Origin of the sequence: Longivirga aurantiaca, from assembly GCF_042660085.1 — a bacterium.
Classification (GTDB): domain Bacteria; phylum Actinomycetota; class Actinomycetes; order S36-B12; family CAIYMF01; genus Longivirga; species Longivirga aurantiaca.
Window position 1 is genome coordinate 1,149,876 of the sequence record NZ_JBHSTI010000008.1, and the last position, 56,849, is coordinate 1,206,724.

The 56,849-nt window shown below is 72.8% G+C and carries 51 protein-coding genes (1 of these 51 only partly in view); 27 read left to right on the plus strand and 24 right to left on the minus strand.

Annotation, left to right across the window (positions count from 1 at the left end; translation table 11 throughout):
* The first annotated feature begins 71 nt into the window (after nt 1-71).
* Nucleotides 72-1,907, plus strand: a complete 1,836-nt coding sequence (gene recQ / locus ACFQGU_RS09315; RefSeq protein WP_386765961.1) for a DNA helicase RecQ — start codon at nt 72-74, stop codon at nt 1,905-1,907.
* An 11-nt stretch (nt 1,908-1,918) separates the two neighbouring features.
* On the opposite strand, the gene ACFQGU_RS09320 is transcribed toward recQ, so the two are convergent.
* The 5 genes from ACFQGU_RS09320 to ACFQGU_RS09340 all read right to left on the minus strand — a co-directional run bounded on the left by ACFQGU_RS09320 (nt 1,919) and on the right by ACFQGU_RS09340 (nt 5,668).
* The gene (locus tag ACFQGU_RS09320; protein WP_386765963.1) at nt 1,919-2,314 is read right to left on the minus strand and encodes a VOC family protein; all 396 of its coding nucleotides are present in this window, start codon (nt 2,312-2,314) and stop codon (nt 1,919-1,921) included.
* 138 nt (nt 2,315-2,452) lie between these two features.
* The gene (locus ACFQGU_RS09325; RefSeq protein WP_386765965.1) at nt 2,453-2,701 is read right to left on the minus strand and encodes an SCO4226 family nickel-binding protein; all 249 of its coding nucleotides are present in this window, start codon (nt 2,699-2,701) and stop codon (nt 2,453-2,455) included.
* Between the two features lie 61 nt (nt 2,702-2,762).
* Complete coding sequence (locus ACFQGU_RS09330; RefSeq protein WP_386765966.1) at nt 2,763-3,044, minus strand: hypothetical protein; 282 nt, start codon at nt 3,042-3,044, stop codon at nt 2,763-2,765.
* Nucleotides 3,045-3,069: 25 nt separating this feature from the next.
* Nucleotides 3,070-4,695: an ABC transporter permease gene (locus tag ACFQGU_RS09335; protein WP_386765968.1), complete on the minus strand. Its 1,626-nt coding sequence runs from the start codon at nt 4,693-4,695 to the stop codon at nt 3,070-3,072.
* Nucleotides 4,696-4,759: 64 nt separating this feature from the next.
* Nucleotides 4,760-5,668 carry an ABC transporter ATP-binding protein gene (locus ACFQGU_RS09340; protein ID WP_386765970.1) on the minus strand — a complete coding sequence of 303 codons (909 nt, stop codon included), beginning with the start codon at nt 5,666-5,668 and terminating at the stop codon, nt 4,760-4,762.
* 221 nt (nt 5,669-5,889) lie between these two features.
* Between ACFQGU_RS09340 and ACFQGU_RS09345 the strand changes: the two genes are divergently transcribed.
* The 4 genes from ACFQGU_RS09345 to ACFQGU_RS09360 all read left to right on the plus strand — a co-directional run bounded on the left by ACFQGU_RS09345 (nt 5,890) and on the right by ACFQGU_RS09360 (nt 10,672).
* Complete coding sequence (locus ACFQGU_RS09345; RefSeq protein WP_386765972.1) at nt 5,890-6,894, plus strand: SPFH domain-containing protein; 1,005 nt, start codon at nt 5,890-5,892, stop codon at nt 6,892-6,894.
* Nucleotides 6,895-7,047: 153 nt separating this feature from the next.
* Nucleotides 7,048-7,377 (plus strand): 2TM domain-containing protein, encoded by a 330-nt coding sequence (locus tag ACFQGU_RS09350; RefSeq protein ID WP_386765974.1) that lies wholly within the window; start codon nt 7,048-7,050, stop codon nt 7,375-7,377.
* Nucleotides 7,378-7,480: 103 nt separating this feature from the next.
* Nucleotides 7,481-7,921: an Hsp20/alpha crystallin family protein gene (locus ACFQGU_RS09355; protein WP_386765976.1), complete on the plus strand. Its 441-nt coding sequence runs from the start codon at nt 7,481-7,483 to the stop codon at nt 7,919-7,921.
* Nucleotides 7,922-8,029: 108 nt separating this feature from the next.
* Nucleotides 8,030-10,672: a cation-translocating P-type ATPase gene (locus tag ACFQGU_RS09360; protein ID WP_386765978.1), complete on the plus strand. Its 2,643-nt coding sequence runs from the start codon at nt 8,030-8,032 to the stop codon at nt 10,670-10,672.
* 29 nt (nt 10,673-10,701) lie between these two features.
* On the opposite strand, the gene ACFQGU_RS09365 is transcribed toward ACFQGU_RS09360, so the two are convergent.
* A complete protein-coding gene (locus ACFQGU_RS09365) occupies nt 10,702-11,049 on the minus strand; it encodes a rhodanese-like domain-containing protein (protein ID WP_386765980.1) in 348 nt (115 codons plus the stop codon).
* A gap of 331 nt (nt 11,050-11,380) precedes the next feature.
* Between ACFQGU_RS09365 and ACFQGU_RS09370 the strand changes: the two genes are divergently transcribed.
* Both ACFQGU_RS09370 and ACFQGU_RS09375 read left to right on the plus strand, forming a co-directional pair.
* Entirely contained in the window at nt 11,381-11,914 is a 534-nt protein-coding gene (locus tag ACFQGU_RS09370) for a hypothetical protein (RefSeq protein ID WP_386765982.1), read from the plus strand.
* Between the two features lie 142 nt (nt 11,915-12,056).
* A complete protein-coding gene (locus tag ACFQGU_RS09375) occupies nt 12,057-13,427 on the plus strand; it encodes an FAD-binding oxidoreductase (protein WP_386765984.1) in 1,371 nt (456 codons plus the stop codon).
* A gap of 139 nt (nt 13,428-13,566) precedes the next feature.
* On the opposite strand, the gene ACFQGU_RS09380 is transcribed toward ACFQGU_RS09375, so the two are convergent.
* The gene (locus ACFQGU_RS09380; protein ID WP_386765986.1) at nt 13,567-14,430 is read right to left on the minus strand and encodes an alpha/beta hydrolase family protein; all 864 of its coding nucleotides are present in this window, start codon (nt 14,428-14,430) and stop codon (nt 13,567-13,569) included.
* 206 nt (nt 14,431-14,636) lie between these two features.
* Between ACFQGU_RS09380 and ACFQGU_RS09385 the strand changes: the two genes are divergently transcribed.
* On the plus strand, nt 14,637-15,092 hold the full coding sequence (locus ACFQGU_RS09385) for a GyrI-like domain-containing protein (protein ID WP_386765988.1): 456 nt from the start codon (nt 14,637-14,639) through the stop codon (nt 15,090-15,092).
* Nucleotides 15,093-15,114: 22 nt separating this feature from the next.
* Complete coding sequence (locus tag ACFQGU_RS09390; RefSeq protein ID WP_386765990.1) at nt 15,115-16,002, plus strand: fructose bisphosphate aldolase; 888 nt, start codon at nt 15,115-15,117, stop codon at nt 16,000-16,002.
* On the opposite strand, the gene ACFQGU_RS09395 is transcribed toward ACFQGU_RS09390, so the two are convergent.
* Genes ACFQGU_RS09395 through ACFQGU_RS09405 form a run of 3 tightly spaced genes read right to left on the minus strand, consistent with a single transcriptional unit; the run spans nt 15,981 to nt 17,681 of the window.
* Nucleotides 15,981-16,799: a DUF6544 family protein gene (locus ACFQGU_RS09395; protein WP_386765992.1), complete on the minus strand. Its 819-nt coding sequence runs from the start codon at nt 16,797-16,799 to the stop codon at nt 15,981-15,983. The two genes, ACFQGU_RS09390 and ACFQGU_RS09395, sit on opposite strands and share 22 nt — an antisense overlap.
* Nucleotides 16,796-17,188 (minus strand): ABC transporter permease, encoded by a 393-nt coding sequence (locus ACFQGU_RS09400; RefSeq protein ID WP_386765994.1) that lies wholly within the window; start codon nt 17,186-17,188, stop codon nt 16,796-16,798. Before ACFQGU_RS09400 ends, ACFQGU_RS09395 begins: the two co-directional genes overlap by 4 nt.
* Nucleotides 17,189-17,201: 13 nt before the next feature.
* Complete coding sequence (locus tag ACFQGU_RS09405) at nt 17,202-17,681, minus strand: MarR family winged helix-turn-helix transcriptional regulator (RefSeq protein WP_386765996.1); 480 nt, start codon at nt 17,679-17,681, stop codon at nt 17,202-17,204.
* Between the two features lie 175 nt (nt 17,682-17,856).
* Between ACFQGU_RS09405 and ACFQGU_RS09410 the strand changes: the two genes are divergently transcribed.
* Entirely contained in the window at nt 17,857-18,432 is a 576-nt protein-coding gene (locus ACFQGU_RS09410) for a DUF305 domain-containing protein (RefSeq protein WP_386765998.1), read from the plus strand.
* Between the two features lie 280 nt (nt 18,433-18,712).
* On the plus strand, nt 18,713-19,648 hold the full coding sequence (locus ACFQGU_RS09415) for a DUF559 domain-containing protein (protein ID WP_386766000.1): 936 nt from the start codon (nt 18,713-18,715) through the stop codon (nt 19,646-19,648).
* A gap of 110 nt (nt 19,649-19,758) precedes the next feature.
* On the opposite strand, the gene ACFQGU_RS09420 is transcribed toward ACFQGU_RS09415, so the two are convergent.
* Genes ACFQGU_RS09420 through ACFQGU_RS09430 form a run of 3 tightly spaced genes read right to left on the minus strand, consistent with a single transcriptional unit; the run spans nt 19,759 to nt 22,689 of the window.
* Nucleotides 19,759-20,559, minus strand: a complete 801-nt coding sequence (locus ACFQGU_RS09420; protein WP_386766002.1) for an FAD:protein FMN transferase — start codon at nt 20,557-20,559, stop codon at nt 19,759-19,761.
* Entirely contained in the window at nt 20,556-21,236 is a 681-nt protein-coding gene (locus tag ACFQGU_RS09425) for an FMN-binding protein (RefSeq protein WP_386766004.1), read from the minus strand. The genes ACFQGU_RS09420 and ACFQGU_RS09425 overlap by 4 nt, the downstream gene beginning before the upstream one ends.
* A 13-nt stretch (nt 21,237-21,249) precedes the next feature.
* Nucleotides 21,250-22,689, minus strand: a complete 1,440-nt coding sequence (locus tag ACFQGU_RS09430; protein WP_386766006.1) for a ferredoxin reductase family protein — start codon at nt 22,687-22,689, stop codon at nt 21,250-21,252.
* A gap of 287 nt (nt 22,690-22,976) precedes the next feature.
* Here ACFQGU_RS09430 and ACFQGU_RS09435 point away from each other — a divergent pair, with 287 nt between their 5' ends.
* From ACFQGU_RS09435 to ACFQGU_RS09480, 10 genes are all read left to right on the plus strand, one after another.
* Nucleotides 22,977-23,564 (plus strand): hypothetical protein, encoded by a 588-nt coding sequence (locus ACFQGU_RS09435; RefSeq protein ID WP_386766008.1) that lies wholly within the window; start codon nt 22,977-22,979, stop codon nt 23,562-23,564.
* A gap of 214 nt (nt 23,565-23,778) precedes the next feature.
* Entirely contained in the window at nt 23,779-26,928 is a 3,150-nt protein-coding gene (locus ACFQGU_RS09440) for an Ig-like domain-containing protein (RefSeq protein WP_386766010.1), read from the plus strand.
* Nucleotides 26,928-27,524, plus strand: a complete 597-nt coding sequence (locus ACFQGU_RS09445) for a hypothetical protein (RefSeq protein WP_386766012.1) — start codon at nt 26,928-26,930, stop codon at nt 27,522-27,524. The genes ACFQGU_RS09440 and ACFQGU_RS09445 overlap by 1 nt, the downstream gene beginning before the upstream one ends.
* Nucleotides 27,525-27,573: 49 nt before the next feature.
* Entirely contained in the window at nt 27,574-27,867 is a 294-nt protein-coding gene (locus ACFQGU_RS09450; protein WP_386766014.1) for a hypothetical protein, read from the plus strand.
* A 63-nt stretch (nt 27,868-27,930) separates the two neighbouring features.
* Nucleotides 27,931-28,641: a GntR family transcriptional regulator gene (locus ACFQGU_RS09455; protein ID WP_386766016.1), complete on the plus strand. Its 711-nt coding sequence runs from the start codon at nt 27,931-27,933 to the stop codon at nt 28,639-28,641.
* 8 nt (nt 28,642-28,649) lie between these two features.
* A complete protein-coding gene (locus ACFQGU_RS09460; protein ID WP_386766018.1) occupies nt 28,650-29,672 on the plus strand; it encodes a 1-aminocyclopropane-1-carboxylate deaminase in 1,023 nt (340 codons plus the stop codon).
* A gap of 17 nt (nt 29,673-29,689) precedes the next feature.
* The gene (locus ACFQGU_RS09465; protein WP_386766020.1) at nt 29,690-30,325 is read left to right on the plus strand and encodes a class I SAM-dependent methyltransferase; all 636 of its coding nucleotides are present in this window, start codon (nt 29,690-29,692) and stop codon (nt 30,323-30,325) included.
* A 198-nt stretch (nt 30,326-30,523) separates the two neighbouring features.
* Entirely contained in the window at nt 30,524-31,252 is a 729-nt protein-coding gene (locus tag ACFQGU_RS09470) for a poly(ethylene terephthalate) hydrolase family protein (protein WP_386766022.1), read from the plus strand.
* A gap of 93 nt (nt 31,253-31,345) precedes the next feature.
* Entirely contained in the window at nt 31,346-33,751 is a 2,406-nt protein-coding gene (locus tag ACFQGU_RS09475; RefSeq protein WP_386766024.1) for a bifunctional diguanylate cyclase/phosphodiesterase, read from the plus strand.
* 109 nt (nt 33,752-33,860) lie between these two features.
* Complete coding sequence (locus ACFQGU_RS09480) at nt 33,861-34,415, plus strand: GNAT family N-acetyltransferase (protein WP_386766026.1); 555 nt, start codon at nt 33,861-33,863, stop codon at nt 34,413-34,415.
* A gap of 114 nt (nt 34,416-34,529) precedes the next feature.
* Here the strand turns inward: ACFQGU_RS09480 and ACFQGU_RS09485 are convergent, their stop codons facing one another.
* From ACFQGU_RS09485 to ACFQGU_RS09495, 3 genes are all read right to left on the minus strand, one after another.
* Complete coding sequence (locus tag ACFQGU_RS09485) at nt 34,530-34,847, minus strand: hypothetical protein (RefSeq protein ID WP_386766028.1); 318 nt, start codon at nt 34,845-34,847, stop codon at nt 34,530-34,532.
* A 97-nt stretch (nt 34,848-34,944) separates the two neighbouring features.
* Nucleotides 34,945-37,926, minus strand: coding sequence for an AAA family ATPase (locus ACFQGU_RS09490; protein ID WP_386766030.1), 2,982 nt, complete (start codon nt 37,924-37,926; stop codon nt 34,945-34,947).
* Entirely contained in the window at nt 37,926-39,092 is a 1,167-nt protein-coding gene (locus ACFQGU_RS09495; protein ID WP_386766032.1) for an exonuclease SbcCD subunit D, read from the minus strand. Before ACFQGU_RS09495 ends, ACFQGU_RS09490 begins: the two co-directional genes overlap by 1 nt.
* A gap of 174 nt (nt 39,093-39,266) precedes the next feature.
* Between ACFQGU_RS09495 and ACFQGU_RS09500 the strand changes: the two genes are divergently transcribed.
* From ACFQGU_RS09500 to ACFQGU_RS09510, 3 genes are all read left to right on the plus strand, one after another.
* Nucleotides 39,267-39,611, plus strand: a complete 345-nt coding sequence (locus ACFQGU_RS09500) for a hypothetical protein (RefSeq protein WP_386766034.1) — start codon at nt 39,267-39,269, stop codon at nt 39,609-39,611.
* 124 nt (nt 39,612-39,735) lie between these two features.
* Nucleotides 39,736-41,229 (plus strand): nuclease-related domain-containing protein, encoded by a 1,494-nt coding sequence (locus tag ACFQGU_RS09505; RefSeq protein WP_386766036.1) that lies wholly within the window; start codon nt 39,736-39,738, stop codon nt 41,227-41,229.
* 76 nt (nt 41,230-41,305) lie between these two features.
* Entirely contained in the window at nt 41,306-43,024 is a 1,719-nt protein-coding gene (locus ACFQGU_RS09510) for a formate--tetrahydrofolate ligase (protein ID WP_386766038.1), read from the plus strand.
* A gap of 78 nt (nt 43,025-43,102) precedes the next feature.
* Here ACFQGU_RS09510 and ACFQGU_RS09515 read toward each other — a convergent pair whose 3' ends face one another.
* From ACFQGU_RS09515 to ACFQGU_RS09525, 3 genes are all read right to left on the minus strand, one after another.
* A complete protein-coding gene (locus tag ACFQGU_RS09515; RefSeq protein WP_386766040.1) occupies nt 43,103-43,384 on the minus strand; it encodes a MoaD/ThiS family protein in 282 nt (93 codons plus the stop codon).
* Nucleotides 43,385-44,461 (minus strand): WD40/YVTN/BNR-like repeat-containing protein, encoded by a 1,077-nt coding sequence (locus ACFQGU_RS09520; protein WP_386766042.1) that lies wholly within the window; start codon nt 44,459-44,461, stop codon nt 43,385-43,387.
* Nucleotides 44,462-44,546: 85 nt separating this feature from the next.
* A complete protein-coding gene (locus ACFQGU_RS09525) occupies nt 44,547-46,181 on the minus strand; it encodes an amidohydrolase (RefSeq protein ID WP_386766044.1) in 1,635 nt (544 codons plus the stop codon).
* Nucleotides 46,182-46,761: 580 nt separating this feature from the next.
* Between ACFQGU_RS09525 and ACFQGU_RS09530 the strand changes: the two genes are divergently transcribed.
* Genes ACFQGU_RS09530 through yczE form a run of 3 tightly spaced genes read left to right on the plus strand, consistent with a single transcriptional unit; the run spans nt 46,762 to nt 52,094 of the window.
* Nucleotides 46,762-47,334: a YdeI/OmpD-associated family protein gene (locus tag ACFQGU_RS09530; protein ID WP_386766046.1), complete on the plus strand. Its 573-nt coding sequence runs from the start codon at nt 46,762-46,764 to the stop codon at nt 47,332-47,334.
* Nucleotides 47,335-47,380: 46 nt separating this feature from the next.
* The gene (gene hrpA / locus ACFQGU_RS09535) at nt 47,381-51,325 is read left to right on the plus strand and encodes an ATP-dependent RNA helicase HrpA (protein WP_386766048.1); all 3,945 of its coding nucleotides are present in this window, start codon (nt 47,381-47,383) and stop codon (nt 51,323-51,325) included.
* A gap of 55 nt (nt 51,326-51,380) precedes the next feature.
* Nucleotides 51,381-52,094 (plus strand): membrane protein YczE, encoded by a 714-nt coding sequence (yczE, locus tag ACFQGU_RS09540; protein WP_386766050.1) that lies wholly within the window; start codon nt 51,381-51,383, stop codon nt 52,092-52,094.
* Nucleotides 52,095-52,209: 115 nt separating this feature from the next.
* On the opposite strand, the gene ACFQGU_RS09545 is transcribed toward yczE, so the two are convergent.
* The 5 genes from ACFQGU_RS09545 to ACFQGU_RS09565 all read right to left on the minus strand — a co-directional run.
* A complete protein-coding gene (locus ACFQGU_RS09545) occupies nt 52,210-53,229 on the minus strand; it encodes a TIGR03842 family LLM class F420-dependent oxidoreductase (RefSeq protein ID WP_386766052.1) in 1,020 nt (339 codons plus the stop codon).
* 8 nt (nt 53,230-53,237) lie between these two features.
* Complete coding sequence (gene hydA, locus ACFQGU_RS09550) at nt 53,238-54,653, minus strand: dihydropyrimidinase (RefSeq protein ID WP_386766054.1); 1,416 nt, start codon at nt 54,651-54,653, stop codon at nt 53,238-53,240.
* Nucleotides 54,650-55,486, minus strand: a complete 837-nt coding sequence (locus ACFQGU_RS09555) for a nitrilase-related carbon-nitrogen hydrolase (RefSeq protein ID WP_386766056.1) — start codon at nt 55,484-55,486, stop codon at nt 54,650-54,652. Before ACFQGU_RS09555 ends, hydA begins: the two co-directional genes overlap by 4 nt.
* 145 nt (nt 55,487-55,631) lie before the next feature.
* The gene (locus tag ACFQGU_RS09560; RefSeq protein WP_386766058.1) at nt 55,632-56,273 is read right to left on the minus strand and encodes a VOC family protein; all 642 of its coding nucleotides are present in this window, start codon (nt 56,271-56,273) and stop codon (nt 55,632-55,634) included.
* A gap of 106 nt (nt 56,274-56,379) precedes the next feature.
* A protein-coding gene (locus ACFQGU_RS09565) for a lysophospholipid acyltransferase family protein (protein ID WP_386766060.1) crosses the window boundary here: on the minus strand, nt 56,380-56,849 show its 3' portion. The gene runs 295 nt beyond the window's last position; 470 of the gene's 765 nt are visible here — the last part of the coding sequence; the start codon falls outside the window, past its right edge; the stop codon is at nt 56,380-56,382.

Sequence of the window (56,849 nt, forward strand, 5' to 3'; positions counted from 1 at the left end):
ACCCGGGTAAGGGGTGTCCGGGGCTGGGAGCGGCGGCGGTCAGCGTCCGCGGCGGCGGTTAGGGTCGTCGCGTGACTCGTGACACCTCCGTCGTGCTGCATGAGGTGTTCGGGTTCACCTCGTTCCGGGGCGCGCAGGCGGCGATCGTCGAGCGCACCGTGGCGGGCGAGGACTCCGTCGTCCTCATGCCGACCGGCGGCGGCAAGTCGCTGTGCTACCAGCTGCCGGCGCTGCTGCGACCGGGCGTCGGCATCGTGGTGTCGCCGCTGATCGCGCTCATGCACGACCAGGTCGAGGCGTTGCGGCTGCTCGGCGTGCGGGCGGCGTACTGGAACTCCACGTCGTCCGCCGAGGAGACCGCGGCCACCCGCCGCGCCGTGCAGAGCGGCGAGCTCGACCTGCTCTACGTCGCCCCCGAGCGCCTGCTGCTGCCGTCGTTCCTGTCGGTGCTCCAACAGGTCGCCGATGATGCCGGCATCGCGCTGTTCGCGATCGACGAGGCGCACTGCGTATCGCAGTGGGGGCACGACTTCCGGCCGGAGTACCTCCGGCTCGCCGAGATCACCGCGCACTTCCCGGGCGTGCCGCGCATCGCGCTCACCGCGACGGCCGACCCGATCACGCGCACCGAGATCTTCGAGCGGCTCGGCCTCGTGGGCGCGACGGAGTTCGTGTCGAGCTTCGACCGCCCCAACATCCGGTACGTCGTCGAGGAGAAGAACGAGACCCGCGCGCAGCTGCTGCGCTTCCTGGAGTCCGGCGACGACGGCGACAGCCTGCGCGGCGAGGCGGGCATCGTCTACTGCCAGTCGCGCAAGCGCACCGAGGAGATCGCGGCGTGGCTTCGCGAGGCGGGGTACGACGCGATCCCGTACCACGCGGGCATGGCGAACGACGATCGCTCGGCCGCCCAGCAGCGATTCCGCCGCGAGGACGGCGTGGTGGTCGTCGCGACGATCGCCTTCGGCATGGGCATCGACAAGCCCGACGTCCGCTTCGTCGCGCACGTCGACCTGCCCAAGAGCCTCGAGGGCTACTACCAGGAGACGGGTCGGGCCGGCCGCGACGGCGAGCCCGCGATCGCGTGGATGGCGTACGGCCTCGCCGACGTCGTCCAGCAGCGCTCGTTCATCAACGGCAGCGGCGGATCGCCCGAGCACCGGCGCGTCGACCAGATGAAGCTCGACGCCATGCTCGGGTACGCCGAGGCCTCCACCTGCCGCCGTCGGATCCTGCTGGCGTACTTCGATGAGCAGTCGGGCGACTGCGGCAACTGCGACACGTGCCTCAACCCGCCCGAGCTCTGGGATGCGACCGTGCCCGCTCAGAAGGTGCTGTCGGCCGCGATCCGCACCGGTCAGCGCTTCGGCGCCGGGCACCTGATCGACGTCCTGCTCGGCAAGCGCACGCCCAAGGTCGAGCAGTGGGACCACGACCAGCTGCCGACGTTCGGCGTCGGCGCGGATGTGAGCGACCGCGAGTGGCGCAGCGTCGTACGCCAGCTCGTCGCCCGAGGCATGCTCTCGCCCGACCCCGCCCGGATGGGGGCGCTGGTCGTCACCGAGGCCGCGCGGCCCGTGCTCGAGGGCGGTGCCGCCGTGCAGCTGCGGCGCGTCCAGGCCCCGGTTGCGCGCGTGAAGAAGCCGCGTACCGCTTCTGGCGCAGCCGCTTCGGCCGCATCACCTGCCGACAGCGAGCTCTTCGAGCGGCTGCGGACGCTGCGGCGCGAGCTTGCCGACGCCGACGGAGTGCCGGCGTACGTCGTGCTCCCGGACCGCACCCTGTGGGAGCTCGTGGCGGCGCGGCCGGCGTCGACCGCCGATCTGCTCGAGGTCAACGGCATCGGCCCGGTGAAGGCCGAGAAGTACGGCGCCCAGTTCCTCGCGCTGCTCGCCGACACGGCCTGACCCGACGGTTATCAGCGGGCCTCGGGGTCGTCCTGGTGGATGCCGAACGTGTTGCCCTCGGTGTCGAGGTAGTACCCCTGCCAGGCCATGCCGGTGAGCGCCGTCTTCGGCATCGCGACCCGGCCGCCTGCCGCGAGGATGCGTGTCTCGGTGTCGTCGTAGTCCTCGACGCCCATCGTGCAGACGAACGCGTTGGCACCCTGCCCCTCCCCGGGGGCCGTGGCGGGCCGCTGGAGCAGGCCCCCGTCGATGCCGGGCTCGCCCTCCGGACCGGTGATGACGCCCCAGTACGGCGTGCCGGCGAACCGCCCGTAGTCCTGGAACTCCCACCCGAAGGCGGCGGCGTAGAACGCCTTTGCGCGCTCGACGTCGTCGGCGTGGATCTCGAAGTGAACGACTCTCGACATGGCCCCTCCTCGGTGCCGTCCGACGCCCCGATCCTCGCACTCGGACAGGCGCTGTCGCCCCTCGGTCGCGAGCGCGCGACAGCCCCGCACCGGTCACGCCTCCGGCGAGCCGGTGCGGGCCCTCGGTGGTGCCGCGGGTCAGGCCTCGACGGGGACGGGGAAGACCTGGTCGGCGCGGTGGCCGGCGCGCTCGTGGATGCGCTGCACCGCCGCGGCGTCCGGCGCCTCGGAGATGCACCAGACCATGCCCGACTCGGGGTCGGCCCAGGCGTGCTCGAAGCTCACACCCTCCTCGCTCTGGATCGCGAGGTCGGCGTTGTGCGCCTCGAGCAGGCCCTCCGGCGTGATCCCGTGCATCCCGGTGTGGACGTCCATGAACTTCGGCATCGCGGCCTCCTGGTGGACTGCCCCCTCCGCGCCCTGACGGTCCTCTGGCAGGCCCGACCCGTCAAGCCTTCTCCAGCAGGGGCCTCAGGGGGGCAGCGGCGTCGGCGAGCCGGTCGGTGCCGGTCGGCTTGCGGCTGCCCATGAGCGCCTCGATGTCGTCGGCCACGTCCCGCACGTTGACGTTCATGCCGGCGAGCACCACGCCCTGCGCGGTCCAGAAGGCGAGGAGCTCCGGCTTCTCGACGTCGCCCCCGGCATAGCTGTCGGGGTCGGACGTGCGCACGTCGACGCCGTTCTTCACGTGCAGGTCGGCGAGCACCTGCGCGACCTCGGGGCCGAGCACTCCGACGAGGGAGACGGGTCGGGGGTCAGGACCGCGGCTCCCACCGGAAGGTGCGCCACGCGACCGCCGCGGCCGCGAGGCCCCACAGCGCGATGACGCCCAGGTGCCCCCACCACGCCGTGCCGAGCCCCTGCCCGGAGCTGGCCGCCACGGTGAGAGCCGCCATGTGCCGCAGCGGGAACGTCCAGCCGATCGCCGACATGACCGTGGGCAGGCCCGGCGAGTTCACGAAGATGTCCGAGACCATCGACAGCGGGAGCAGCGTCACGAGGGCGACGGCCGTCACGCTCTCCGGCGACTCGATGAGGCTGGCCAGCAGGAGGCCCAGGGCGGTGAGGCAGGCGATGACCGCCGCGAACGCGAACGCGGTCACCACCACCGCAGCCGGACCCACCCGAACGCCGAAGAGGACCGCGCCGACGGCGAAGACCGCCACGACGGTCGCCGCACCGAGGAGCGCCGCCGCGCCGATGCGACCCGCGAGGTACGCGCTGGACGGGAGCGGGGTGCCGCGAAGTCGCTTGAGCACGAGTCGGGATCGGTCGTCGGCAAGCGTCGAGGGCAGGGAGACATAGGCCATCACGGCGACGCCGTACACGGCGAGCGCGGGGGCGAGGTACTGCGGCAGCGGCAGCCCGCCCCAGGTGGCCTCGCGCCCGTAGACCGCGGAGAAGAAGACCAGCAGCAGGACCGGGAAGACGATGGCGAAGAAGACCGCCAGCGGGTCGCGCAGCAGCTTCACCGCGGTGAACCGCGTCTGCCCCCAGGCGAGACGCCACCACGACGGCGCGCCGACGTCGGTAGCGGGCCCGAGCGTCACGGGGACGGGGACGGGGGCGGGCGCGGAGCGCGTGGGGACGGCGCCCGTGCTGATCGCGCCGCGGCGGGACCGGTGCTCCCGGGACGGGTGCGGCTCCCAGGTGAAGAACCGGAGCGCCACGAGCGCACCGGCCGTGCCCCACGCGAGCATGACCGCGAGGTGGCCCCACGCAGGGCCGTTGTCGGCCAGGAACGGGTTGAAGCCGTCCGCCACCGCGTTCACGAAGTGCTTGAGCGGGAAGAACCAGCCGACCTGGGCGAGCCACTGCGGCAGCTGCACCACGAACACGTCGGAGATGAACGCCAGCAGGATCAGGCAGCCGTTGGCCAGCGCCTGGGTCGCGGCAGGGGTCGGCGCGATCGACACGAGCGCGAGACCCAGCGCGGCGAAGCACGCCACACCGACCACGAAGGTCAGCACGACGGCCGGCAGCGTGCGCCAGACGATGTCCACGTCGTACGCCACGACTCCCACCACGGTGACGACGGCGAAGGCGAGCAGCGACACGTACACCGCCGAGGCCACGCGGCCGGCGAGGTGCACCCAGGGAGGGAGCGGGGTCGAGCGCAGCCGCTTGAGGACACCGGCCTCGCGTGCGTAGGCGACGCCGAGCGCCAGCGAGACGAAGGCAGCCATGCAGGCGCCGAACACGGCGAACACCGGGACGAGGAACTGCGCGAAGCGCACGCCGGACCTGTCGCTGATCGTGGCGTTTCCGGCGATGGCGCAGACCACCACGACGAACGACACCGGGAACACGAGCGTGAAGAACGCGGCGACCGGCGTGCGCCAGAAGCTCCTGGTGGCGTATCGGAACTGGCTGCGGAGCATGCTCCACGTCGTCGGTTCCCCGCCGGCGCCGGAGGTCGCCGGCCGAAGCGTCGTCCGCGCGGTGTCAGTCACCGCCCTCGCCGCCCGTGAGCCGCAGGTAGACGTCCTCGAGGGTCGGCTGGGACAGCGTGAGGTCGGCCAGCTCGAGGTCGAGCCCCGTGGCCCAGGCACCGAGGGCGGCCATGTCGCCGGTGGGCCGCGAGGTCGCGACGGTGACCTGCGAGGCCGTCACCTCGGGTCGACCGCTGAGGGTGGGCAGGTCGTCCGGGCCCATACCCTCCGGCAGCCGGAACGACAGGACGGCGCTGCGGTCCGCGCCGGCGAGATCGGCCGGCGACCCCTCCGCGACGACGGTGCCCGCCACCAGCACCACCACGCGATCGGCCAGCCTCTCGGCCTCCTCCATGTAGTGCGTGGTGAGCAGGATCGTCGTCCCGAGGTCGCGGAGCGAGGCGATGAGGTCCCAGGCGCGGTGCCGGGCGGCGGGGTCGAACCCCGTGGTCGGCTCGTCGAGGAACAGCAGGTCGGGGCTGCCGACCAGGCCCAGCGCGAGGTCGAGGCGGCGCTTCTCGCCGCCCGAGAGCGTCTTGGTCCGCGCATCCCTGCGTTCGGTCAGCCCCACGAGCCCGATCAGCTCCTCGACGTCCAGGCGGCGGGGGTAGAGACCGGCGTACATCTCGACGAGCTCGGCGACGCGGAACTCCTCGTCGAAGCCGGCCTCCTGCAGCACGACGCCGATCCGCTCCCGGAACGCACGTCCACCGGTCGCCGGGTCGTAGCCGAGCACCTCGACGGAGCCGGCCGTGCGCTCGCGGTGACCTTCGAGGATCTCGACCGTGGTCGACTTGCCGGCGCCGTTGGGCCCGAGGAGTGCGAACACCTCGCCCTCGGCGACGGAGAAGCTCACATCGGCCACCGCCCGCACGGGTCCGTAGTCCCGTCGGAGCGATCGCACGACGATGACGTCGCTCACCTGCCCAGGTTACGACCGTCGATGGACCGCACGCGTGCTGGAGGCAGCCCTCGGGGCTCGCGCTGCATCGGGCGCTGCGCCGGAGCACGATGGCAGATGAGCGGACCGCGCCTGCGTGCCCCCGTGCCGCACGCCGCCCTCTCCGCTCGTCGCCGCACGCGGCGGCTGCCCCGGGCCTCCGGGCGCGATGCCTGCCCGTGCCGAGGCCGGAGGTGCAGGTCATGACCGAGGAACGCCAGGTCACACCGATCAGCGGCTGGGTGGTGCTGCCGGTCGCCGTCGTGCTCTACGTCGCCACGCCCCTGCTGGTGTGGTGGTCGTTCGTGGCCGGGGACGTCACGGCCGAGGGCGGCGCACCGGTCTGGCCGATGTTCGTCGCCGGCCTTGCCTGCCTCCTGCTGGCGATCGTCACGACCGTGGGCTTCTACACGCTCCAGCCCAACGAGGCACGTGTCCTGATCCTGTTCGGCAGCTACCGGGGCACCGTGCGAGCTCCCGGGTTCGCGTGGGGCAACCCGTTCTACGCCAACGGTTCCAGCGGCAAGCAGGCTGCGTCGGCGGCACCGCTGCGCAAGGGCAAGGGTGACACCGAGGCGGCGCAGCTGCCGAGCCCGCCGCGGCGCTACAAGGTCTCGCTGCGCGCGCGCACCCTCAACGGCGACCGGCTCAAGGTGAACGACCGCCGCGGCAACCCCGTCGAGATCGCGGCGGTCGTCGTCTGGCGGGTGCAGGACACGGCCAAGGCCGTCTTCGACGTCGACGACGTCGACACCTACGTGGCGACGCAGAGCGAGACGTCGGTACGGCACCTCGCCACCCGCTACCCGTACGACACGGGGGAGTCGAGCGGTGACGGGGAGGACGAGGTGACCCTCCGGGGCAACGTCGACGAGGTCTCCGACGCCCTGCGGGTGGAGCTGCAGGAGCGGCTCGCGCCCGCCGGCGTGCAGGTCGACCAGGCGCGCCTCACGCACCTCGCCTACGCGCCCGAGATCGCCCAGGCCATGCTGCGCCGCCAGCAGGCCGAGGCCGTGATCGCGGCCCGGCGCAAGATCGTCACGGGGGCGGTGAGCATGGTGGAGATGGCCCTCGCCGACCTCGCCGACAGGGGCGTCGTGGACCTCGACGCGGAGCACCGGGCCTCGATGGTCGGCAACCTGATGGTCGTCCTCTGCGGTGAGAGCCAGGTGACCCCCGTCCTGAGCGCCGGGACGTCGATGGCCTGACGGACCCGGTCGGCGCCGAGATGCCTCGGGAGCCCCGACGGGAGCAGGATGGGAGCGGCGAGCGGGCTCCCGCTCCCGCGCTCCGGGCAGGTCCGGGGCGCCTCGGGCGGGCCGAAGCTCCTACCACCGCAGCCGTGGTACTCGGGAGGGGCCATGTCCAACGAGATGCAGCACGAACCCCAGATCCGTGGATACGAGGCACCGGCGCTCGACCGGCCGACGGCCGAGACCCGCGCACGCGTCGCCGCGCGACGCAGGCTCGAGGAGAAGCGCAAGTTCAGCGGCCACCTGGCGACGTACGTCGTGGTCAACGCCTTCCTCGTGGGCATCTGGTACTGGAACGGGGCCGGGTCCTTCTGGCCGGGATGGGTCATGGCCGGCTGGGGGATCGGCCTGGTGCTCAACTTCTGGGAGGTCTACCTGAGGCGTCCGATCACCGAGGCGGACATCGAGGCGGAGATGCGCCGCTCGAGCGGTGGCTGAGGGCAGGCCCCGTCCGCGCCGTCGAGCCGGGCCCTCGTCGGCACCGCCGGTCCTCGTTCCGCACCGGCGGCAGACACCTGGCCCTTCGTGAGGAGGTAGCACGATGACGACGATCGAGAAGTACGAGCGTCCGACGTTCCAGGACGTGCTGTGGTCGACCTGGCCGTTCAGCTCGCTGGCGCTGGAGTTCCCCGTCCGCGACATGGCGTCGATGCGGATCGAGGAGTTCATGGACGGCGACACGCTCGTCGTGCGCGCCGAGCTCCCTGGCATCGACCCGGCCAAGGACGTCGAGATCACGGTGGCCGACGGCTTCATGACCATCGCGGCCGAGCGCACCCAGGAGAAGACCGAGGGCGAGGAGGGGAAGCCCGGCTACCGGTCGGAGTTCTCCTACGGGTCCTACCGCAGGGTCGTCCGGATGCCGGCGGGCGTGCGCGAGGACGACGTGACGGCGACGTACCACGACGGGATCCTCGAGGTCCGCGTGCCGGTGGCCAGTGAGCCGCCGACACCCGGGAAGGTCCCGGTGACGCGCGTCTAGCGCCCACGAGGTCGGGGCCGGCACCACGTCCGGCCCCGACCCCTCGCGCCGGGGCAGGCGTTGACCCCGGTGAGCAGGCACGACGGGCACCGGGGAGGTGCGGACCACGTGGGCGGCTCCCACCCACCGAGCGACGGCCTGCCGGCCGTCGCGATCCTCCCCGTGGACGTCGACCCCGCCGGGCTGACGTCGCTCGAAGCGGCTCGCCGCCTCGAGGAGGCCGGCCGCAACGAGATCGAGCAGCGGGGCCGCGTCACCGTCTGGGCCGGGGTCGGGCAGCAGCTGCGCGACCCGCTGATCGTCGTGCTGCTGGCGGCCTGCCTCCTCACGATCGTCACCGGCGACCTGACCGACGCCGCCGTCATCGCGCTCGTCGTGGTGGCCAACACCGTCATCGGCGTGTGGCAGGAGATCAAGGCCGACAAAGCAGTCACGGCGCTGGCGGCGCTCACGTCGCCGTCGGTCCGCGTTCGCCGGGACGGATCAGAGACGTCGGTGCCGTCGCCCGAGCTCGTCTGCGGCGACGTGGTGCTCCTGGGCGAGGGCGACATCGTGCCGGCCGACGCCCTGCTGCTCGAGGCGTCGTCGCTCCTGGTCGACGAGTCGAGCCTCACGGGGGAGTCGGTCGCGGTCGGCAAGCGTGCGCCGCACGGCGAGCACCCGGGCGAGGAGCTGTCGTCGGGCACCGTCGTCGTGAAGGGTCGTGCGGTCGCCGCCGTCACCGCCACCGGTGCCTCCAGCGCGCTGGGGCGGATCGCCGCGCTCATGGACACGAGCGCCCACGCCACGCCGCTGCAGATCCGGCTGGCCTCGCTCGGTCGCGTGCTCGCGCTGGTGGTGGTGGCGCTGAGCCTGGTCGTGATGCTGCTCGGGCTCGCCCGCGGCGAGCCGCTGGAGGTCATGCTGCTGACCGCCGTCAGCCTCGCCGTCGCCGCGGTGCCGGAGTCGCTGCCCGCCGTGGTCACCGTGGCGCTGGCGCTCGGTGCCCGCCGCATGGCCGAGTCGAACGCGATCGTGCGCAGGCTCTCCGCCGTCGAGACGCTCGGGTCGGTGAGCGTCCTCGCCACCGACAAGACGGGGACGCTGACGCAGGCCCAGATGCTCGTCGAGGAGATCTGGACCCCGCACCGCCGAGTCGGGGTCTCCGGCAACGGCTATGAGCCCGAGGGCGAGCTCGTCGAGGCCGGCGCGCGGCTGGCGACGTCCGGTGCAGCGGACGTCGTCGAGCTGCTGCGGGCCGCCGTGCTCTGCAACGACGCCACGCTCGTCCCGCCCGACGGTCCGGACGGCACGTGGTCCGGGCTCGGCGATCCGACCGAGTGCGCGCTGCTCGCGGCCGCCGGCAAGGCCGGGCTCACCCGCGAGTCCCTCGAGCGCCTGCACCCCCGGGTTGCCGAGGTGCCGTTCGACAGCGCGCGCCAGCGGATGTCGACGGTGCACGCGCTCGATCCCGACCACCCCGAGCAGCTCCTCGTGGTCACCAAGGGGTCCGTGGAGGCCCTGCACGCCGTGCACGGCCCCGGGGCGCACCCGGTCGTGTGGCACGAGGCGCTCACCGCCGCGGCCGAGCTCTCGGCGTCGGGCTTCCGGGTGCTCGCGCTCGCCGCGGGGACCTGCCACGACGGCCGGTGGGAGCACGCCGAGCAACGGCTCCTCGGCCTCGTGGCCATGAACGACCCGGCGAAGCCGGCAGCCAGGGCGACGCTCGAGGCGTGCCGCGCCGCAGGCATCACGCCCGTCCTCATCACCGGGGACCACAGGGAGACCGCCAACGCCGTCGCCCTCGACGTCGGAGTGCTCGACGCAGGCGCCGATTCGGGCGGCCTCGTCGTCGTGACCGGTCCGCAGATCCTCGCCGGCGAGGTGCCCGACCTGACCGTGCCGCGCGTCTTCGCCCGGACGTCGCCGGAGCAGAAGCTCGACATCGTCCAGGCGTGGAAGGATCGCGGCGCCGTGGTCGCGATGACGGGGGACGGCGTCAACGACGGCCCTGCCCTGCGGCGCGCGGACATCGGCGTCGCGATGGGCCACCGCGGCACCGAGGTAGCGCGGCAGGCCTCGGACCTCGTGCTCGCCGACGACGAGCTCGGCACGGTGGTGACGGCGGTTCACGAGGGACGGCGGGTCTACGACAACATCCGCCTCTTCCTCGTCTTCGGCCTCGCGGGCGGCGCCGCCGAGATCCTCGTCATGCTCCTCGGCCCGTTCTGCGGCCTGACGGTGCCGCTGCTCGCGGCGCAGATCCTCTGGATCAACCTCCTGACTCACGGCTCGACCGGCGTCGCCCTCGGCAGCGAACCCGCAGCGCCGGGGACCATGCGGCGAGGTCCGCGGCCCCCGGAGCAGAGCGTGCTCGGCGACGGGCTGTGGCAGCGCGTCCTCGAGATCGCGGTGGTGATCGGCACGGTCACGCTCGGCCTCGGGCTCTGGGCGGAGGGCACCGGCCGCGAGTGGCAGAGCATGGTGTTCCTCGCCCTGGTGAGCCTGCAGCTCGGCGTCGCGGTCGGCCTGCGTCCGCGCCAGCTCACGACGAGCAACCTGATGCTGCCCGTGACGGTCGCGCTATCGGCGGTGCTCGCGCTCGCGGGCGTCTACCTGCCGGTGCTGGCCGACATCCTCGGCACCGTCCCCCTGCCGCCCGCCGATGCCGCGCTGGCGGTGTCGACCGCGGTGATCGGCTGGCTCGCCAGCCGGGTCACCGGCTGGGTCCAGGTACGTCGCCGTGGCCCGACTCATCAGCAGCAGCCCTGATCCGGCTGGACGGCCGCCCGGCGCTCCGGTCAGTCGACCCGGGGCGGGGCGCCGGTGTCGGAGGCGAGCTCGCCCCCGGCCGCCTGCCACGCACGCAGCCCACCGTGCAGCACGCGTGCGTCGACGCCCGCCGCCCGCAGGTGCACCACGGCCTGCTCCGCGCGACGCCCGGAGCGGCTGGCGACGATGACCGGCCGCTGCCGCGGCATCACGGCGATCGCCGGCCCGAGCTCGTCCATGGGCACGTGGACGGAGTGGGGCGAGTGGCCGTGCGACCACTCGCGGGCGTCGCGGACGTCGATCAGCATCCCGTCTCCGGCGATCAGCCGCATCGCATCGTCGGGCTCGATCGAGGGCATCCGATCGTCGTGTGCCATCGCGCACCTCCCGCGTGGGGACCAGGTGCGGCGCGGGTTCGGCGCGACGTCATTGCACGGCTCACACTCGACGCCCGGCCGCACTCACACCGTAGGCGCGTGGCGCCCGATGTCGCCAGGCGAAGGCGCCGGAATCGTCCTCGGCGCCTCCTCGACCGGCGGCAGGTCGCCCGCGATGGCACGGGGGGAGTGGCCCTCCCGGGTGGTTCGTGATCGCGGTGCGCGGCCGGGGTCCGCTCGGAGGGCATCGGTCCGAGCGCTGCGTAGACTGGAGATGGCCGCCGGGGCGGCGCACCCCGTGCCGTTCGAGTCGGCCGTGGAGGTGAGTGCCGTGACAGACATGCGGCACGAGGAGATCACCGTTCACGAGGCGCCTCCGCGTCAGCGGTCGGCGCTCGTCTGGTGGCTGGCCGGCGGCCTGGTCGTCGCGCTCGCCGCCCTGATCGGTCTGGGCGTGTGGGGGTACTCGACGTACGCGATGACGGCGCAGGAGCAGGCAGCCGTCGCCGTCGTCCAGGACCACATCGACGCCACCAACGCCGCGGATCTCGCCGCGCTCGACGCGACGATGACCAGCGACATGCTGTGGACGGCCTACGCGAACGGCGAGGTCGCGGCCGGGCCGCTCAAGGGGCAGGAGTACATCGACTTCGTGAAGAGCACGGTGCCGACCTTCGTGATGACCCAGCTCGGCCCGATGACGGTCTCGAGCGACGACTTCACGAAGATCACCGCCGTCTCGGTCCCCATGCACGTCACCATCTCGAACATCGGCGCGGATGAGACGGGAACATCCGTCTTCTACGTCCACGTCGTGGACGGCACCCCGCAGATCACCCAGATGGTCTGGCTGACCCTGTCGTAGTGCCTCGACCGTCCCTGGTGCCCGGTCGCGCTCGGCGACCGGGCACCAAGGACGCGGTGACACGTGAGTGGCGGGACGGGCGTGCGGCGATGGCGGCACGGCGGCCCGGTACCGTTCCGGCATCCGTCCGGAAGAGGTCTCCGTGTCCGTCGATCAACGCCTGGCCGAGTTGTCGGCCGCCCTGCCCGGCGACGTCGTCGTCACCGACGCCGAGCGCACCGACAAGTACCGCTGGGACCGCGCGAACGACCCGCGGGCCGGTGTGCCGCTGGCTGTCGTTCGAGCGGAGTCGACCGAGCACGTGCAGACCGCGGTGCGGTGGGCGGCGAAGCACGGCGTGGCCGTCGTACCGCGTGGTGCCGGCACCGGCCTCTCGGGTGGTGCGAGCGCCATCGACGGGTGCCTCGTGATCTCGACCGAGCGGATGCGGGCGGTGGAGATCGACCCGCTCACGCGCATCGCGTACGTCGAGCCCGGGCTGCTGAACGCCGAGCTCAAGGCCGAGGCCGCACGGCACGGGCTCTGGTATCCGCCGGACCCGTCGTCGTACGAGATCTGCTCCATCGGCGGCAACATCGCGACGAACGCCGGCGGCCTGTGCTGCGTGAAGTACGGCGTGACCACCGACTACGTGCTCGGCCTCACCGTGGTGCTCGCGGACGGTACGGCGGTGGAGCTCGGCGGGCCGCGGCTCAAGGACGTGGCCGGCCTGCCGCTGACGAAGCTGTTCGTCGGGAGCGAGGGCACGCTCGGGATCGTCACGCGCATCGTGCTGCGGCTGGTGCCGGCGCAGCGCACGCCGTCGACCCTGGTGGCGACGTTCGCCTCGCTCGACGACGCGACCGCCGCGGTGCTCGCGATCTCGAGCCGGATGCGGCCGTCGATGCTGGAGTTCATGGACCGCGCGTCGATCAACGCGGTCGAGGACATGACGCGGATGGGCCTCGACCGGTCGGCCGAGGCGCTGCTCGTGGTGCAGTCGGACGAGCCGGCGTCATACGCCGCTGCGGAGATCGCCGAGGTCGGTGCGCTGTGCGACGCCCACGGCGCGACCGAGTGGTTCTCGACCGACGACCCGGACGAGGGCGAGCAGTTCGTGGTCGCCCGCCGCTCGGCGATCCCGGCTCTCGAGCTGAAGGGCGCGCTGCTGCTCGAGGACGTCGGCGTGCCGCTGCCGCGGCTGGGCGAGCTCGTGCGCGGGATCGAGGCGATCAGTGCCGACCACGAGGTGCTGGTCGCGGTGGTGGCGCACGCCGGTGACGGCAACACGCACCCGCTCGTGGTGTTCGACCCCGCGGACGCCGCTGCCACTGCTCGGGCGCAGACGGCGTACGACGCGATCATGCGGCTCGCGATCTCGCTCGACGGCACGATCACGGGCGAGCACGGCGTGGGGCGGATGAAGCAGCCGTGGCTGCGCGACTACCTCGGCGCCGACGTGCACGCGCTCAACCGGCGCATCAAGGACGCGCTCGACCCCCAGGGCATCCTCAACCCCGGCGCGGGCATCTGACGGTCGGCGCCCTAGCCGGGTGGCGATTCCGTCGCAGAGCGCACGCTGGCTACCCGGGTAAGCCGAGGACGCGGTAGGTGAGTGGTGAATCCGTCGCAGAGCGCACGCTGGCTACCCGGGTAACGCGGCGGCGGGATCGCTAGGGCGTGGCCCAGGTGTCGAGCCAGGTCTCGATGGGCTCCTGGACGACGCCGACGGCGATCACGCTCATGTGGTCCTCGCCCGCGAGCACGTCGAGCTCGACCGGGATGCCGGCATCCTCCAGCGCGCTGGCGAACGACCGCGACTGCGACAGCGGCACGACGTCGTCGCCGTCGCCGTGGATCAGCAGCACCTGCACCGTCGACGGCGCGGCACCGGTCTGCACGTAGTGGATCGGGTCGCCCGACTCCCAGAGCGCCACGTCGTCGGCGCGCGGCGTGCCGAACCAGTCGGCCATCATCGGCTGGAACGTCTGGGTGTCGTAGATCCCCGCGAGCCCCACCACGCCGGCGATCTCCGGGATCGGGTCGGCGCACGGGCGGGCGAGCGTCGTACCCGACACGGCCGCGAGCGCCGCGAGATGCCCGCCGGCCGAGTGGCCGACGAGCACGACCGGCCCCGGCTTGGGCTCGGACCTCGAGGCGAGCGCTGCGGCGTACGCCGTGGAGCAGAGGACGTCCTGCAGCGACGCCGGGAAGCCGATGCCCTCGTTGCCCGCGCGGTACTCCGTGGTCGCGACGAGGTAGCCGGCGTCGGACAGGCCCGTCGCGAGCGGCATGAACCCGGTGCTGTCGTGGCTCTGCCAGCCGCCACCCGGCACCAGCACGATGAGCGGCACCGTCGGTCGCGCGGGGACGGCGACGGGGGAGTAGAGCGTGGTGGTGAGCGAAGGGTCGAACGTCGACGGCGACGGGCTCGGCGGCGGTGGCGTCGTCTCGAGCGGCCCGGTCGACGACTGGCTGCAACCGGTCAGCAGCAGCGCGAGCGCGGCCCCGGCGATCCAGCGCGTGCGCATCCCCATGCCCGCATCCTCGCGCAGGACCGCCGGAGGTCGCAGGCGCGCCGCCGCGGCGACCCAGCGAGGTCGTCCGGACGCACCGCGTCACCAGCGCCCGGGCGGCGGCGTCTGGGCGCGACTCAGCCGCGCGAGAGCGCTAGGAAGGGAGTAGTTACGCGGCGCTGTCGGGGTGTCGGCCTCCGCGCCGTGAGCGCGAGGAGGCGAGTCCGGTGTCGTACGTGGTCACGGTCGAACGGGTCGAGGAGCAGCCAGCTGCGGTGGTGCACGGCCGGGTGGACGTCGACGACCTCCCGGAGTTCCTCGGGCGCGCGTTCGGAGACGTCCTGCGCACCCTGGCGACCCAGCACCTGCATCCGGTCGGCCCGCCGTTCGGCCGCTACCAGGTCGATGGCGACGTGTTCGAGGTCGAGGCGGGGTTCCCGTGCGACGGGGTCCCGACCCCGGTCGGCGACGTCGAGCCCTGCACGCTGCCGGGAGGCGAGGTCGCCACGACGCTGCACACCGGCGACTACCAACGGATCGGGGCGGCCTACCAGGCCGTCGCCGAGTGGATGGGCGAGCACCACTGGCAGATCGCCGCAGCACCCTGGGAGTCGTACGTCGACGACCCGACGGTCCTCGAGCCGCGCACGATCGTGCGCTTCCCGGCTCGGCGGGCCAGCTAGCGGCCGTGGAACGGAGGGCGTGATGGACGCGAGGCAGCTCGAGAGGATGCGGGACGGCGCCGGCTTCATCGCCGCGCTGGACCAGAGCGGCGGGAGCACCCCGCGAGCACTGGCGCTCTACGGCCTCGACCAGACGACGTACAGGACCAGCATCGAGATGCTGGCGCTCGCGCACAGGATGCGCACGCGCATCGTCACCAGCCCGGCCTTCACCGGCGAGCGGATCATCGGGTCGATCCTCTTCGGCGACACGATGGAGAGGCACGTGGAAGGCATGGGCACCGCCGAGTACCTGTGGCACGTCAAGGAGATCGTGCCCTTCCTCAAGGTCGACCACGGCCTCGAGCCTGAGGAGCACGGGGTGCGTCTGATGCGCAGGATCCCCGATCTGGACCGCGCCCTCGACAAGGCCCTGGGACACGGGGTGTTCGGCACCAAGATGCGCTCGGTCGTCGTCAGCGCCGATCGCCCGGGCATCGAGGCAGTCGTCCGTCAGCAGTTCGAGTTCGCCCGCCGGATCCTCGACGCCGGGCTCGTCCCGATCATCGAGCCCGAGGTCGACATCCGCAGCCTGCAGAAGGAGGCGGCGGAGGACCTGCTGCGCGAGTACCTCCTGCACGCCCTCGACATGCTCGGGGACGACGACCGCGTGATGCTCAAGCTGACGCTGCCCGAGGTGGACGACTACCACGCGCCGCTCGTGGCGCACCCGAACGTCCTGCGCGTCGTGGCCCTGTCGGGCGGCTACAGCCGTGCGGAGGCGGTGGAGAGGCTCGACCTGCAGCACGGGGTGATCGCGAGCTTCTCGCGGGCGCTCACCGAAGGCCTGCGCGTCGAGCAGACCAAGGCCGAGTTCGACGCCGCGCTGCACGAGTCGGTCGAGAGCATCTACCGCGCGTCGTTGACCTGAGGCGTCCTGGTGTCGTGGACGTCGTACGCGAGGGACCGGAGCGTGAACTCGCCGTACGCGAACGGGCCGTCCGGGCGCTCGTAGAGCGCTGATCCCTGGGTGGCGACGCGTACGCCGTCGGCCATCGGGCGGTAGCCGGCGAGCGGCGTGCGCCACCGCATCGGCACGAACGTGCCCGTGCTGCTGTCGGGGCGGTCGTCGGACCAGAAGTCGGCGAGCAGGCCGTCGTCGCCGAAGACGAGGGTGGCGGCGACGGTGTGCGGGCCGTTGGTGAAGGTGACGCGCGCGCTGCGGTCGTCGACGGCGTCCCACGCGAGACGCGGGTCGACCAGCGCGCCCGGTGCCAGCACGCACATGTCGTTGAGCACCGTGACGGTCTCGGCGCGGCTGATCTCGGAGCCGGACAGGTCGACCATGTCGACGAGCGAGGCGACGCGCACGCGGAAGGTCGCGTGCTCCTCGCGGTAGAGGTGCAGCGCGCGCACCGGCAGCCCGAACATCCTGGCGTCCATGAGGAAGAGGCGCGTCGGACGGTCGAAGAGGTTGTACTGCACCGACGTCGACCGCATCGGCCTCGCGCCTGGCGCACGCCGCATCGCGGCGTCGAACTCGACGCGCATGCTCTGCGGCGCAGGGCGTCCGAGCGCACCTGTCTCGCGGAGGTAGCGGCGTACGGGGTCGGGGAGGGGCGCGATCGCCTCCTCGTCGAGCGGCGGTCCGATGGTGGGCTCGAGGGTGTCGAGCTCGTGCGCGACGGCGGCGTCGAACTGCTGCCGGAGGTCGATCCGGATGGTCATCGCGCACCTCCGACCAGCGTGTGCGAGCGGTGCGACAGCGCGAGCGCGCCGAGGCCCAGGAGGATGACGACGTCGATCACAGCGCCGGCGGCTGCGGCGGGCAGCGCGAGCAGGCACGCGACGAGCGAGAGAGCGGCGAGGGCGGCCGTGAGCGGCAGGGCCCATGCGGAACGGCGTACGACGCCGACACCCGCCACCACGAAGCCCACGGCGAGGGCGAGCCATACGGCTCCGACCACGCGCATCCCGGTGGCGCCGAGGTCTGCACCGAGGAGATCGGTGCGGTAGGGGAAGCCGTCGAGCGTGGCGAGCTGCCACGGGACGACGAACCCGATGAGGTGGATGAGGCCGTGCGCTGCAAGGGCTGCACCGGCCAGGACGCGCATCATGACGTGCTTCCTTTCATCGGTCGTGCGTCGCGCCGGGGTGCTCGGGGGCGAGAGCCGCGAGCCAGGCGCGGGTGAGGTCGCGCAGTGCGAGGACGTCGCCCCGCGGTACGCCGTCGAACGCCGTCCCGAGCAGGGCGCGCGACCGCGCGACGCCCTCGGGCGAGTCGAACCGGCGTACCTGCTCGGTGACGGTGATCCGGGTGGTCCGCGCGTCGGCGGGGTCGGTCTCGAGCCGCACCCAGCCGCGCTCCTGGAGGCCGAGGGCGATCTGCTTCACGTTCTGCCGCGAGCTGCCGTAGCGCTCGGCCGCCTCGCTGAGCGACGGGGAGCGGTCGGGGAACGCCGAGGTGAGGACGGCGAGCAGCAGCCACTGCCGGGTGGTGAGACCCCAGTCGTCGAGCGCGGCGTCGGCGCGGCGGGTGAGGTGCTGGGCCAGGACGAACAGGGTGCCGAACGCCTCGGCCTGCGCCTGCTCCAGCTCGATGTCGGCCATGTGCGTAATATATTACGCATATGGCCCGGCGGGAAGGGGGCGGCGGCGTGAGCCGCGTCTCGTCGGGCCTCGCCCAGGTCGCGGGAGCGCCGACCACGGGCGAGGATGCAGGCACGGCCGCGTCGCGGCCCGCCGGGTGCCCGGACCTGGACTCGACGACCTTCGCAGGAGAGTCATGCGCGCCCGACTTCCTCTCGCCGCCACGGCCCTCGCCCTCGCTGCCGTGCTCAGCGGCTGCAGCAGCCACTCGTCCGACATGGCCGGCGGCACGGCCGCGATCGTGGCGGGTCAGCAGGGCGACATCGCCTTCGCCCAGCTGATGATCCCGCACCACGAGCAGGCCGTGGAGATGGCCGACCTCGCCCTCGAGCGCGAGACCTCGCCGGAGGTGAAGGCCCTCGCCGAGCAGATCAAGGGTGCGCAGGACCCCGAGATCGAGCAGATGACCGCGTGGCTCGCCGCATGGGGCGCGCCCACGCAGATGCCCGGCGTCGAGCACAGCGGCGACCACGCGGGGATGCCCGGGATGATGAGCGACGACGACATGTCCGCGCTGGCCGATGCACAGGGTGCGGCGTTCGACGAGAAGTGGCTGACGCTCATGATCGCCCACCACGAGGGCGCCCTCACGATGGCGCAGCAGGTGCTCGGCACGACCACCGATGCCGAGGTGCGCACGCTCGCGGAGGCGGTCGTCGCCGGCCAGAAGGCCGAGATCACCGAGATGACGGCGCTGCTCGCCCGCGCGTAGCTGAGTGGCGAATCCGTCGTAGAGCGCACCCTCGTTACCCGGGTACATCGGCGACGGCGTAGCTGAGTGGCGACTCCGTCGTAGAGCGCACCCTCGTTACCCGGGTACATCGGCGACGGCGTAGCTGAGTGGCGACTCCGTCGTAGAGCGCACCCTCGTTACTCGGGTAGGCAGGCGCCGGTGTCCGAGGTGTCCACAGCTGGCGGTGAGCGGCGCGTCGTCCACGTGCGGAGGCTGAGCCCGGCCGCGTACGTCGTACCGCCCCGTCAGCGTGCGCGGCATGACCGGACGCACGCACGCCCTCGACCTCGTCCCCGGCCTGCGGGAGCTGGCCCGCGCCCAGCTCGGCGTCGTACGCCGCGATCAGCTGCGCGAGCTCGGCGTCGGACATCAGCATGTGCGCCGTCAGGTGCAGGCGGAGCGGTGGCGTGCGATCGGGCCGCACGCCGTGGTGCTGCAGACCGGTGCGCTGTCCCGTCGGCAACGGCTCAGCCTCGGCGCTGTGCACGCCGGTCCGGGCAGCGAGCTCGACCTGTGGTCGGCGCTGGAGCACGCCGGACTCCGCGGGTGGGAGAGGTCGGCGGTGCACGTTGCGGTGCCACGAGGCAGGCGGGTTGCGCGGCTGGACGGGGTGGTCGTGCGTCAGGTGTCAGCTCGACCGCCGGCTGCCGTGGACGGCCCCTGGCCGCCCGCCGCACCGCAAGCGAGGGCCGCGGTCGAGGCTGCGTGCCTCGAGCGCACCGACACGTCGGCCGCCGGGCTGCTCGTTGCGGTGGCGCAGCAGCGGGTCGCGACCCCCGAGGCGATGCGCCTCGAGCTCGACCGGCTCTGGCGGCCGCGACGCGCTCCGCTGTTGCGCGCTGCGCTCTACGAGGCGGGTGCCGGCTCGGAGTCCGTCGCCGAGATCGACGTCCTCCTGCTGGTGCGGCGGGCCGGGCTCCCCGAGCCTCGGCGGCAGGTGCTCGCGCTGACCCCGGATGGCGTGGAGAAGCTCGACCTCGTGGTCGACCTGCCGGACGGGCGCACCCTGGTCATCGAGGTGGACGGACCGCACCACGACGACTCGAGCCGGCGGGCAGGGGACGCGGCGCGGGACGCTGCCCTCATCGCTCTGGGCTACCTGGTCCTGCACATCCCGGTGATCGAGATCCGCACCGACCCGGCCGGCGTCGTACGGCGACTGCGCCGCATTGCGCAGGCTGCACGCGCTGGCTGAGTGGCGATTCCGTCGTGGAGCGCACGCTCGTTACCCGGGTAACGCAGGGCTTCGATAGGTGAGTCGGGATTCCGTCGTGGGGCGCACGCTCGTTACCCGGGTAACGGGCGTCAGGTGAACGCGGGGCCGAAGAACTCGGCGCGGCCGTCCTTGACGAGGTAGACCGACCACTCGGGCAGGCCCACGAACCAGCGGTTGCAGGTGGGGCCCTCGACGAGGCACGCGGTGGCGAGGGCGTCGGCGAGGCCGGCGTCGGGGCCGACGACGGTCGCGCTGTCGTAGTGGACGCCGAAGTCGCCTGTCACGGTGTTCGCGATGTGCGAGCCACGCTCGTAGAGGCCGCTCGTCGCGACCGCCCAGCCGTCGGGCACCGTCACCGCGCGGATCACCGACTGCGTGTCGTACGGGTTCGTGATGCCCACGGTCCACAGCTCGCCGGGCGACTGGAAGCCGCGGCAGGCGATGTCGCCGGAGGCGTTCACGCACACGTTCGGCACACCGCATACGACGAGGAGGTCGGCCACCACGCCGGCCGCCCAGCCCTTGACGTAGCCGCTCGGGTCGACGCCGCCGCGCACGGCCCACGGGTCGAACACGCCGTCAGTCAGCGCGCGGGCGCCGGCGCATGCGTCGAGCACCGTCCGCACGATCGACGGCAGCCTGAACTCCTCGAGCAATCCGTTGCGGTACATCGTGATCGGGGTGTCGGCGCGGTACGTCGAGAACCACGCGTCGACCTGGTGCAGGTACGCCACGGCGTCGTCGACGATCGAGTCGATCCCGGTCGTCAGCACGGGCGCACGCAGGTCGAGCACCACGTGGGTGCCCCACACCGGCTCGACGTGGATCCTCTGCTCCCACGCACCGGGACCGGCGTACGAGACGAGGCCGTCCGTGCCGAGCCCGGTCACAGGCCCGCCTTGGCCATCGCCGACTCCAGCGACCCCATCCAGGCGTACGACGTCAGGGTCGCACCGGACACCGCGGCGATCTCGGCGGTCGTCGTGCCGATCGTCTCCGCCACGAGGGTGGGGATCGACAGGTCGGAGTAGCGCTGCGACTCGCCCGTGGGGAAGCGCACCGCGCGGGCGGCGGTGATGACGCCGTCGGTCACCGTGATCGCGACCTGCACGGTGCCGTAGCGGTGCGACGCCGCGATACCGACGTACTCCCCGTCGCCGCCGGACGGGGTCGGGGTCGGGGTGGGCGACGACGTGCGTGTCGGGGTGGGCTTGGGCGTGGGCTTCGGCGTCGCGCTGCGAGTCGGTGCGGCAGTCGCACGCGGAGCCGGGCTGCTGGGCCTCGTGGTGGTGGGCGCGGGGCTCGCGGACCGCGATGCTGAGGCGGACGGCGAGGGCGAACTGCTCGTGGGATGGTCCGCGGGGGAGGCCGAAGGGCGCGACGCCGAGGGCGTGGCGACGGGCTCCGCCTCCGGGGTCGGCGGAGCGGATGCCGAGGAGCTGGTTTCGTGGGAGGCGACAGGCGCCGCGGCTGCGGCGTCGAGGATGTCTCCGGACCCGTCGGAGTACGACAGCACGGTGGCGAGGCCGGCGACGGTCCCGACCGAGACGAGGAGAGCGCGCTTCATCGCCAGCCGCCCGTCACAGCGCGAACGACTCGTGGTGGAGACGGGCAGCAGGCACCCCGGCGGTGGACGCGGCCTCGAGAACGAGCGCGGCGAAACCCGCTGGGCCGCATACGAACACGTCGCACGCCCCGAGGTCAGGGACGAGGGCGACGATGTCGGACGCCGTCAGCGTGACGTCGAACCGCGTGCCGATCACGTAGCGAAGCCGGTAGCCGCGCGACCCCGCAAGCGCCTCGAGCTCGGCGCGCAGCAGGATGTCGGACGCGGATCGCGCGCGCACCACGACGTCCACGTCGGCGTCGGTCGGCAGGTCCTCGAGCATCGCGCGGACGGCGGTGACTCCCGAGCCGGCAGCGAACGCCGCGACCCGTCGGCCGTGGCGCCGCCGCGCTGTGAACACGCCGTACGGCCCCTCGGCCCACACGCGCGTCCCGGGTCGCAGCCGCGAAGCAAGCGCCGCGGACTGGTCTCCCGATGCCGTCACGGTGATGCGCAGCGTCCGGCCGTCCGGCGAGGCCGACAGCGAGTACGGGTGCGCCTGCCACCACCAGCTGCGGGTGAGGAACCGCCACTGGAAGAACTGCCCGCCCTCAGCATCGAGCCGGTGCAGGTCTCGTCCGGTGAGATGCACCGAGACGGCGCCCGGGCTCTCGCGGACGACGTCGGCCACCCGCAGGTCGTGCCGCAGCGAGCGCACGAGCGGCAGCGCCACGCGTGAGCCGACCACGAGCAGCGCGACGGCGACGTACAGGGCGATCCACAGCGTCTGCTGCGCCGGCCGCCCCGCGAAGAAGGTGCCGAGCTCGAGCTGGTGCCCGAACGCCAGCGCCACGGCGAGATAGAAGTAGAGGTGCGAGACCCACCACGTCTCGTGCCTCATGCGGCTGCGGATGCGGCGGTACGACAGCGCGCCCAGCGCCACCATGAGCACGAACGCGGCGGCCGCCGGCACCATCCACGCCGAGTGGGCCACGATCGTCCACAGCTCGGCGAGAAGGCCGCTGCGCGCCTCCTGCGCGTAGCCGATCGTCGTCAGCAGGACGTGCGCACCGATGAGCATCAGGGCGTACGGCGCCACCACGCGGTGCAGCGCCACGAGCCGCTGGTGCCCCAGCTCGCGCTCGATCCACGGCACCCGAGCGACGAGCACGATGAGGGCGAGCGACAGGTAGGTGCCGGCCAGCGCGGCGAGGCCGCCGAGGGCGATGAACGGGCCGCCGTCGAACCTCCAGGTGGGCAACGAGTCCGCGAGCGCGAGGCCGATGACGACGACCAGGCCGACGATGGCTACGGCCAGTGCAGACCGACCGCGACGCGTGCTCGTCCCGTCGGCCGGCGAAGTCCGGCGGCTCGCCCGGGTGCCGGGCGCTGGAGGCAGCCCCGAGAGGGCCGGCACAGGTCGGACGGAGCCGACGGCACCGGCTGTGCTGAACCCCGACCGCTCGAGGGTCATCGGCCGAGCACCTCTGCGGCACAGGACGCCAGGCGGGCAGGCGAACGCATCGCACGCGGCTGCCTGCTCATGTCCCCTCCGCCCGCCGTCGGGTAGTCGTCCTCTCTACGGCTGTCGGAGCCCCGGTGGCGCCCCTTGAGGCTCGGGGGGCGCGGGGCCGCGGAGGTACGCCCGCGCTCACCCGTCCGGCCCTGCCGGTGCGGCGGGTGGGATGGCCCGAACCCCGGACAGGCTCATGTGGCTCTCGGTAGTCTCCCCGCGACGCATCGTTTCGCTCGGGGATCGAGATGACGACGGGGACCGGTACTGCTCAGCTGCTCTTCGGCGCTGCCCACCAGAGGTTCGGGGGAGTCATCCCGTTCCTGTCGATGTGGCTCGTCGAGGACACCGGCACGCTCTGGCGCGTGACCGACCCGTCGTACGGCCCGGTCGACTGGGTCCCGCGGACGCCCGAGCGCGTGCTGGCCGACGCCCTCGTGCTCCTTGTGGCCCTCACCTCCACGCCTCGCGACCCCGTCCCGGTAGCGCTGTCGGCCATGGCCCCGGCCGCGACCTGGCGGTCCGGACGCGTCGACCTCCCCACCTGGCGGCACTACGACACCGGGCACCTCGACGCCCTGGTGGCGGCCACCGAGCCCGCCGGCAAGGTCGTGCTGTCGGTGCTGCCGGAGGCGAGCATCCCCGAGGCGGCGCTGCTCCCGTTCGAGCTCCTCGACTGGGACGTCGACGTGCTCATGCCCCGCCTCAGCCGACGCCGTGCGGACCGCGACCTGCACCAGGCGCCTCCGCCCGGGATGCCCGGCCCGGCGATCCCACAGCAGTCCCAGGAGCCACGTGCGCACCAGACGCCACAGCCGTCACGCAGGTGGACCTGATCCCCCAACCTCCACTCGCACAAGCGAAGTCGCACGCCGGGTGATCCGCCGCGTGGCCTCGGCGACACCGTGTCCGCTCCTCGAACCGGGGGTTCGGGCTGTGGGCTGGGCGACGTAGGGTGGGTCCCAGATTCCGCCGAACGGGTGACCGGCACGCGCATCGACAGGCAGCGCCGGGCGTCCCCCGAGGTCGTGCAGCCAGGGAAAGAGACCGATGACCGTGAGCACGTTCCGCCGCCGTGTGGTCGCGGTGGCGGCGGCAGCCGTTGTCCTGACGATCCTGCCGCAGACGCCGGCCATGGCCGTCGACGACTCCGTCGTCCTCACCGGTCTCGCCTCCGGCCAGTACATCGCCACGGGGGTCACCGCGTCGATCGGTGCCGATGCCAGCACCGGCGATCTCGCGCAGTCGGTCGACCTGTACGTCGACGGCTCGCTCGAGGAGTCCCAGGCCTGCCCGGTGCCGGACGTCACCTGCACCGTCTCGTTCACCTTCGACACAGCGACCCTGGCCGACGGCAGCCACACCGCCGAGGTGCGGCTCACCACCGACGTCGGCACCGACGTCGCCTCCGACTCGGTCTCGTTCTTCGTCGGCAACAGGCCCACGGTCGTGATCACGGCGCCCGAACCGGGCACGTACGCCGGCGTCATCGACATCGACGTCACGGGCACGACCGACGCGCAGGGCACGGACTACCCGGCGACGTTCCAGCTCCTCGTCGGAGGCAACCCGGTCGGGTCGCCGCTCGGCGCCTGTGCTGGGAACGCGAAGATCTGCGACCGGACCTTCAGCTGGGACACCTCGGCGCTGTCGGCCGGCCTGCGCTCGGTGTCGGTCGAGATGACCACCGATCAGGGCACGGTGCGCGAGAGCGCTGCGGTCGCGATCACCGTCGCCGACCCGCCGTCGGTCACGATCGAGTCGCCCACCAGCGGCACCTTCAGCGGCACGATCGTCGTCTCGGTCACCGGGAGCACCGACCCCGCGGGCAACGACTACCCGACGCAGTTCGCGCTCCTGCTGGGCGGCAGTCCGATCGCCGGCGTCACCTCGGGCCCCTGCCCGGGCAACGCCGACACCTGCACGAAGACGCTGACCTGGGACGTCTCCGCCGTGCCCGCCGGCTCCAAGACCCTGTCGGTGCGCATGACGACGCACCAGGGCCTGCAGAGGACGAGCCCGCCCGTCACCGTCGCCGTCGCGAGCGCGCCCACGGTGTCGATCACCTCGCCCGCGCAGAACGCCGTGCTCGTGCCCGGCACCACCTCGGTCACGATCGCCGCTGCCACCGACACCGGTCTCGGCCAGGTGGCCAAGACCCTCGAGCTCTACGTCGACGGCGGCGGCACACCGGTGGCGACCACGACCTGCACGGGCTCCGAGGTGCCCTGCAGCAAGACGGTCACATGGAACACCTCGGCGCTCGCCCTCAACTCCACGCACACGCTCGTGGCCCGAGTCGTGGCCGGCGGCGTCACGGTCGACACCGGCGTCCGCACCGTGCGGATCGCGGCGGCTCCCGTCATCTCCGCCCTGTCGCCCACGACCGGGTCGACGAACGTGCTCCCGAGCTCGACCGACGTCGTGTCGTTCTCGGTGACCGGCGCCGGCGACTCCGGCCTCGGGAGCAGGGCCAAGACGTTCGAGCTCTTCGTGGACGGCGCGCTCACGGCGGTCGACAGCGCCACCTGCTCGCCGTCGAGCGGCAGCTGCACCGTCGGCCTCGACTGGGACGCCAGCGCCGTCACGGGTGGCACGACCCACACCGCGCTCGTGCGCCTCACCGTGGACGGCATGCAGACCACGCGCTCGACCACGTTCACGCTCGCGGACGCGCCGACCGTCACCGTGGTGCCGCAGCCCGGTGGAACCGTCAGCGGCGCCACGTCGATCACCGTGACGGCGCAGACCGACGCCGACACGACCGAGGACCCGCAGTCCGTCGTGCTGACCGCGCTGCCCGGCGCCGGTCCCGCGCTGGTGTTCCCGGCCGAGCCGTGCGACTCCGCGCCGGTCGACGGCGCGTGCACGTTCACGATCCCGTGGGACGTCTCGCTCCTGTCAGGCTCGTTCACCCTCACCGCCCAGCTCACCGCCGACAGCGGTCGCACCCGCACGAGCCCCGGCGTCGTCGTCGACGTCGACAACCCCGGGCCGGTCATCACGGTGACCGCGCCGACCGCGAGCGTCGTGAAGGGCCGCGTGCTCGTCAGGGCCACGGCCCGGATCGGCACCGCCGTCACGGGGCATGTGACCACGCTCAGGATCTTCGCCGGCGGCCAGCAGATCGGCGCGACCAAGACCTGCTCGGCCGACGTCACGCCCTGCACCTACTCCGCCACGTGGGACACCACGCTGCTGCGCAACGCCACCGGCGTGCAGGTCTTCGCCCGGGTGACGACGTCGACGACCGGTGCCCAGACCTTCAACTCAACCGGCACGTTCGTGCGGCTGCTCAACCCCAAGCCCGTCGTCACCTGGATCTCCCCGACCAATGGCGACGTCGTGAGCGGGTCGGCAGTGGCGATCAAGGTCGGCCTGAAGACGGACCTGTCGCAGAGCGATCTCCCCAAGACCGCATCCATCTTCCGCAACGGCTCCTCGACCCCGTTCGACACGTTCACCTGCGCCGGCACGAGCCACTCGTGCATCGCCACCTTCACCTGGAACGCGAGCCGGTCGGCCGGCCTCTCGACGTTCGTCGTCAAGGTGCGCACGACCAAGGAGCGGCTCGGCGGGTCGACCACGTCGCGCAAGCTCTACGCGTCGTCCAGCGCGCGGGTCGCCTACTCGACCGTGAGCACGGTCGACAACGGCACCCGCGTGACCATCTCGGGCCGGGTCGTGGCCGTGCGCACCGGGCTGCCGCTCGCCGGGGCCAAGATCGCGCTCGTGCGCGACCCGGCGATCGGCTCGACCGTGCGCGGCACGCTCACCACCTCGAGCACGGGCCGCTTCTCGGTCACCTTCACCGCGACCTCCAACACGCGTGTCACCGCCACGACGGTCAGCCTGCGCACCCCGCTCGGCGAGATCTACGTGCCTCCGGCGTCGGCCACGGCCAGCCAGATGGTGCGCGCACCGATGGCCTGCCGCGTGGCCAACAGCGTGCTCGGACCCAACCAGTCGGGGCGGGGCTCCTGCTCCGTCGCCGGGCTGCCCGTGGGCACGCCGCTGATCCTGCGCTACCTGTACGGAGGCGTCTGGCGCACGCTCGCCACCGGCACGAGCTCCTCGACGACGATCCCGTTCACGTACCAGTTCCCCGCCAAGGGCTTCTACCAGCTGCGGGTGATCCTCTCGGGCAACCGGGTCTACGCCGGCACCAACAGCATCCTCATGCCCGTGACGGTGCGGTGATGCGGCGCACCGCCCTCGCTCTCGTCACGGCCGTGACGCTCCTCGCCGGGTGCGGGTCGACCGTCGCCGTCTCGGCCGCCGACCCGGGGGCATCGGTGCGTGCGGGGGAGCTGCCCGTGGGCATCTCGCTCGCGGCCGACCCGCCGGTGTGCAGCCGCGCCGGCGAGAGCCAGCTCTGCCAGATCGGTGTGTGGTACCTCAACGGCACACCGGACGACGTCGCCATCGACGCCACCACCACCACGTTCCGGGACGGCGCCGGTGCCCGTCACGACGGCGCGGCCGGCGGCCTTGCCGCCGAGCTGGCGATCCCGGCGGGCGGCCGGGCCAAGGTGCTGTGGTCGGTGAAGCTGCCGTACGGCGCAGTGCCCGCCGCGGTCGCGTGGGCAGCCCCGGACGGCAGCGTGGCCACGGCCCGGCTCGACGGCTCGAGCAGTCCGTCCGCCAGCCCGTCCGCATCGCCCTCGGAGACCGCCACGCCGAGCGCATCACCGACTCCCACTCCCACGCCGACCGCGACGCCGAAGCCGAAGCCGACGAGCGCGCAGCCGCGGCCGTCGAGCACGCCGACGCAGCCGGGTGGCGCGATCGGCTGACACCCGGTCGGAGCATGGTGCGGGGCACGGCGCTGCCGATGAACTACCCATGCAGACGGTCGAGGACGGGCACCGCCCCGCGGCGTCCGAGTTCACCCCGCGCGGCCGCATCGTCATCACGGTGCTGCTCCTCGTGCTGCCGCTCGCCTGCCTCGCGCTCGCGCTGACCTCCGCGCCGGGCAGCGAGACCGCCTGGCTGCTCATCGCCGTGGCCAACCTCGTGCTGCCGGCCGTCATGCTGCCGCTGGTGTGGCGCGGCGCGTGGCGCGACCGGGCGAGCGTCGCCCGACGTGCGCTCGAATCCGCCGGCGCGCGCGACGCGCTCGTGTCGACGCGCTCCTGACCTCCGTCGTCCCCTGGCACTGCCGGTTGCCGCCGCTGTCCGCGTACAACTAACATTTCAGTTGTGACCGACCGGCGGCTGCTCAAGGACGAGGCGTACGACGCCCTCCGCGCCGCGATCGTCGCCGGCGACCTCGAGCCCGGCGCCACGCTGTCGGACGCCGAGCTCGCCGACCGGCTCGGCGTGTCCCGCGCGCCGGTGCGGGCGGCGCTGGCACGGCTCGTCGACGACGGGCTCGTGGAGACCAAGCCGCAGAGCTTCACCCGCGTGACCCCGGTGGTCGACCGCGAGGTGCGCGACGCCGTGCAGGTGGTGCGCACCATGCACGAGCTGGTCGTCGGGCTGGCCGTGCCGCTCGTGACGCCCGCGGACCTCGCCGACATGGCGGTGGTCAACACCGCGTTCACCGAAGCCATCCGGGCAGGCGACGTCGACGCCGCGCTCGAGGCCGACGACGCGTTCCACGACATCCCGGTGCGCGTCGCGCGGAACCGACCGGCTGCCGCCACGATCGAGCGGTTCACGCCGCTCGTCCGGCGCCTCGAGCGGGCGAGGTTCGGCGGACTGCCGGGCCACGAGTCGGTGCGCCTGCACGCGCGGCTGCTGCGCGCGTTCCGCGAGGGCGACGTCGCGCTCGCGGTGTCCACGACCACGCAGATCTGGGGCGCGCTCGAGCAGCAGCTCGACGTGCCCGCGGCCGGTGTCGCCACCACCGGCGCACGGCCCGCCCCCGAGACCACCCGGCGGCCACGCCGGGCCGCCACCCCCCGCTAGGAGCGCCCGTGACCACGCTGCAGGACTTCCCGCGCCACCCGCTGCTGTTCGGCCCGTCGCCGGTGCACCGCCTCGACCGGCTCACCGCGCACCTGGGCGGCGCCGAGGTATGGGCCAAGCGCGAGGACGTCAACTCCGGCATCGCGTTCGGCGGCAACAAGACGCGCAAGCTCGAGTACCTCGTTGCCGACGCGATCGCGCAGGGCTGCGACACGCTCGTGTCGATCGGCGGGGTGCAGAGCAACCACACCCGGCAGGTCGCGGCGGTCGCCGCGCACGTCGGGATGAAGTGCGTGCTCGTGCAGGAGAGCTGGGTCGACTGGCCGGACTCGGTCTACGACAAGGTCGGCAACATCCTCATCAGCCGGCTCGCCGGCGCCGACGTGCGGCTCGTGCAGAGCGAGTTCGGCATCGGCTTCAAGGAGTCGTGGGAGAACGCGCTCGCCGAGATCGAGGAGTCCGGCGGCAGGCCCTACGCGATCCCCGCCGGTGCGTCCGACCACCGCCTCGGCGGTCTCGGCTTCGCGGGCTGGGCGTACGAGCTGGCCGAGCAGGAGCGTGCGCTCGGCGTCTTCTTCGACACGGTCGTGGTCTGCTCGGTGACCGGATCGACCCAGGCCGGGATGGTCGCGGGCTTCCGCAGCCTCGAGCAGGACGGTGGCCGGGTACGCCGGGTGCTCGGCATCGACGGCAGCGCCAAGCCCGCCGAGACGCACGCGCAGGTCACCCGGATCGCCGCCTCCACCGCCGAGCTCATCGGCGTACGCGCCCCGATCACGGCCGCCGACGTCGAGCTCGACGACCGCTACCACGCCGGGATCTACGGAATCCCTGACACCCGGACGATCGACGCGATGAAGCTCGCGGCGCGCACCGAGGGCATGGTGACCGACCCCGTGTACGAGGGGAAGTCGATGGCCGCGGTGATCGACCTCGTGGGGCGCCGGGAGATCGACCCGTCGTCGAACGTGCTGTTCGCCCATCTCGGCGGGCAGCCGGCGCTCAACGGCTACAGCGCGATGTTCAGCTGACGGGGCAGGATGGGGGCATGAGCGATCACGGGTCGTACTGGGAGGACGTGCACGCCGGCAAGGACCCGGGCGGCGTCTCGTGGTGGCAGGACGAGGACTCCGTGTGGGTCGACCTCGTCGAGCGCACCGGCGTCGACCGGCACGCCCACGTGGTCGACGTCGGCAGCGGGTCCTCGACCCTGCCCGATGCGCTCGTCGCCCGCGGCTTCACCGACCTGACGCTGGTCGACCTGTCGCCCACGGCGCTCGCCCGGACCCGCGAGCGGCTGCGGGCGCACGTGCCCGACCTCGACAGCCGGCTGCGCACGGTGGTGGCCGACGTGCTCGAGCTCGAGCTGCGCCACCCGGCCGCGGTGTGGTTCGACCGCGCGGTGCTGCACTTCCTGACCGAGCCCGACGACGTGGCGGTGTACGCCGCCACGCTGCGCGCGAGCCTCGCGCCGGGCGGGTGCGCCGTGATCGCGACGTTCGCCCCGGACGGGCCCGAGCAGTGCAGCGGGCTGCCCGTCCGGAGGTACGACGCCGAGGGGCTCGTCGCAGCGCTCGAGGCGACGGACTGGGAGCGGGTGCTCGTCGAACGGCGGGTGCACCGCACGCCCTGGGGGAGCGAGCAGCCGTTCACCGTCGTCATCCTGCGGAGCCCGGCCGGCTGAGCCCGTCGAACCCGCCTCGGTCCGGTCGCGACGTCACGACGCATCGGGCGCAGAGGCGCCGGTGCGGGGGCAGATCCTCCGAGGTTCGCTCGTTCGGGGATCGTCACCCGTTCGGCCCAGCGCAGGACTACCGTGCACGCATCCGACCACCGGTGCCCCGAGCCGAGACGTCCCTCCCCGCTCGGGGCACCGGCGCGCGTGGCCGGGCAGGCGGGGGCCGAGGAGGTGCGGCTCGTGCTCGTGCTCGACGGTGGTGGCGAGCGCGTGCTCGTCTTCCTCCCCGGCTTCATGACCGCTGCCGAGTCGTACGTCGAGGTGCTCACCCCGGTCGCCGACGCGGGGGTGACCGTGCTGGTGCCGCAGCTGTACCGCCGCGGCGTCGGCGCGCTGGCGGGCCGGGTGCCGGTCAGCTCCGAGGCCTCGGCCGCCGCCGACCTCGTCCGGGTGACCGCGGCCGAGCGCGGCACCCCGCTCGTGCACCTCGGCGGCCACTCCCGGGGCGGTCAGGCCGCGTGGCGCGCAGCCGCGCTGCTCGCGGCGGAGGGTCTTCCCGCCGGGCTCGTCGTCATCGATCCCGTGGACGGCGCCGGCCGTCGTCCGACCGAGGCCGACGCCACCGCGGAGCCGGCCGCGTTCGACGTCCGCACGCTCGTGATCGGCGCCGGGCTCGGCGGCCGCTGCGCGCCGGAGGCGGTCAACCACGCGGTCTTCGCCGCGGCCGCACCCTTCGCCCAGCACGTCCTGGTCACCGGCATGGGTCACGTCGACCTGCTCGACGACCGGCCGCGGGCGCTCGCCCGCCGGCTCTGCCCCGGTGGGCCGGACCCCGACAGCGCGCGCACGTCGGTGTCGGCCCTGCTCGTCGCGTTCCTCGCCGGGACGCCCCTGCCCGCGCTCGACGGCGCCGTCGAGGTGCTCCAGGCCTGACCGCGCGGCACCGACCCGGCGCCATGGCGCGCATCGGCGTCGTGCGCCCCCTAGGTTGAAGCCACCATTCCGACGGGGAGGGGCGTGCATCCGGTGGAGCCCCGCAACCGCGCGTACAGCCCGCGCGGATCGCTCATGCTGTCGGCGCTCGACGTCCTCCCGGACGCGTCGATCATGGTCTTCGACACCGACCTCGTGTTCGTGGTCGTGCGCGGCGAGGCCCTGCTCGAGGCGGGGATGCAGCCGCACGAGCTCGAGGAGCGGCCTGCGGCAGAGGCGCTCAACCCGTCCCGGTGGGCGTTCTACGAGCCGTTCTACCGCGCGGCGCTCGCCGGCGAGTCGTCGTCGCTCGAGGTGGGATCCCTGGCGGGCGACGGGCACCGGTACGTGGTCAACATCGGCCCGGTGCGCAACGACGCGGGCGACGTCATCGGCGGTGTGGCGATCGCCACGGACGTGTCCGACCACATGCGCCTGCGGGAGGCGCTCGAGGAGAGCGAGCACCGGTTCCGTCTTGTCGCCGAGAACTCCTCCGACGTCGTCCTGCGCGTGGACGACGACTGGGACATCGGCTGGGTGTCGCCGTCGGTGCGGGAGGTCCTCGGCTACGAGCCGGAGAAGATCCTGGGAGCTGGGCTGCCGGGGTTCCTCGTGCCGGAGTCCTGGGACTCGATCTCGGCGGCCTATGCCGCCTGGGACAAGAAGGAGCCCCTGCGGCACCTGCTGCAGGTGGTCGCGGCCGACGGCCGGGGTCGCTGGATGGAGGTGCTCGCGCGGTCGATCGTCCCGGAGGGATCGAGCCTGGCCTCCACCGTCGTCAACCTCCGCGACGTCGACGAGCAGGTGCACGCTCAGCGCGCACTGGCGGACAGCGAGGAGCAGTTCCGGCTGGCGATGGAGCAGGCCGCCGTCGGCATGGCGCTGATCAACGAGGCCGGCGAGTTCATGGTGGTCAACCCGGCGCTGTCGCGGTTCCTCGGGTACGAGCCGGGTGAGCTGGTGGGCCGGTCCTTCCTCACCGTCACGCACCCGGCCGACCTCGAGTCGGGGCGTCAGGTCCACGAGGAGCTCGTGACCGGGAAGCGGCCGTCGTACTCGTTCCGCAAGCGCTACGTCCGCAAGGACGGCGCGGTGGTCTGGGCCGATCTCACCGTCGCCTCCGTGCACGACGCGCAGGGCACGTTCCGGCACAACGTCGCGCAGATGGCCGATGTGACGGCCGAGGTGGCCGCGCAGCAGGAGGCGCTGGAGTCGCAGCGTCTCTACCAGCTGCTCGCGGAGAACGCGTCCGACGTCGTCTACCTCGCCGACCGCAGCGGCGAGATCACGTGGGCGTCGCCCACCTTCCGCACCGTCCTGGGCATCGACCCGGTCGATGCCGTCGGGATGCGCACGGAGGACCTCGTGCACCCGGACGACGTCGGCATCGTGACGCGGCGTCGCCACGAGATCTACGACGGCGACGATGTGAACGTCGCGATCATCCGCTACCGCGGCGCAGCCGGCGACTACCGCGACATGTCGGTCACCGTGCACCGCATCCCCGGCGGCGGCGACGGCGTGCCCGCGTCCGCCGTGGTCGGGCTGCGCGACGTGACCGCCGAGCAGCGGGCGCTGCGCGAGCTCGCCCGCAGCGAGGAGCGGTTCCGCCTCGCGATGACGGCGGCCCCTGTCGGCATGGCGATCTCCAACCCGGACGGACGGTTCGTGCAGGTCAACGACGCCTTCTGCGCGCTGCTCGGCATCGCCGAGCACGAGGCGCTCGGTACGACGGTGACGGCGTTCCTCGCCCCCGAGGAGCGCGGGCTCGTCGAGGAGGTGATGCTGGCGCTGTCGGACGAGGGCCGGAGCACCTTCCGGCACCAGCACACGCTCGTCTCGGCGACTCGGCAGCTCTGGGTCGAGCACTCGGCCAGCGTGCTGCGCGACGAGGCGGGGGAGCCGATGTTCTACGTGCACCAGTTCGCCGACCACACCGAGGCGCACGAGCTGCGGCAGGACCTCGAGTACCGAGCCAGCCACGACGCGCTCACCGGCGTCGTCAACCGCGGCGAGCTGATGACCCAGCTGGAGCACAGCCTGCGACGCGGCCGCGGCGGCGCCGCGTGGCTCGGGGTGCTCTTCTGCGACATCGACAACCTCAAGCCGCTCAACGACGAGTTCGGCCACCACACCGGCGATGTCGCGATCCAGACCGTCGCCGAGCGGCTGAAGTCTGTCGTGCGCCTCGGCGACCTCGTGGCGCGCATCGGCGGCGACGAGTTCGTGGTGCTGCTCGAGGGGCTGCGGAGCCGGGACGAGCTCGCGGTGATCGCGGAGAAGTGCCGCGCCGCCGTCGAGGGCCCTGTGGCCGTGGACGGCGAGACGATCCTCGTCAGCGTGAGCGTCGGAGCCGTGCTCGCTGGGCAGGACGAGACCGCCGACGAGGTGCTCGCCCGCGCCGACCACGCGCTCCACCGGGCCAAGACCGGCGGCCGGCACCAGGTCGATCTCGACTAGGGCCCCGGCGTCCCAGCGGCTGTCGCTCACCCGCGCGCCCTGGCATGCATCGCGTCACACCGAAGGGCAGCGCTGCCGTGGCGTCGGCCGCCGGTGCGACGATGACCGCATGACCGCACCCGTGCTGCACGAGGGAGTCGTCACGCTGCGCCCGCCCAACCGGGACGACCGCGACACCCGCCAGAAGCACGGATGGTGGGCGGCGATCGAGCGCGGCTTCGGCCACGTCGAGCAGGATCGTCCGATGACCGACGCCGAGGCCGACGCCTGGGTCGAGCACGTGCTCGCCGAGGCCACCGACACCTGGTGGGTGATCGAGGTCCAGGGCGAGGCCGCGGGGGTGGCGTTCCTGCACCGGTTCGAGCCCGAGCAGCGTCGGGCCCGCTACGCCGTCGGCCTCTTCCACCCCGAGCTCCTCGGCCGGGGCATCGGGACGGCCACCACCCGCGCCGTGCTGCGGCATGCCTTCGACGATCTCCGCCTGGCCGAGGTCGAGCTGCGCGTGCTCGAGATCAACGACGCCGCGGTGCGCTGCTACGAGAGGTGCGGCTTCCGCGTGACCGGCCGCGACGCCGACACCTGCGAGCTCCACGGCGAGCTGTACGACGACTTCATCATGACGGCGCACGCGGGCGGCTGGCCCGTGGCGCACCCGGCGACATGACCCGCTGGGTCTGCGAGCACTGCGGTCGGCAGGGCGAGGGCGACGACGACGCAGTCGACCGCATCCAGTGCCCCGACTGCGGGGAGCCGGTCGTCCCGCGCTGAGGGGTGTCGGCTACCAGCCGACGATGTTGTGCCACGCGGTGTAGAGCATGAAGCCGAACGCGACGGCCATCGCGATGCCGACGAACGAGCGCCCCACGATGCCGAGCTGCAGACCGGACGTCGCGGCCTTCTTCGGCACCGCACGCGGGCGAGGCAGGGGCGTCAACACGGCGGGGCCGCCGACGACCCGGTCGAGGTCGCCGCCCGTGGTGTCGTACTGCGTCGGCACGGCCTCGGTGGGCTGCTGCAGGGTGCCGTTCGGGAGGATGCGCGACAGGTCGGAGGCGGCCCAGCCGCGGGCGGGGGAGTCCCCACGATCGGTGCTCATGTCCCAATCCTCGCACCGGAGCCTGCGCCGAGCCCGCCTCACGCACCGAAGTGCCCGAAAGTCGCTGTGGTTTCTGGCCGTTCGGTGCGTGAGGCGATCAGGCGTGGAGGCGGATGTGCGACGGCCCCTGCGGGTCGGTGCGGCGTACCTCGAGGCGCTCGGTGATGCGGTCCTTCAGCTCGGCGACGTGCGACACGATCCCGACCATGCGGTTGTTGTTGCGCAACTCGTCGATGACCGTCATCACCTGGTCGAGGGTCTCGGGGTCGAGCGTGCCGAAGCCCTCGTCGATGAACAGCGTGTCGAGCTCGACACCGCCGGCCTCCGCGGTGACGACGTCGGCGAGACCGAGGGCCAGGGCGAGCGAGGTGTAGAAGGTCTCGCCGCCCGACAGCGACTTCGGGCTGCGGCTCTCGCCGGTGTGCCGGTCGACGACGCGCAGCGAGAGGCCGGTGCGCTCGACCTTCCTGTCCGACTCGTCGGTGCGCTCGAGCTCGTAGCGGCCGGCGCTCATCGTGGCGAGCCGCACGTTGGCCGCCTGCACGACCTGCTCGAACCAGCGACGCAGCACGTAGGTGGTGAGCGTCATGCGCATCGAGCCGCTCGTGCCGTTGGCGAGCCTCGCCAGCCGGGTGACCGCCGCCGTGCCGGTGACGACCTCGGCGTGCATCGCCTCTGCCTGCTCGACCTTGGTGCGCGCCTCGACGAACCGCTGGTGCCGTAGGGCGGTGGTGGCCACCGACCCGGTCGACCGCGCGTGCCGGTCACCGGCCTCGTCGCGCGCGGCGCGGGCGGTCGCCAGCCTGGCCCCGACCTCCGCGAGGTCCACCGTGAGCACGTCCGCGAAGCGGGGATCGGCAGCGGCGGCCTCGCTGGCGGCGAGCGCTCGCGACCAGTCGTCGACGGCAGCCTGCAGCGCGGCGATCTGGGCGGGTGTGCGCTGCGCCGCGCGGGCGGCGTCGAGGTCGGCGAACCCGGCCTCGGTCGCCTCTCCGGTGGCGGCCTCGAGGGCGGCATCGTGCTGCGCCGTGGCGAGCGCTGCGGCCGAGACGGCGGCCGCGGTGGCGCGCTCGTGCTCGGCCTGTGCTCGGAGAGCCTGCTGCCGCGCAGCCACGGTGGCGTGGTCGCCGCGTGCGGCCGCGACCTCCGCGGAGGCCTCCGCGAGCGCCCGTGCCCGGGCGTCGTGCGCGGCGGCGGCCTCGGCCAGCGCGGTGGTCTGCGTACCGACGGCGGCCTCGTGGCCCGCCAGCTCGGTGCGGAGCGACTGCACCTGGGCCTCGAGCCCACCGAGCTGCTCGGCGGCGGCGCGGATCTCCGCGAGCTCCGCCCGCCCGGCCGCCAGCTCTGCGCTGGCCGCCTCAGGAGTGGTGCCGGCTGAGGCCACCCCGAGCTCGGCCTGACGCAGGGCGAGGGTGTCGAGGTCGGACTGCGCTGCGGCCTCGGCCTGCTGCGCCTCGACGTACGCCGCCTCCGCGCTCGCGACGTCGTCGGCCGAGATCGCGTCGTCGGCGGGTCGCGCGGGTGAGGGATGGTCGGTGGCGCCGCAGACCGCGCAGGGCTGGCCCTCGACGAGACCGGCCGAGAGCACGGCGGCGATGCCGTCGAGGTGCCGGGTGCGCTGGTCGTTCCAGGCCTCGTGCGTGCGCAGGCGGGCCTCGCGGCTGCGGGCGACGGCTGCGGTGGCCGCCTCGATCCGGGGGAGCAGAGCGGCGAGGTCGCCGGCGGCCTTCCAGCGCATCTCGAGCCTCGCAACCTCCGCCGCTGCCGCCTCCGCGCCGGCCGCCCGGAGCGCCGCCGCCTCGCGCGCGGCCACGGCGTCGGAGATCTGCTGCGGCAGAGCGAGCGTGGCAGCCCTGGCCGCCTCCAGCCGCGCGGCTGCGGCGTCGCGCTCGGCCGCCAGCCGGGCGACCTCCGCGGCCGCGGACGCGAGCTCGCGCTCGCGCACGACCAGGTGCTCGAGGCCGGCGGCCTCGGCGTCTCTGGCGCGGGCCCGGGCCTCGTGCACGTCGGATCCCTCGAGCGCCGTCGTGCCGGAGGAGGCGGTGAGCGACTCGAGGGCTGAGCGGGCGGTGGCGAGCCGCGTCGCCGCCGCCTCGAGGTCGTCGAGCCTCAGGCGCACCGGCACGGCTGCCTGGGCACCGGCGAGCTCGGCCGCCCGGGCCTCGTGCTCGGTGCGGGTGGCGCGGTGCTGCTCGGCAGCGGCTCGCGCCATCGCCAGGTCGTGCACCCGCCCCGACGTCTGCTCCAGGTCGGCGTGCTCCGCCGTGGCGATGTCCAGCGCCGCGCGGGCAGCCGTCTCCTCGGCCGTCGCTGCGGCGGACTCCCGGGCGAGGTGGTCGGCGATCGAGGCGAGCCGCGCGGGGCGCTCGGGTTCGGGCGAGCCGACGAGCGCGCGATCGTCGCCGGCGTCGATGCCCGCCGCCTCGTCGGCTGCCGCCAGGGCCTGTGCCACCGCCGCGGCTGCCGCCTCGCGCTGGCGTCCGGCCTCGGTGCGACGGCTCTCGAGCTCGCGCGTGACCCTGTCGTAGAGGCCGGTGCCGAAGATCTGGGTGAGCAGGGTGCGGCGCGTGTCGTCGTCGGCACGCAGGAACAGGGCGAACTCGCCCTGCGGCAGCAGCACGACCTTGGTGAACTGGTCGGGAGTGAGCCCGACGCGGTTGCGGATCTCGGTGTTGGCCTCCTGGACGTGGCTGCTTACCGACGTCCAGCCGGCCGCCTCGAGGCGCTCGAGGTGCACGCTCGCCTTCTCGGCGGTGAAGCCCTCGCCGCGCTTCTTCGGGCGCTGGTGGTCGGGGACGCGGGTGATCCGCAGCCGCTCGCCTCCGACCGAGAGCTCGAGGACGACCTGCGGCACCGCCTCGGGGGGCGCGAAGTGCGAGCGGAGCCGGTCGGTTGAGCTCTCGCTGCCCGCGGTGGCGCCGTACAGCGCGAAGGTGATCGCGTCGAGGATCGTCGACTTGCCCGCACCGGTGGGGCCCTCGAGCAGGAACAGCCCGCTCGCGGTGAGCGCGTCCATGTCGATCGTCTCGGTGCCGGCGAACGGCCCGAACGCCGTGATCTGCACGGAGTGCAGGCGCATCAGCGGCTCACCTCGGCGTGCCGGACGGCCTCGACGGCGTCGCGCAGCAGCAGGGCCTCCTCGTCGGTGGGCGGCACGCGGTCGACGTACTCGACGAAGAGCGTGCACACCTCGACGGGGTCGGTGGTGCGCCGCAGGCGCGCGAGGTCGGTCTCCTCGCTCACCGCGGAGCCATCCGGCGCGAAGTCGAGGACGAGCGTGTGCGGCCAGTGCTCGCGCAGCCGCTCCATCGGCGCCGCCGGGCGGCTCGGGTCGGTGAGCACGACCTTGACCCAGGCCTCGGCGAGGTCGGCGAGGTCGGTGCCCGCGCGTGCGACGAGGTCGTCGAGCCGGCCGCGCACCTCGCGCAGCGGCCGCGGCACGGGTGCCGCGAGGGTGCTGGTGATGACGGCGCCGTCGGCGTCGATCTCGACGAGGGTCACGGACTTGGTGTCGTCCTTCTCGCTGAAGGAGAAGGCGATCGGGGAGCCGCTGTAGCGCAGCACCGTGCTGCTGCCCCCGAGGCTCACCTGCTGCGGGCGGTGCAGGTGCCCGAGCGCGACGTACGAGACGCCGTCGAACACGTGCGCGGGGGAGTCGCCGATGCCGCCGACCCGGAGGTCGCGCTCGGACTCGGTGACGGTGCCGCCGGTGACGAAGGCGTGCGCGAGCACGACGGTGCGCGCGATGCCGCGCTGCGCGGCGTCGGCGAGGATCCGGCGGGTGGCCTCGCCGAGCACGGCCTCGTGCGAGCGCTCGACGCCGAGGGCGTCCTTGGCGGAGTCCGGCAGCAGGTAGGGGATGCCGTAGACGGCGACGTCGCCGTGCTCGTCGGTGAGCACCACGGGCTCGGCGAGGCCGGCGATCGTGGTGCGCAGGTGGATGCGCGAGGCCTCGGCGAGCCCGCTGCCGAAGCCGAGGCGGACGGCGGAGTCGTGGTTGCCGGACACCACGACGAGCGGCACCCCGGCCTCGGCGAAGGCGAGGAAGGTGCGGTCGAGCAGCTGCACGGAGTCGAGCGGGGGGACGGCGCGGTCGTAGACGTCGCCGGAGACGAGGACGGCGTCGACCTGCTGCTCGACGGCGGTCTCGAGCAGCCACGCGAGGAAGGCCTCGTGCGCGGTGTGCAGGCTCGTCTGGAAGAGCGTGCGGCCGAGGTGCCAGTCGGAGGTGTGCAGCAGCCTCACGCGGCACCTCGCGGTGCTGCCTGGGCGCTGCTGCGCGATGCCATCGGACGTCCCTGCTGCTCGGGTGCGGAGCACGGCGTCGGCTCCAGCACTGACGCTAGGGGGTGCCCCCGACACGACCGACCCGGGACACGCGCGACGCCGGGGAGCGCGGGATCCTGCACGATGGCCCCCATGAGCAGCGCCTGGTCGGACGACGCCCCACCCGAGCCCGAGCGGCCGGCGTTCCGGCGGTCGTTCGCCGTCGGGATCGCGGCCGCGCTCGGGCTCGCCCTGGTCGCCGCGGTGCTCGCGCTCCTGCCGCCAACGGTCTCCTTCGGCGGTGTCGAGGTCGCCTGCTGGGCGCCGGCACTGGGCTACGACCCGTCGGCCGCCACCCTTCCGGAGGCGGTGCGGGCGGCCTGCGCAGCCTCGACCAACACCCGGCTCGTGCTGTCGCTCGTGCTCGCCATCGCGGCTGTGGTGATCGGGGCGGTCACGACCCTGCGCGCCACGACCGTGCCCCGCACCGAGCGCTGAGGGGGTCCCCGGCGTCGGGGAGGCAGCGAACCGGGCCCGATCGGGCCCCGGGACGGCGTTCACTGCTGCAAACGGGTTACCGCAATCCCTTCAGCCCACGCTCCGGACGGTCGAAAGGACGGGTATGGGAGAGGTCCGGTTCTTCCGTGCCGTGCAGGGCGGACGCGACTGGGTGTTCGCGTACCTGGACGGCCCTGACGCCGTGTGGGGGATGGACCGCCTCTCCGGCGAGGAGTGGTGGTACGAGCCGTCGGTCACCGGCTGGCTCGCCCCGATGATCCGGTCGCGCCTCGCGAGCGGCGTCCCGATCCCCGAGATGGGCACCCCCGGCACGGGTGCCGCGGCCTCCGTCCCCGCCGTCGCCCAGCGCTACGACCTGGCCCTGCACGAGCCGGGCCACACCGTGCTCGCGGCGTTCCATGCACGCCTCGTGGCCACGGGGGGAGTCTCCCCGGGCGCCGGGATGCCCGACGAGCTCACCACCCTGGCCCGGTCGTACGTCGGCGAGCTCGAGGTCTCGAGCGCGCTCGACCGGCTCGGCAGCCGCTGGCGCGTGCTGCACTCCGTGCCCGCGAATGCCGCAGGCACCGGCGTCGACCACGTGGTCATCGGGCCAGCGGGCGTCTTCACGGTCCTCAGCCGCAACCACCGCGGCACCATCGTCAACGTCGCCGGCGACACCGTCGTGGCGGACGGTCGCCAGCAGTCGTACGTGCCCGACGCCCGGCACGGCGCCCAGCAGGCGCAGGAGGCGTTGTCGGCGTACCCCGACCTCGCGATGTCGGTGTTCCCGACGATCGTCGTGGTCGGCGCCCGGCTCTCGGTGTCGCACCCGCCCGACTTCGTCTCGGTGGTCGAGGCCACCACGCTCGTCGACTGGCTCGAGTCGCTCCCGCCGCGGCTGCACCAGACCCAGGTCGTCGTCGGCTACGACGCGCTGCGCTGGTCGGACGCCTGGACCACCATCGCGCCGCACGCACCCGCCCCGGACACCAGGCGCGCCCTGGCGCTCGAGCGTGGGCTGGGGCTGCGCCCGGTGCCCACGACCGCTGCCGTGGCCGCGCCGCCCCCGGTGGCCGAGGTGTCGGCGTCCACCCCCATCCCCGCGCCCATCGCGTCGCCGCACGAGCCCGAGGCCGCGCAGGAGTCGAGCGCGCAGCCGGCGGCGCGCAGCCGCGCTGTCACCGGTCCCTCCGGCGGACGCCGGTCGCGCCCCGAGCGCTCCGCACGCGGGGGCTCCGGCTCGCGCGGTCGCACCATCGCCGCGGTCGTCGCGTCGGTCATGCTGGTGCTGCTCGTCGCGCCCAGCATCGTGACGGGCGTGCAGCGGGCGATGTCCGAGCCGACGGCGTCCGCGAGCCAGACGCCTCGGCCCGTGTCGACGGTCGAGCCCGAGATCGGCGGCCCTTGCGCACCGCCCGACGAGGCGGTGTCCGGCACGGGGGAGACGCTCGCCTGCAACCAGGGCACCGGCACCTGGGCGCTGCGCGGCGTGACCGCCACGCTCGACGAGCCGTGCACCAAGGTCGACGAGCTCGGCTGGTCGACGACCAAGAACAAGCCGCTCGTCTGCGCCAAGGACGGCGCCGACCTCGTGTGGCAGGTCCGCACGGGCTGACCCGTCGATCAGGAAATGTCGCGCCGCGAGCGTCGTTCGCACGCGAACGGGCGGTGCGGCGGAGCAAGATGACGGCGTGACGACGACGTCCGCACCCCAGCCCCTGCCCTCCGACCTCGACATCGCCCGCGCCGCGCAGCTGCGGCCGCTGGAGGAGGTGGCGGCGGGCACCGGTCTGCGGCCCGACCACCTCGAGCCGTACGGCCGCAGCGTCGCCAAGATCTCGCTCGCCGCGGCGCGCGACCTCGCCGACCGGCCGCAGGCCACGTACGTGCTCGTCACGGCGATCACGCCGACGCCTCTGGGGGAGGGCAAGACCACGACGGCCGTCGGTCTCACCCAGGGTCTCGTCGCACGGGGGTACCGCGCCACGGTGGCGCTGCGGCAGCCGAGCATGGGGCCGACGTTCGGCATCAAGGGCGGCGCCGCCGGAGGCGGCTACAGCCAGGTCGTGCCGATGGAGACGATGAACCTCCACCTCACCGGCGACTTCCACGCGGTGACGGCAGCGCACAACCTGCTCGCCGCGATGGTCGACAACCACCTGCACCACGGCAACGAGCTCGGCATCGACCCGCACAGCGTCGCGTGGCGACGGGTGCTCGACGTCAACGACCGCGCGCTGCGCAACGTCGTGGTCGGCCTGGGTGCGCGGATGGACGGCGTACCGAGGCAGGGCGGGTTCGACATCACCGCGGCCAGCGAGGTCATGGTGATCCTCAGCCTCGCCACCGACCTCTCCGACCTGCGGGCCCGCCTCGGCCGCATCGTCGTCGCCTACTCCTTCGAGGGCGAGCCGATCACCGCCGAGCAGCTCAAGGCCGCCGGCTCGATGGCCGTGATCCTGAAGGACGCGCTCGCGCCCAACCTGCTCCAGACGCTCGAGGGTGGTCCTGCGCTCGTACACACCGGTCCGTTCGGCAACATCGCGACCGGCAACTCCAGCGTGATCGCCGACCTCATCGGCTCGAGGATGGGCGACTACCTCGTGACCGAGGCCGGCTTCGGCTCGGACATGGGTGCCGAGCGGTTCTTCGACGTGAAGTGCCGCGTGAGCGGGCTGCGCCCGGACGTCGCCGTCCTGGTGGCGACGGTCCGTGCCCTCAAGGCGCACAGCGGGCGCTTCACCGTGACGCCCGGGAAGCCGCTGCCGCCGGAGATGCTGGCGGAGAACCCGGACGACGTCCGCGCGGGCGCTGCCAACCTCGCCCACCACATCGAGATCCTGCGCTCGTTCGGCGTCTCGCCGGTCGTGGCGATGAACGCGTTCCCGGGCGACCACGACTCCGAGCACGACGTCGTGCGCGAGATCGCCGAGGCTGCGGGCGCGCGCTTCGCCATCTCGCGGCACGTCGCCTTCGGCGGCAAGGGGGCGATGCCGCTGGTCGAGGCCGTGGAGGAGGCCGCGGCCGAGCCGACCGACTTCCGCTACGCCTACGACCTCGACGAGTCGCTCGTCGACAAGATCACCGACGTCGCGCGCGACGTGTACGGGGCCACGGGCATCGACCTCAGCCCGGCGGCGAAGAGGGGCTTGGAGCAGTTCGAGGCCCTGGGGTACGGCGAGTTCCCGGTGATCATCGCCAAGACGCACCTGTCGATCTCGTCCGACCCGACGCTGCTCGGGGCGCCGCGCGGCTGGCGGATGCCGGTGCGCGAGGTGCGCGTCGCTGCCGGCGCCGGCTACGTCTACGCGATCGCCGGCGACATGCGCACGATGCCGGGCCTCGCCAAGCATCCGGCGGCCGAGCGCATCGACCTCGACGCCGACGGCAACATCACCGGCCTCTCCTAGCCCACCCCCTCGCTCACCCTGGCCAATCCGTCGATTCCCGGCCCGGGAAGCGACGGATCGATCAGGGTGACGGGTGGGTCAGCCGCCGGCGACGCTCGGGAGGATCCACACCTCGGCGCCGTCGACGAGCGGCGTCGCCTGGCCGTCGAGATGGCGGACGTCGTCGTCGCCGACGTACACGTTGACGAAGCGGCGCAGGTCGCCCTGCTCGTCGCGGACGCGGCGCTCGAGCGCGGGGTGCGAGGCCGCGAGCGCGTCGAACAGCGCGCGCACCGAGGCAGGCGCCGGGTCGACGTCGAGCACCCGCTGACCGCCGACGACGTCGGCGAGCACCGTGGGCAGGCGCAGCGTGACGCCCACTCACACCTCCGCGGCGCGCACGGACAGGACGTCGGGCAGGTGCTCGGCCACGAGCGAGTACGTGTCGCCCTCGTCGGTGCTGGCGTACACGCAGCCGTCCCGCGTGCCGAGGTAGACGCCGGTGGGCTCGGCCAGGTCGACGCACGCGGCGTCGCGCAGCACGACCGTCCACGCGTCGTCGGGCAGGCCCGGGCCGAGCTCGGTCCAGCTGCCGCCGCCGTCACGCGTGCGGTGCACGCGCATGCGCCCGCCCACCGGGAAGCGCTCGCCGTCGGCGACGAGCGGCATGACCCAGGCGGTGCCGGGTGCGCGCGGCGAGGCGAGGACGAAGAAGCCGAAGTCGCTCGGCAGGCCGTCGGCGATCGACCGCCACGACAGGCCGCCGTCGTCGGTGCGGTAGACGCCGTGGTGGTTCTGCGCGTACATGACGGACGGGCCCGCGGCGTCGACGGCGACCTTGTGCACGCACTGGCCGAACTCCGGATACGGGTCGGGCAGGAACGTCACGTGGATGCCCTTGTTGCGCGGCGTCCAGCCCGTGGCGCCGTCGTCGGACACGTAGACGCCGCCGGTGCTCATCGCGACGGTGACGCGGTCGGACGACGGGTCGGGGACGATCGTGTGCACAGCGGCACCGCCGAAGCCCGGCGCCCACTGCGGGCGGTGCGGGTGGTCCCACAGGTCGCGGACGAGCGAGAACGCCTCGCCGCCATCGTCGCTGCGCCACAGCGACGTCGGCTCGCACCCCGCCCACACGACGCCGGGCCTATCGGCGGTGTCGGGCTGGATCTGCCACACGCGACCCAGAGCGGTCCCGGTGTCGTCGGGGAACGAGATGGCGCGGTTCTCGGTCTCGTGCCAGGTGGCACCGAGGTCGTCCGACCACGCGATGGTGGGGCCCCAGTGCCACGACATCACGCCGGCGAGGATGCGGGGACGGTCGCCGCGGGTGTCGACCGCGACCGACGCGACCTCCTGCATGGCGAAGTGCGGACCGTCGGCGGTCCACGTGCGGCGGTCCTCGGACCTCAGCAGCCAGAGCCCCTTACGGGTCCCGACGGCGACGACGTGCGTCATGGCGATCCCTCCCTGAGAGCGAGGGTCACGACGCTAGACCGACCCGCCGACAACGGAAACCCCCCAGCCCCGGGCGAAAGGGGGGTCAGCGCAGGGTGTCGTGGACGACGCGGCCGTTGGCGACGGTGAGCTCGACCTTCGCGTCGCCGATCGGCCCCGCGTCGAGGGCGAACAGGTCGCGGTCGATCACCACGAGATCGGCGCGCTTGCCCACCTCGAGCGTGCCCGCGTCGGCCTCGTCGTGGTTGACGTACGCCGACCCGCTGGTGAAGCCCGCGAGGGCCTCCGCGAGCGAGATCGCCTGGTGCGGCAGGAAGGGTGCGACCGAGCGGTCCTCGGTGCCCACGCGGGTGACCGCGACCTCCATCTGCTGGAGGGGGTCGGCGGTCGACACGGGCCAGTCCGAGCCCATCGCGAGGACGGCGCCGCTGCGTGCGAGGTCGCCGAAGGGGTACATCTGGTCGACCCGGTCCTGGCCGAGGAACGGCACCGTGAGCTCGTCCATCTGCGCGTCGCTCTGAGCCCACAGCGTCTGGCAGTTCGCGACGGCGTCGAGCGCACGGAAGCGCGGCAGGTCGTCGGGGTGCACGACCTGCACGTGGGCCAGGTGGTGGCGCAGGTCGTGCCGGCCGTGCACCGCGATCGCGTGCTCGATGGCGTCGAGGGCGAGGCGCACCGCGCGGTCTCCGATCGTGTGCAGGTGCACCTGGAACCCGAGGCCGGTGAGCTGGTCGAGCGCGGCGTTCAGCATCTCGGGCTCGATGAACTGCAGGCCCGCGTTGTCGGTGTGCCCCCCGCACCCGTCGCAGTACGGCGCGAGCAGCGAGCCCGTGTAGTTCTCGAGCACGCCGTCGGTCATCATCTTGACCGTCGTCGGGAAGAACCGTCCGCCAGTGCCGCGCTCGCGCTGGGCGACGAGGTCCGCGATCTGCTCGACGCCGCGGTGGCGGTCCCACCACAGCGCGCCGACGACACGGGCCGTGAGCAGCTCCTCGGCCGCGAGCTCGGCGTACGCCTCGAGCGTCTGGGGCGTCACCCACGCGTCCTGCCACCCGGTGATGCCGAGCGAGTGCAGGTACTCCTGCGCGCCCCGGATCGCGGCCTTCCACTCGTCCTTGTCGGGCTTGGGCACCCAGCGCTCCTCGAAGGAGTACGCCGCGCCCTCGTGGAGCATGCCGGTGAGCCGGCCCTCGGAGTCGCGCTCGTAGCGGCCGTCGGACGGGTCGGCGACCGAGTCGTCGATGCCGGCGATCTCGAGCGCCCTGCTGTTCACCCAGGCGCCGTGGGTGTCCTTGTTGAACAGGAAGACCGGGCGGTCGGGCACGATCGCGTCGAGGTCGTCCTTGTGCGGGTTGCCGCCGGGGAAGTACTCCATCGCCCAGCCACCGCCGCTGATCCACGGCTGCTCGGGGCGGCTGTCGGCGTACTCCTTGATCTGGGCGAGGTAGTTCTCGCGGCCGTGCGTGTCGAGCAGGTAGAGGTGCAGGCGGTTGCGCCCTGCGAACGGCGCGTGGATGTGCGAGTCCTGGAATCCGGCGGTGACGAGCTTGCCCGCCGCGTCGACCACGCGGGTCGTGGGGCCGACGAGCTCATGCATCTGCTCCGCGGTGCCGAGGGCGACGATCCGGTTGCCGCGTACGGCGATCCCGCGCGCCCAGCTGCGCACGGCGTCGCCGGTGTAGACGCTGCCGAGGATCACGAGGTCGGCGGGCGTGGTCATGCGGCTCCTCCACGGACGGCGGCGGCCCCGGGCCGGGGTCCGCCCATCCTGGGGCAGAGGGGTGTGACCGCGCTCACCAGGGCACCGTCAGAGCCCACCAGGCCAGGTCGAGTGCCGGGAACCGGGGGCGGTCCCGATGCGTCTGACTTGGGACGACGCTGCTCCGAACGGGCTGCGGGCGCCCCGGATCGTCGAAACGAATTGGGGAATTGTTCAGATGTCCCGTAACGTTGTCGATACAGCCGGTGTGATGTTCTGACATTCAGTCACATCACGATTGCTCGATCGAGCAGCACCGGCACCCGCGAGAAGGACGGCTCGTCCCCGCGGGACACCCCGGATCTGCACGACGCCGCCTCGCGGTGCGCAGACCGGAACGATTGGAAAGAGGTAAGGCCATGGACGACTTCGGTCCCTGGGACGACTGAGTCCCCCTGTCGACCCCGACGGGGTCGACCACAGATGTCGCGAAGGCCCCCGCAACGATGCGGGGGCCTTTGCCGTGCTGGGGGGGGGTCCTGGCCGGCTGACGGCCCAGAAGTCTCGCGCCGACCGGCTCGGGCGGTGGAGGGTGGGGCGCATGGCTGAGGAAGAGGCGCTGTCGTTCGCGATCGCCGCCGACTTCGCCGCGTGGATCTCAGCGCGATCGGGGCCGGACGGCGTCTGGCTCCGCGTGCCGATGAAGGCGTCGGGCCACCCTGGGATCGGCTACGCCGAGGCGCTGCAGGTGGCGCTGGCGCACGGCTGGATCGACGGGCAGAGGAAGGGCGACGACGGGAGCGGCTACTGGCTGCAGCGCTTCACGCCACGACGTGCGCGCAGCCGTTGGTCGCAGGTCAACTGCGCGCACGCAGAGAAGCTCATCGCCGAGGGTCGCATGACGCCCGCCGGTCTCGCCGAGGTCGAGGCCGCGAAGGCCGACGGCCGGTGGGCGGCGGCGTACGCCCCGCAGAGCCGCGCCGAGGTGCCGCCGTCGCTCGCCGCGGCGTTCGACGCCACGCCTGGCGCGCGCGAGGCGTTCGAGGCGCTCGACAGCCGCAACCGGTTCGCCGTCCTGCACCGGGCGGCGTCCCCGAAGACCGACAGGGGCCGCCTGGCCGCGGCCGAACGCCTCGCCACCATGCTCGCCCGAGGCGACAAGCCCTACCCCTGATTCGACGTCGTACGGGGACGGGGCCGCGACCTAGACTGGCGAGGTCATGTCGGCCGACGTACCCCCTGAAGCAGCGCCGTCGGTCGCGGACCTCCGGAGCCGCCTCGACGGCGTGATGCTGCGCGACCGCAGGCGGCTCGGACGCCGGCTCGAGGGCGCCCGCAAGATCCGCGACGACGCCAAGCGCGCGCAGTCGCTCGCCACGATCGCCGCCGACGTCGTGCGGGCCGAGACGCGCATCGCTGCGCGGCGTGCGTCGGTGCCGACGATCACGTATCCGGATCTCCCCGTCAGCGCGCGGCGCGACGACATCGCGGCCGCGATCCGCGACCACCAGGTGGTCGTGATCGCCGGTGAGACCGGCAGCGGCAAGACCACGCAGATCCCGAAGATCCTGCTCGAGCTCGGCCGTGGGGTCGTCGGGCAGATCGGGCACACGCAGCCCCGTCGTATCGCGGCGCGGGCCGTCGCGGACCGGGTGGCGGAGGAGCTCGGCGTCGAGCTCGGCGAGGCCGTCGGCTACCAGGTGCGCTTCACCGACCACTCGAGCGACCGCACGCTCGTGAAGGTGATGACCGACGGCGTGCTGCTCGCCGAGATCCAGAACGACCGGCTGCTCGAGCGCTACGACACGATCGTGATCGACGAGGCGCACGAGCGCAGCCTCACGATCGACTTCCTGCTGGGCTACCTGCGCGAGATCCTGCCGAGGCGGCCGGATCTCAAGATCGTGGTCACCTCGGCCACGATCGACACCGCGCGGTTCAGCGAGCACTTCCATGGAGCGCCGGTCGTCGAGGTGAGCGGCCGCACCTACCCGGTCGACGTCGTCTACGAGCCGTACGGCGTCGAGGACGGCGACGACCGCGACCAGGTGACGGCGATCTGCGACGCGGTGCTGGTGCTGCAGGGGCAGGGACCCGGCGACATCCTCGTGTTCCTGTCGGGGGAGCGGGAGATCCGCGACACCGCCGACGCGCTGCGCGGGCTGAAGCTGCGCGACACCGAGATCCTGCCGCTCTACGCGCGCCTGTCGGCCCAGGAGCAGCACCGGGTCTTCGAGCCGCACAGCGGGCGTCGGGTGGTGCTGGCCACGAACGTCGCCGAGACCTCGCTCACCGTGCCGGGCATCCGGTACGTCGTCGACCCCGGCACCGCGCGCATCAGCAGGTACTCCGCGCGGCTGAAGGTGCAACGGCTCCCGATCGAGGCGATCTCGCAGGCGAGCGCCAACCAGCGCAGCGGCCGCTGCGGGCGCGTGGCCGACGGCATCGCGATCCGGCTCTACTCCGAGGGGGACTTCCTCGCCCGGCCGGAGTTCACCGAGCCGGAGATCCTGCGCACAAACCTCGCCTCGGTCATCCTGCAGATGACGGCGCTCGGCCTCGGCGACATCGAGCGGTTCCCGTTCGTCGAGCCGCCCGACTCGCGCCAGATCCGCGACGGCGTCGAGCTCCTGCGCGAGCTGAACGCGCTCGAGCCGGGGAAGGAGCTGCGGCTCACGGAGATCGGGCGGCGCCTGGCCCGGCTCCCGCTCGACCCGCGCCTCGGCCGCATGGTGCTCGAGGCGGAGGCGCAGGGCTGCGTCGCCGAGGTGCTCGTGATCGCGAGCGCCCTGTCGATCCAGGACCCGCGCGAGCGCCCGGTCGACAAGCAGGCGCAGGCCGACCAGATGCACGCGCGCTTCCGGGACGCCACGAGCGACTTCCTCGCGCACCTCGCGCTGTGGACCTACCTGCGCGAGCAGCAGCGCGAGCGCAGCGGCAACAACTTCCGGCGCATGTGCCGCGACGAGTACCTGCACTACCTGCGGGTGCGCGAGTGGCAGGACGTCCACTCCCAGCTGCGTCAGGCGTGCAAGGACCTCGGGATCGAGGTCGGTCGGCTCGGCACGGCGGACGGCGGAGCGCACGACCCTGCCGCCGTGCACCGTGCGCTCGTCGCAGGACTGCTGTCGCACCTCGGCTCGTACGACCCCGTGCGCCGCGACTACCTCGGTGCCCGCGGCGCGCGGTGGGCGATCCATCCCGGGTCCGCGCTGTCGCGCAAGCCGCCGCAGTTCGCCGTCGCCGCGGAGCTCGTCGAGACCTCGCGCCTGTTCGGCCGGGTCGTCGCGCGGGTGGATCCCGAGGCTGTCGAGAAGATCGCGGGCGACCTCGTGCAGCGGTCGTACTCCGAGCCGCGCTGGAGCAAGAAGCGCGTGGCCGTCGTCGCGGACGAGCGGGTCACGTTGTACGGCGTGCCCCTCGTCGTCGGTCGGACGGTGCAGTACGGCCGCATCGACCCGGTGGTGTCACGCGACCTGTTCATCCGGCACGCGCTCGTCGGCGGCGAGTGGGACTCGCACCACCGCTTCGTGCGCGACAACGCGCGCGCCGTGTCCGACGTGGCCGAGATCGAGGATCGCGTCCGACGCCGCGACCTCCTCGTCGACGACGAGGTGCTCGTCGAGTTCTTCGAGGAGCGGCTGCCGCGCACGATCAGCGACGGGCGCGCGTTCGACCGGTGGTGGCGCGACGAGCGCCGCAAGCACCCCGACCTCCTGACCTACCCCCGCGACCTCCTCGTGCGCAGCGTCGGCGAGGACGTGGAGAGCGACTTCCCGCGGTCGTGGTCGTTCGGCTCGTTCGAGGTCGAGCTGCCGCTGTCGTACGCCTTCGAGCCGGGCAGCGACGTCGACGGCGTCACCGTCGACCTGCCCATCGCCCTTCTGCCGCAGGCGCATCCGGACGACTTCCTGTGGCAGGTGCCCGGTCGGCGCGAGGAGGTCGTGACGGCGCTCATCCGTGGGCTGCCGAAGAGCCTCCGCACCGCGTTCGTCCCGGTGCCCGACACCGCGCGCGCCGTGCTGCAGACGCTGGCACCGGGGGAGCGGGGCCTGCTCGACGCCCTCGGCCACACGCTCACGCGGATGTCCGGGGTCGTGGTGCCGTACGACGCGTGGGCGCCCGAGGCCCTCCCCGACCACCTGCGCGTGACGATCCGCGTGGTCGACGAGGCCGGCGCCGAGCTCGCGTCCGGGAAGGACCTCGCGGCGCTGCAGCAGCAGCTCGCTCCGGCCGTGGCCGAGACGATCTCGCACGCCTCGCGCGATCTCGAGGTGCGCGGGCTCACCGAGTTCCCCGCGGACGGCGTCGCACGCGTGGTGCAGGAGACGCACGGGGAGCACGTGGTGCAGGGGTGGCCCGCCCTCGTCGACACCGGTGACGCCGTCGACCTCCGGGTCCTCGTCACGCGCACCGAGCAGCTGGTGGCCATGCGCTCCGGCGTGCGGAGGCTGATGAGGCTGCGGACGCCGGTGCCCGTGCGCTACGTCGTCGGGGTGCTGACCATGAAGGAGAAGATCGCGCTCGGGCACACGCCGCACGGATCCGTGCCGGCGCTGCTCGACGACGCGCTCGGTGCCTGCCTCGACGCCGGTGTCGCGCGGGCGGCCGCGGGTGCGGCGCCCGGGTTCTCCGACGGCGTGCCGTGGACGCGGCCGGCGTACGACGCGGCGCTGCTCGCCGCGCAGGACCGGCTCGGCGACGAGCTGCTGCGCGTGGTGCGGCAGGCGGCCGTCGCGCTCGAGCTCTCGACCGAGGTGCGGATGCGCCTGCCGGGGATCACCTCGCCCAAGCTGGCCGACCTCGTCCGCGACGTGCAGACCCAGGTCGACGCGCTGCTGCCCGATGGCTTCATCACCCTCACCGGGGTCGACCGGATGCCCGACCTCGTGCGCTACCTGCGGGCCGTCGTACGCCGTCTCGACACAGCGCCCGAGGACACCGGCCGAGACCGGCTGCGCCAGAGCCAGATCGAGGCGGTGACCTCCGAGTGGCGCGACACGCTGGCCGCGCTGCACCCCGCCGAGCGGGAGACGCCGGCTGCGCACGAGGTGCGCTGGATGATCGAGGAGCTGCGGGTGAACCTCTTCGCGCAGAACCTCGGCACCCGCACACCGATCAGCGACAAGCGCATCCACAAGGCCCTCGACGCCCTCCTCGCCTGACCCCTGGTGGGATACGGCGGTGCTGGGCGCTGGCGGCGTCTGGTTGGGTAGGCGGATGCACCAGGAGCCCGAGCAGTCCGCCCTACGCCGGATCCTGCTCTTCCTCAAGGGCTCGGCCACCATCCCGCGCACGCGCTGGACCGCGCGTCGGTTCTGGCGGCCCACGCCCGGCTCGGTGTTCTCGCTCCTGCTCGGGCTCGTCCTGTTCGGGCTCGGCGAGGCCTTCCTGCTCGTGGCCGACCTCGGTGCCACGCCGTGGACGGTGCTGGCGCAGGGCCTCAGCCTCCGCACCGACCTGTCGATCGGCTGGGTCACGTTCGCCGTGAGCACGCTGGTGCTGCTGCTCTGGATCCCGCTGCGGCAGAGGCCCGGTCTCGGCACGATCGCGAACATCGTGGTCATCGCGCTCGTGCTCGACCTCGCGTATGCCTGGCTGCCCGTGCCGAGCGGCCTGGGCCTGCGCTACGTGTTCGTGTTCGTCGGGATCGGCCTCATCGGCCTCGGCAGCGGCTTCTACCTCACGGCGGGGCACGGTCCCGGGCCGCGCGACGGCTGGATGACCGGTCTGCACCACCGCACCGGCCGCCCGGTCGCGCAGATCCGCCTCGGCATCGAGGTCGTGGTGCTCACCGTCGGCTGGCTGCTCGGGGGCACCGTGGGCATCGGCACCGCGCTGTTCGCGCTGCTGATCGGACAGTCGGTGGCCCTCGGCCTCACGCTCGTGCGCCACGTCGTCCCGCCGGCGCAGCCGCACGCACCGCGGACCTGACCGGTCAGGGGTCGTCGACCGTCCGGCCAGGGGCGCCGGAGGGGCTCTCGACGGCTCCCGCACGACGGACGCCCTCCCGCTCGCACGCGGGAGGGCGTTCGTACGTCGTGGCCGGCTACGACTTCGCGAGCCCGTGCTCCTGGAGCGCAGGCATGACCTTCTGGGCGTACGCCTTCAGGGTCGAGTCCTGGGCGTCGTGCTGCAGGTAGATCGCGAACTGGTCGACGCCGAGGTCGCGCAGGGCCTTCAGCCGCTCGATGTGGGCCTCGGCCGGGCCGAGCACGCAGAACCGGTCCACGATCTCGTCCGGCACGAACTCCACGTGCGCGTTGCCGGCGCGTCCGTGCGAGTTGTAGTCGTACCCCTGGCGACCCGCGATGTAGTCGGTCAGTGCCTGCGGCACCGCAGCGCCGTCCGAGCCGTACCGCTCGACGATGTCGGCCACGTGGTTGCCGACCATCCCGCCGAACCACCGCACCTGGTCGCGCTGGTGCTCGATGTCGTCACCGACGTACGCCGGTGCGGCGACGCAGATCTTGACCGACATCGGGTCGCGACCGGCCTGCTCGGCCGCGCGGCGTACGGCGGCGATGCTCCACTCCGCGATCGCCAGGTCGGCGAGCTGGAGGATGAAGCCGTCCGCCACCTCGCCGGTGAGGGCGAGCGCCTTGGGCCCGTAGGCCGCGACGTACATGTCGAGCTGGCTGCCCTTGCTCCACGGCAGGCGCAGGTGGCTCCCGTTGTGGTCGACGGATCGGCCGTTGGCCAGCTCACGGATCACGTGGATGCTCTCGCGCAGCTCGGCGAGGGTCGACGGGCGGCCGTTCGTGACGCGCACCGCCGAGTCGCCGCGCCCGATGCCGCACACCGTGCGGTTCCCGAACATGTCGTTGAGCGTGGCGTACGTCGACGCGGTCACGGTCCAGTCGCGGGTGGCGGGGTTGGTGACCATCGGGCCGACGATGATGCGGTTGGTCTGCGACAGGATCTGGCTGTAGATCACGTACGGCTCCTGCCAGAGCAGGTGCGAGTCGAAGGTCCAGACGTAGCTGAAGCCCGCGATCTCGGCCTTCTTCGCCAGGTCGACCACGCGCCACGCGGGCGGGTTGCACTGCAGGACGACTCCGAAGTCCACGCGGTCTCCTAGGTGAGGTACGACGAGAGACCGCGGCGCAGGAACTGCCCGTGGCCGGCCGAGCCGAGGTAGTCGCCCTTCTGCACGATCACGCGGCCGCGCGAGAGCACGGTGTCGACCCCTCCGGCGATCTCGTAGCCCTCCCAGGCCGAGTGGTCCATGTTCATGTGGTGGGTCTCCACCGAGATGTGCGTCCTCGCCTGCGGGTCGTAGATGACGACGTCGGCGTCGGCGCCCGGAACGATCTCGCCCTTCTTCGGGTGCAGCCCGAACATCCGGGCGGGTGTCGTGCAGCAGATCTCGACCCATCTCGTGAGCGAGATCCGCCCGTCCACGACGCCCTGGTAGAGCAGGTCCATCCGGTGCTCGACGCTGCCGATGCCGTTGGGGATCTTGGAGAAGTCGCCGACCCCGAGCTCCTTCTGCTCCTTGAAGCAGAACGGGCAGTGGTCCGTGGAGACCACCGACAGGTCGCCCGTGCGCAGGTAGCGCCACAGCTCGTCCTGGTGCCCCTCCTGCCGCGCTCGCAGAGGCGTGGAGCAGACCCACTTCGCGCCTTCGAAGCCGGGCGCCGAGAGCTGCTCCTCGAGGGAGAGGTAGAGGTACTGCGGGCAGGTCTCGCCGAACACGTTCCAGCCCTCGCCGCGCGCGGCCGCGAGGGTCTCCACCGCCTGCTTGGCCGACATGTGGACGATGTAGAGCGGAGCGCCCGTGATCCTCGCGAGCATGATCGCGCGGTGGGTGGCCTCCTCCTCGGTCTCCCAGGGCCGGGTGAGCCCGTGGTACCTCGGGGAGGTCTCGCCTCGGGCGAGCGCCTGGGCGACGAGCACGTCGATCGCGGTGCCGTTCTCCGCGTGCATCATGATCATCGACCCGTTGCCCGCCGCGGTCTGCATCGCGCGGAGGATCTGGCCGTCGTCCGAGTAGAAGACGCCGGGGTACGCCATGAAGAGCTTGAAGCTGGTGATGCCCTCGGACACCAGCTCGTCCATGGCCTTGAGCGACTCCTCGTCGACGCCGCCGATGATCTGGTGGAAGGCATAGTCGATCGCGCAGTTCCCGCGCGCCTTCTCGTGCCAGGCGGCGAGGCCGTCCTGCACCCGCTCGCCGGCTCGCTGCACGGCGAAGTCGACGATGGTCGTCGTCCCTCCGTGGGCGGCCGCGCGGGTGCCGGTCTCGAAGGTGTCGGAGGCGAACGTGCCGCCGAACGGCAGCTCCATGTGCGTGTGCGCGTCGACGCCTCCGGGCACGACGTACTTGCCCGTGGCGTCGATGACCTCCTCCACGCTGGAGGCGAGGTCGGCGGCGAGCGAGGTGTCGCCGGGGGCGAGCAGGGCGACGATGCGCTCCCCGTCGATGAGCACGTCGAGGTGCTGCGCGCTGACCGGCCCGATCACCAGGCCGCCGCGGATCAGCGTGGTCACGGCTGCACCAGGTCGCCGTAGGCCTCGGGCCGACGATCGCGGTAGAAGGCCCAGCGGTTGCGCACCTCGGTGAGCAGCTCGAGGTCGAGGTCGCGGATCATGAGCTCGGGGGAGTGGCTGTCAGCGACCTCGCCGACGAACGCGCCCTGCGGGTCGACGAAGTACGAGGTGCCGTAGAAGTCGTCGTCGCCGAGGTCCTCGATCCCGACACGGTTGATCGCGCCGATGAAGTACTCGTTCGCGACCGCAGCGGCCGGCTGCTCGAGCTTCCAGAGGTACGACGAGAGCCCGCGCGAGGTGGCCGACGGGTTGAACACGATCTGCGCACCGTTCAGGCCGAGCGCGCGCCAGCCCTCGGGGAAGTGCCGGTCGTAGCAGATGTAGACGCCGACCTTCCCGACCGCGGTGTCGAAGACCGGGAAGCCGAGGTTGCCGGGGCGGAAGTAGAACTTCTCCCAGAAGCCCCTCACGTGCGGGATGTGGTGCTTGCGGTACTTGCCCAGGTAGCTGCCGTCGGCGTCGATCACGGCGGCGGTGTTGTAGAGGAAGCCCGGCTGCTCCTGCTCGTACATCGGCAGCACCATCACCATCGACAGCTCGCGCGCGAGGGCCTGGAAGCGTTCGACCGTCGGGCCGGGCACCGTCTCGGCGTACTCGTAGAAGGCGGCGTCCTGCACCTGGCAGAAGTAGGGGCCGTAGAACAGCTCCTGGAAGCAGATGACCTGCGCCCCTGCCGCGGCGGCCTCGCGCGCGTAGTTCTCGTGCGCGACGATCATCGACTCCTTGTCGCCCGTCCACGAGGTCTGGACGAGGGCGGCTCTGACGACGGACACGACTGCCTCCTGGGCACCGGCCGACCGACCCGGTCGGCGAGAGCCTCACTTAACCCCTACGCCGGGGTGGGGGCAATCGGTTCGCGGAGATGTTCACACAGCGGTTGCGCGCCGCAGGTGCCGTACGTCGGAGCAGCGGACGCCGTCAGTCGATGCGGACGATCTCCCCGGACGCGGTCTTGAAGTGCACCGCCACGAGGCCCGGCTCCTCGGCGTCGACCCACTGGACGTCGGTGCCGTCGATCGGCGTGTCGACGCTGCCGCCGAGCCAGGCGCGGATGCGGTCCTTGTCGCCGGCGAGCTCGCACGAGACGGCCGACACGTGGGCCGGGTGCGCCATCGACGGGTGCTGCGCGGCATCGCTCGTCCACTGGATGAAGAAGGGGAGGGACGGGTCCTCGCGGAGCTCGGTGATGCCGAGCTGCTTCCACGTGAGGTCGTAGCCGTCCGGGCGCACCCGGTGGCCGTCGACCGACTCGCGGCCCACGCGCTGCTCGATCGGCGTGATGTCGTCGACTGCGACGACCCAGCCCAGCCAGCCGCCGCCGTCCTCGGCGCGGGCGCGCACCGCCTGGCCGAACGGAGCCTTGTCCGAGGCGGGGTGGTCGAGCGCCGCGACGACCTCGAGGTAGACGCCGCCCTCGAGGGGGAGGATGAAGTTGCGGGTGCCGAAGCGGGGGTGGCGTCCGCCGTCCTCGAACGAGCCGCCCAGCTGCTGGCCGAGGCGCTGAACGGTGTCGACGAGCTCGTTGTGCGACACGGCGTAGGAGACGTGGTCCAGGCGCATAAAGGGATCCTGCCGCACCCGATCCGGGCGCCGTGCAGGGGGGTGGGTGTTCACGTGGAAGGTCTTGTGCGCCAACGGTTCTCGTGCCCCACCAAGATCGCCGGGATCAGGCGGTGTCGGACTTGCGGCGAGCCCGCTCGAGGGCCTCGAGCCGGTCGGCGCGCGTAGCCTCCGGCAGCGTCGGCGCGGTGCCCCCGAGACGGGCCGGCAGCCACCAGGTGTCGTCCGGCCCGGACGGTTTCTGCGGGTAGCGCGCGATGGCGTCGTCGAGCATGCCGCGCATCACCTCGTGCAGGTGCTCGCCGACGGCGTCGAGGTCGGAGCCCGGGGGCACGTCGATGGGTGCGCCCACCGAGACCGACACTGCCTTGCCGCGCGAGAAGTCGCGGGGGCGGCCCTTGGTCATGATGCGGTGGGTGCCCCAGAGCACGGTCGGGATGAGGGGCACCCCGCCGTCCATCGCGAGCCGCGCGGCGCCGCTCTTGAAGTCCTTGATCTCGAACGACCGCGAGATGGTGGCCTCCGGGAAGATGCCGACGATCTCGCCGTTCTTGATGTGGTCCAGCGCGATACGGA

Bases quoted from the DNA above. Each gene is read 5' to 3' on its own strand.
- ACFQGU_RS09320 (WP_386765963.1), bottom strand. From the start codon at position 2,314: ATGTCGAGAGTCGTTCACTTCGAGATCCACGCCGACGACGTCGAGCGC.
- ACFQGU_RS09325 (WP_386765965.1), bottom strand. From the start codon at position 2,701: ATGCCGAAGTTCATGGACGTCCACACCGGGATGCACGGGATCACGCCG.
- ACFQGU_RS09335 (WP_386765968.1), bottom strand. From the start codon at position 4,695: ATGCTCCGCAGCCAGTTCCGATACGCCACCAGGAGCTTCTGGCGCACG.
- ACFQGU_RS09345 (WP_386765972.1), top strand. From the start codon at position 5,890: ATGACCGAGGAACGCCAGGTCACACCGATCAGCGGCTGGGTGGTGCTG.
- ACFQGU_RS09350 (WP_386765974.1), top strand. From the start codon at position 7,048: ATGTCCAACGAGATGCAGCACGAACCCCAGATCCGTGGATACGAGGCA.
- ACFQGU_RS09355 (WP_386765976.1), top strand. From the start codon at position 7,481: ATGACGACGATCGAGAAGTACGAGCGTCCGACGTTCCAGGACGTGCTG.
- ACFQGU_RS09365 (WP_386765980.1), bottom strand. From the start codon at position 11,049: ATGGCACACGACGATCGGATGCCCTCGATCGAGCCCGACGATGCGATG.
- ACFQGU_RS09380 (WP_386765986.1), bottom strand. From the start codon at position 14,430: ATGGGGATGCGCACGCGCTGGATCGCCGGGGCCGCGCTCGCGCTGCTG.
- ACFQGU_RS09390 (WP_386765990.1), top strand. From the start codon at position 15,115: ATGGACGCGAGGCAGCTCGAGAGGATGCGGGACGGCGCCGGCTTCATC.
- ACFQGU_RS09395 (WP_386765992.1), bottom strand. From the start codon at position 16,799: ATGACCATCCGGATCGACCTCCGGCAGCAGTTCGACGCCGCCGTCGCG.
- ACFQGU_RS09400 (WP_386765994.1), bottom strand. From the start codon at position 17,188: ATGATGCGCGTCCTGGCCGGTGCAGCCCTTGCAGCGCACGGCCTCATC.
- ACFQGU_RS09405 (WP_386765996.1), bottom strand. From the start codon at position 17,681: ATGGCCGACATCGAGCTGGAGCAGGCGCAGGCCGAGGCGTTCGGCACC.
- ACFQGU_RS09410 (WP_386765998.1), top strand. From the start codon at position 17,857: ATGCGCGCCCGACTTCCTCTCGCCGCCACGGCCCTCGCCCTCGCTGCC.
- ACFQGU_RS09415 (WP_386766000.1), top strand. From the start codon at position 18,713: ATGACCGGACGCACGCACGCCCTCGACCTCGTCCCCGGCCTGCGGGAG.
- ACFQGU_RS09425 (WP_386766004.1), bottom strand. From the start codon at position 21,236: ATGAAGCGCGCTCTCCTCGTCTCGGTCGGGACCGTCGCCGGCCTCGCC.
- ACFQGU_RS09430 (WP_386766006.1), bottom strand. From the start codon at position 22,689: ATGACCCTCGAGCGGTCGGGGTTCAGCACAGCCGGTGCCGTCGGCTCC.
- ACFQGU_RS09435 (WP_386766008.1), top strand. From the start codon at position 22,977: ATGACGACGGGGACCGGTACTGCTCAGCTGCTCTTCGGCGCTGCCCAC.
- ACFQGU_RS09440 (WP_386766010.1), top strand. From the start codon at position 23,779: ATGACCGTGAGCACGTTCCGCCGCCGTGTGGTCGCGGTGGCGGCGGCA.
- ACFQGU_RS09445 (WP_386766012.1), top strand. From the start codon at position 26,928: ATGCGGCGCACCGCCCTCGCTCTCGTCACGGCCGTGACGCTCCTCGCC.
- ACFQGU_RS09450 (WP_386766014.1), top strand. From the start codon at position 27,574: ATGCAGACGGTCGAGGACGGGCACCGCCCCGCGGCGTCCGAGTTCACC.
- ACFQGU_RS09465 (WP_386766020.1), top strand. From the start codon at position 29,690: ATGAGCGATCACGGGTCGTACTGGGAGGACGTGCACGCCGGCAAGGAC.
- ACFQGU_RS09480 (WP_386766026.1), top strand. From the start codon at position 33,861: ATGACCGCACCCGTGCTGCACGAGGGAGTCGTCACGCTGCGCCCGCCC.
- ACFQGU_RS09485 (WP_386766028.1), bottom strand. From the start codon at position 34,847: ATGAGCACCGATCGTGGGGACTCCCCCGCCCGCGGCTGGGCCGCCTCC.
- ACFQGU_RS09490 (WP_386766030.1), bottom strand. From the start codon at position 37,926: ATGCGCCTGCACTCCGTGCAGATCACGGCGTTCGGGCCGTTCGCCGGC.
- ACFQGU_RS09500 (WP_386766034.1), top strand. From the start codon at position 39,267: ATGAGCAGCGCCTGGTCGGACGACGCCCCACCCGAGCCCGAGCGGCCG.
- ACFQGU_RS09505 (WP_386766036.1), top strand. From the start codon at position 39,736: ATGGGAGAGGTCCGGTTCTTCCGTGCCGTGCAGGGCGGACGCGACTGG.
- ACFQGU_RS09520 (WP_386766042.1), bottom strand. From the start codon at position 44,461: ATGACGCACGTCGTCGCCGTCGGGACCCGTAAGGGGCTCTGGCTGCTG.
- ACFQGU_RS09525 (WP_386766044.1), bottom strand. From the start codon at position 46,181: ATGACCACGCCCGCCGACCTCGTGATCCTCGGCAGCGTCTACACCGGC.
- ACFQGU_RS09530 (WP_386766046.1), top strand. From the start codon at position 46,762: ATGGCTGAGGAAGAGGCGCTGTCGTTCGCGATCGCCGCCGACTTCGCC.
- hrpA (WP_386766048.1), top strand. From the start codon at position 47,381: ATGTCGGCCGACGTACCCCCTGAAGCAGCGCCGTCGGTCGCGGACCTC.
- yczE (WP_386766050.1), top strand. From the start codon at position 51,381: ATGCACCAGGAGCCCGAGCAGTCCGCCCTACGCCGGATCCTGCTCTTC.
- ACFQGU_RS09560 (WP_386766058.1), bottom strand. From the start codon at position 56,273: ATGCGCCTGGACCACGTCTCCTACGCCGTGTCGCACAACGAGCTCGTC.